Source organism: Methanotorris igneus Kol 5 (genome assembly GCF_000214415.1).
Lineage (GTDB): Archaea > AGJL01 > Methanococci > Methanococcales > Methanococcaceae > Methanotorris > Methanotorris igneus.
Genome location: NC_015562.1, coordinates 1,209,149 through 1,266,819, shown reverse-complemented (window position 1 = coordinate 1,266,819; position 57,671 = coordinate 1,209,149). Strand labels below are relative to the sequence as shown.

The window sequence follows — 57,671 nt, the reverse complement described above, 5'->3', positions numbered from 1 at the left end:
CATATAGCAAGAATAAAGTCAATAACTGAAATCGCTGTAAAAATGGATAGAATTCCAGTTTTGCTAGGAAGGAGTATGATGAAATATTGTGGTATTGCACAAGATATTGGTATTGTAGAGTTCCCAGAAGGGACAAGGATGTATGGAGATCCATCAGCAATTGACAGTGCATTAAGAACCATTGCAAAAGAAGGTAAAGAGAACTATTTATTAATTGTCACTGGACATCAAGGGGAAGAAGGTGCTGTTTTATCAAGAATGGCAACAAACAAAACTCCATACCAATTTGAAAAACATGACCAAGTTGTATTCTCAGCTGACCCAATTCCAAACCCAATAAACGCAGCTCAAAGGTATATGCTTGAATCAAGGTTAAAGTTACTTGGGGTAAGAGTGTTTAAGGGAGCCCACGTATCTGGACACGCTGCAAAAGAAGACCACAGAGATATGATAAGATGGATTAATGCAGAGCACATAATTCCTTCACATGGAGACTTTAACTTAACAGCAGCATATACAAAACTTGCAGAGGAAGAGGGATATAGATTAGGTGAGGACGTCCACCTATTGAGAAATGGTCAATGCCTAAGTTTCGAGAGGATAATCTAAAATATAATTAATTTACATTTTACAATTTTTAAATTTCTTATCTAAATTTCCATAAATTTCTTAAAATTTTTGAGGTGGATGAGGATGTCAAATGAATTGTTTGATAAGGGGATATTGGGGAAAATAGAGGAGGAGTTAAAGGCCTACGTTGGTAATGAGGGAAAGCTTTACGATGCTTCAAAACACCTTCTTTTTGCAGGAGGGAAAAGAATTAGACCATATTTAGCAGTCTTAACATACATGTTAAAAAAAGACAATATTGAAGAAGTCCTTTCCCCTGCAGTTGCAGTTGAGTTAATCCACAACTACACATTAATCCACGACGATATTATGGACAATGATGATGAGAGAAGAGGAAAACCAACAGTCCACGTGGTTTATGGGGTACCAATGGCAATACTTGCTGGGGACTTACTCTATGCTAAAGCATTTGAGGCAATAACTAAAATAAAAGATAGCAAAAAGGCGTATGAAGTTTTAAAAGTTTTGGCAAGGGCTTGTGTTGAGGTTTGTGAGGGGCAAGCAATGGACATGGAATTTGAAAACTACTTCCCATCAATGGATGAATACTTTGAGATGATTTCCAAAAAAACTGGGGCTTTAATTGTTGCTTCAGTTGAGATCGGGGCTATTATGGCAGATTGCAATGAAGAAGAGAGGAAAGCACTCATAGAGTATGCAAAGAGAATTGGAATGACATTCCAAATCCAAGATGATGTTTTGGATTTGATTGGAGATAAAAAGACCATTGGAAAACCAGTAGGAAGTGATATAAGGGAAGGTAAAAAAACATTGATGGTCATTCATGCAATGGAAACATTAGATGAGGATAAAAAGAAGAGGTTGTTAGAAATTTTAGGTAATGAAAACGCAACTGATGAGGAAGTTAAAGAAGCGATAGAAATCCTCAGCGATTCCATAGAGTATGCAAAAGAATTAATGAAAAAAGCTACAGAAGAGGCAAAAGAATACTTAAAAATATTTGACAAAGAGAAAAGAAAAAAATTGGAAGATATTGCAGATTTCATAATTAATAGGATTTATTAAAATTTTTGGTGATATTTATGAAAATTCCAAGATTGTATGTTGAAGGAGAAACAGAAAAAAATGAAGGTAGAAAAGTAGTTATTGAAAATGATGGAAAAGTTATTAGATTTTTAGATGAAGATGAAGAATACGAAGGAGAAGGAAAAGTCCTGTATCAAGTAATTTATGATGACTTTGACAAATACATACTCCTTTCAAAATTAACAAGGGACGTTCTAATCCAATATCCAGACAAGAGGACAATAACATATTTGAAAAAAGGAACTGAACTTTTGGAAATTCCTGCAGAAGGGTATGAAGTGCATCCTATTGTAGATTTTGGTTGTAGGGTTTTAGAGGGACATAGGTTAGCTGCATTGGTTACTAAAAAAGGAGAAATTAGGTTTGTAAACACCCCAGTAACTGGAACAGTTGTATTTATGAAGGAAGTGCCTGCAAAAAGAGCTAACTACGTATTCTACATTCTTCCAGAAGAATAAATCCTAACTATTTTTTATTTTTTTATTTTCATTATAGTTGTTTGCCAATTTTTTGCACGGATTTAGATGCAACCAAATTTTTAAAAGAACAATAAATCAACCATAAAATTCCAAATAAAGGTTATTATTCCTTTATAATTTAAATGAAGTTTTCGTTCATTTGTAAGGCAAACAACTATAAGTTTCCAAATTAAATCAAAAAAATAATATATCACAACAACAAAGTTTATTTTGGTGAAATTATGGGCGAGTTCGTTGCTACGCTATTAACAATATTAAAAGTCGAAGATGGATTAAATAGTGAGTTGAGTGATTTTATAAGAGTTAGAGCAGCAATAGAAAACAGAGAATTAAAAAATGATGACGTTGTGGCAGTTTTCAATATACAAGGAACTACAAGCTATCAAGTGTTCTTTTTGGATGATGATACTACAGTTGAGGAAATAAAAGAAAAACTTAAAAAAATTAGTGTTAGATTAAATTATGATAGTGAGGAAGTATTAAAAAGATACATAAATGCCAGAAGGGGTAAAAATGAAAGATGCTAAGGGATTAGACAAGCAATGGGTTGTTTTGTCTGAATTAGCATCAAAACTTGTTGAAAAAAACATTGCTGTTCCAGAAGAGGCATTTGAAAGATTGAGAATTGCAAATGCTATCATCTCCTACTACCTTTTAGACCCACACGTATCTAATACAGCTTTGTCAGATGCAGAGAAGGAATTGATGAGAGTTCAGTCCTTATTGTTTAGTGTTTGTGATGCAGAACTTATGAATGAGTATTTGGACAAGATGGCAAAGGCATTAAGAAATGAACTTGATGTTAAATTTCCATTAAGCAAATCCATGTTTAATAAAGAAGTTAAAAAAAGAGGAGATTTTGAGAGCGTTAGAGTAAAAATCAAAAATGAAATACAAATTGAGAGGCTTAGTGATTTAGGAGAATGGTATGGAGTAATTTTTGAATATAGTGAAGAAGATGAAAACAAGATATTGATTGAGGGGAATATAAATAGGGTAAAAAGGGCATTAAAGGACTTTTCCATAATTTGGAAGTTTGAATCCTTAGAAGAGCAGTAGATGGGTCAGGGTTATGGAGGAGAAAATAAAGTTGAGGGATTTTTATATAACAAGCGATTTCTGCCTAATTATTGGTAAAGTTGGGGTTATAGCAGATACGCATTTGGGGTTTGATATTTACATAAATGAGAAAGGGGGAAATTTTCCCCAAATCCAAAAAGATAGCATAACAGAGAGAATAGACAACATTATAGACAAATACAAACTAAAAACTTTGGTTATTAATGGGGATATTAAGCATAATTTTGAGTTAAGTTATAATGAAATAGAATTTGTAAAGGAGTTTTTGGGGCATTTAAAGGATAGAATTGATTTAATTTTAATTAAAGGGAATCATGACACTTTTATCTCAAAGGTTGCTGAGGAATTGGGCATAGAGATATATGAGCATTATAAAATAAAGAACTATACAATAACACACGGACACGCCAATTTTAAAGAAGATGAGAGCTTTTTAATCTTAGGACATGAACACCCTTCCATAAAGTTGAGGGATGAGGTCGGGGCTATTTTAAAACTCCCTTGCTATTTATACAACAAAAGGTATATTGTCCTTCCTGCATTCAATCCCCTATCTCCCGGCAATGATTTGGTTAACAACTATGCCTCTTCCCCATGCATAAAGAAGGATTATTTAGACAGTGAAGTTTATGCAATAACTGAACTTGGTTTATTAAATTTTGGAACGTTGAGGGATTTGAGAGAGTTTGTAAAAGTTAATTTGTAGATTTTTATTTTTTGGTTTTATTAATTTATTTATTTAAATATATGGATTTTATAAATTAAATTCTAAAAATCTTGTTATTTTTAATTTATCATCCTTGTTTTAATGGACAGGGAATTCAAACTCGTAGCAAACCCCACAACTTCTGCAATAATTAGTTTCCATCCTTGTTTTAATGGATGAGTAATTCAAACAATACAACTCAATATCCCAACCACCTGAGCTTTGGCGTTTCCATCCTTGTTTTAATGGATGAGTAATTCAAACGTAATGTGATTGTTGTTTCAGAAACAAATTATTTGTTTCCATCCTTGTTTTAATGGATAAGTAATTCAAACCCTATAACTTCATCCTTATTTTATACCCAAACTCCTATATAAATCTTTCTTTTTGTAACTGAATTTTCTTACTGCATAATTATTGAAACCTTTATAAGAGTAAGAAAGATTGTGCAAATTATTTATAAATCCAATGCACAACCACTCCAATAAATCTCAATAATTAGCAGAGATTTTACACAATCCAAAACCAACTCAAACTTAAAACATACAAAATAAAACCAAAAAACTAAAATAATTAAAAAATCTCAATTTTAATTTGAAAAAATCAGTAATACTTTTTTCCAATTTTCTAGTACCAAAATTCAACAGGGGGTATATAAAAGCAAGATTATCTTATTGTCCTAAATACCATAAAATCATCAAAAAAGATTTATAAGGCTTTAAAAGAGATGGGTTTAGAGGAAGATTTTTATTATTTATCAACAAGTATATATCCAAAAGAAAGATTGAAAAGAATTGAAAGCATCAATAAAAATAAAAATAGAAAAATTATTGTTTCAACCCAATTAATTGAGGCAGGGGTTGATATTAGTGTAGATGTTATTTATAGAGATATTGCTCCCTTGGATTGTATAAATCAAACTGCTGGGAGGTGCAACAGGCATAATGAAGGAAAAAAGGGAATAGTTAATGTTGTTAAATTGGTAGATGAAAATGGTAGAAGGTTTGCAGATTATATTTATGAAAAACATCTAATAACCAAAACTGAAGAGTTATTAAATGAGTTTGATGTTATTGATGAAAAGATGTTCCTAAAATTGAATAACAAATATTTCAAAAAATTAAGCAATTACAAAGATAAATCAGAAGACATTTTAAAAACCATAGAAAAATTTGAATATAACGTAGTTGAAGGGAAATTCAAATTAATTGAAAATATTCCATCTATTGACTTATTTGTCTGTATTGAAGATGAGGCTGAGAAGGTTTGGGAGGAATTTGAAAGAATTAATGAAATAAAGGATGTATTTGAGAGGAGGAGAGAATTCCTAAAAATAAAGAGAAAATTTTATAGTTATGTTATAAGTGTTCCCGAATATGCTATAAAAGGAAAGGATATTTTATTCGAGCATTTGAGTAAAATAGATAAGAAATATTATGATAAAGAAACTGGTTTTGAAATTGTTGAGGATAAAACAATAATACTTTAAATTTGGTGGGACTATGGAACTTCCTATTTTAATGTGTAGGTTAAAAACAAATGAGCCTCTAAAAAAATCCCAAACTCCATATTTAAGGGGATATATTTTGAATGAATTTAATAAAGAGGATTATAAAGAGTTGCATAATCATAGTAATAATGGATTTATCTACACCTATCCAAAAATTCAATATAAAATTATTGGTGGAGATGCAGTTTTAATTGGCATAAAGGAAGGGATTAATATTTTGGGAGAGATTGTATTGGATATTAAAAAATTAGAGTTAAACCATAAGGTTTACACTGTTACTGGTGGATATGTAAAGGTTGTATTTGAGGAATTTGGGGTTTCTGATGAGATGAAAAGATACAAGTTTATCTCCCCATGGGTGGCATTAAATGAAAAGAATTATCTGAAATATAAAGAGTTGGATGAAGACGGGAGAAAAAATTTACTTGAAAAAATCTTAATTGGAAATGTATTATCTATGAGTAAGTATTTAGATTATACTGTTGAAGAGAAGTTAATTGTGGAAATTTTGGATGTTGAAAGTTTAATTGTTAGGTATAAGGGAAACAAGTTCATTGGTTTTAAAGGAGAATTTGAAATTAACTTCGATATCCCAAATTACTTAGGAATTGGGAGAAAAGTTTCCAAAGGATTTGGAAGTGTAGTTAAAGTTAAATAGTAAAACTATACATTTTTCCAAATCTTTATTTAAAAATAAAATATCTTTGTGCTTTTTTTATATATTTCTTTTCCATCCTTGTTTTAATAGATTAGGTGTTCGAACTTTCGAGTTTTCGAGTGCAGTATTTTCTATCCTTGTTTGTTTCCATCCTTGTTTTAATGGATGAGGTATTCAAACAACCATCGCCTATTAAATCCACTATATATCTACTCAGTTTCCATCCTTGTTTTAATGGATAAGCAATTCAAACTAGAGAATTAAGAGGTATTGGATTCTTGACAGAAGGTATGTCAATAGAAGTTTCCATCCTTGTTTTAATGGATAAGCAATTCAAACAATATATTGGATAGTAGCTGGTTCGGAAGCCAAGATTTGTTTCCATCCTTGTTTTAATGGATAAGCAATTCAAACCCTATAACTTTGTCCTTATTTTATGCCCAAACTCCTATATAAATCTTTCTTTTTCAACCCGAATTTTCTTACTGCATGATTATCAAACCCTTTATAAAAGTAAGAAAGATTGTGCAGGTTCTTTTTAAATTTATTGCACAACCACGCCAATAAATCTCAATAATTAGCAGAGATATTACACAATCCAAAACCAATCCAAACTTAAAACATACAAAATAAAACCAAAAAACTAAAATAATTAAAAAATCTCAATTTTAATTTGAAAAAATTAGTAATACTTTTTCCCAATTTTCTAGTACCAAAATTCAACAGGGGGTATATAAAAGCAAGAAAAGTTAATTAGGTATTTTAATATCGGATATTAAATTCCCTAAGAGGCACTGCCGAGCGAAGCGAGGCGGTGCATCCCCATTTTGATGAAACTTTTCTAAAGTTTCATTTAGAGGTTTCTTTTATTATTTTAATGTATATTTCTTAAGACATTTGCAGCCTGCCTACACATTACATTTATTTTCCTAAATAAAACCTTTTCTTCATCCCAATCTATTGGATTCTTTCCCCTCCAAATACCCAAAACTTGAGAGATGGGTTTAATATATATCTTACCAAAAACTATAGAAGAAATATAAATTAAATCCCTAATTTCTTCCCATTTAACTAATTTTTTAAGTTCTCCAAAATCTACATAAATTGGAATTATATCTGGCAAATATTGTAGATTATGGGTAAAATTCTTGTCAGAAGTTAAAATTAGCAATTTTCCTTTATGTTCATCTGAAAATTTAACAAACGATTCTTTTATATTATTATCCCACACACCTTTACCAGGGATAATAACGGCATTCCTCCCTATTAATAATTTTATCTGAGATAATCCTAATTTGAATATCCTATCAACTGAAGAAGGCTGGTTTATAAAATCTCTATCTTCACAATCTTTAATCTTCCCTCGTTCATTGGTTAGTTCATTTATAACACATTGAGATATAGCAAAATTTGGAGATATCTTTTCTCTCTGCTTATCTAAATAGTCAATTATTTTCCTTGGTATTTGATTTATTAGTGCATTTGTGTCAAAAGTTATATAATAAGTCTCTTTTTCTTTTAGTTTTTTAAATAACCATTCATAAAATTCTCTCTCACTAAACTCCTCTTTTTCATCACCATAAACAATAAATTTAACCTCCTTTAATCCAGAAGCATTTAAAATAGTACTAATACTTTCATAATCACCAACATAATAACTTAACTTTAAATCTTTATTTATCTCAACCTTGGCTTTGTTATCATTCTCATATAAAGAGATCGTTGCAAACTTTTGGTTTTCTACCTTAATTTCAAAATTGGATTTTCCAAATAAAAAATATTGGTTAAGAATAGCCAAAATTTCCCTTCTATTAATAATCAAATCCTCTAACTCCTCTTTTTTTAAGACTTTTCTATCATCTTTTTTACTACCTGATAACTCACTTATAAACTCATGTAACTCCTGGATTGAGAAAGGAATTAAAAAGAGAGGGTAGTTTATATAACCCATATCTTTTAAATGTAGATAATAGACTCTATCGCACTTATACTTATTTTTTCCATCACTAACCCCCTCAATACCAGCAAACATTGAGAGAGCGCTCATAAACTTCCTTCCAGGAGTCATGTCAATAGCAATTTCATTTCCTTTTTCCTTCTCTTTAACAATTATCTCTTTTAGTGCATTAGAAAAATCCTTAAAGTCATCTTCACTTACTTTATAACTTTCATCTACATCAATATTAAAATTATATGATTCATTTAAAGATTTTATATAATTTTTAATAATTTCTTTATTTTTTTCCACTTTATAATTCCATAACAAATACACCTTATCTGGGACATAACCCTCTTTAACTATAGCCATCCATAGTGTATTAAAAACTGCTAAAGGAGAACTCCCTACAGTACTTATCCAAACTCTCATTATTTCACCAAAAAGTGATAATAAAGTTTTATTAAATAGAATAAAAGTTTAAAATATTTCTATATATTTCATTAATCATATTTTTGAACTTTTTAGGTTCCATTTTATCTTTATTAAATCCAGCATGATTTATATTGTTTCTATATTGTGTTAATTTATCATACAGTTTAGATAATTTTGTTAAGTTATTTGTTTTCAAGTGATCAACTATTTTCTTCAACAATTCCAAATTCTTCTTTTTCTCATCTTCATCTTTTCCTGGAATTTTCCATTCATTTTTAGGGAGATCCCTTGCAACAATATTTAAGGCAGAACTAACCAAACCTCTATACTCTTTATCTAAATAATCCAAGTCAAGGTCTTTACATATTAAGGTTATTACACTCTCTTGTAATAATGTGTAAGCCTGCTGAATCAAATTAAATTCAATACATAGTGAAACAGCCCTTAAGCAATTGTATTTATCATTATTTTTGAAATCTTTAAATTTATCTTTTATCTTTTCAATTAACGGAATTAATGGAGCTAAGGAGCTATCTTTTTTAATAATTTTTATAATTTCATCTATTTCATTTTTAAATTCATCATAATCGAAGTTATTTATCTCATCCCCTCTAACAGTTGCTAAATATTCCATATATTTTTTTAACTTCCCAGTGTTATTTTTTAATAACTCATGCAATTCTCTGTTTTCTTTATGCAATTTTCCATATTCTCTTTTAGATAAGTTATATAAATCTTCAACATAACCAGTAGTTAAAAATTTGTCTATTGCCTTATTCCAATCTAACAATCTATCTAATTCTTGCAGTTCCATAATTCTTGGTTCTCCAAATACATTCCCATAAAAGATTTTCTTAACTTTTATGCCTTTAAGGGTTTTGGCATAATCTAAGATTATGGTAGCAAGCATTGGTAAGTATCTGAAAGAATGGGTTATATCAATATAGATTTCATCCCTTTCATTAATAATTTCAAATATTTTATTAAATATTTCCCATACTTCCTCTTCTGTATTTCCATCAGGAATTTTAATTGTCTTTATTTCTGGTTTTATATCCATTTCTTCAAGTTCATATTTTAATCCTTTATAGGTTTCCCCTTCCCAATTCATCTTCTCTGATTTTTCAGTTAATAATATGATTATTTCATCTTTCTCTTCCCAATCTTTACATATTAGTTCAATTAAAGCCTTTTGTATGAATCTACTCTCAGTGCTTGACTTATTTTCATATTTATAAATACAAGGCTCATACTTTCCAGCTCCTAAAAAAGATATTAATTTCTTAGGCAAGGTATCCCCCCTAATTTTAATTAACCTTTTCCAATTTTATCCACCCTAATGGGGAGATGATCCTATTGTCCCTAACATAAACTCCAACTGTAGTTGGAAAGTCCAAATAACTTTTAGCATTTTGCCAAGTTTGATATAACTTATATTGTGGATTTCTTGGATTAATTTTTCCTTTAGGTTTATATAAATCTAAGAAAAATTGCCTAATTTTATGGAATAGAACATTATTTTGGTCATTTTTCCATAACAATGGATAGATAGTTTTATTTAAAAATCCTCCTTCAAAACCAAGGTTTATATATAGAGCATCATTCTTTTCAATATCCTTTTTTAATTTTTCATAAAATTCCTTTAGTAGAATGGGGAGATCTCTTTTAATTTCAAAATCTACAACAGTTTTGGAGAAGTTGTTGCACAACTCTTTAATTATTTCAAACTTCTCATGGTTATTTTTTGGGTTAAAATTCTTATTTAATCTATTGTTAAGTTCTTTAAAGAATTCCTCTTCAACTTTTAAGTTAATTGTAAACTCTCCTTTGGTCATTCCTTCTAAATAATTAGGAATTGTTAGTTTTTTCTTTTTTATATGCCATCTTTTTGTTAAAATAAATTTAAATTCCTCTCTTTCTAATTTAATACTATCAGAGATTTTAAAGTATTTAAAGAAATCATCTCTAATATCTCCTATAGCCCTTCTCTCTATTTCTTTTCCTTTATCATCTATTTTTTTGTTATCTAATATTTTAAATATTTCAGAAATTTTGCCATCATAGTAATTAAATAGATAAGCTGTTCTTATAGCCCCTTTTATTGAACTACCAGGGACATATTTTCTATTATTTTGATGAATAAATTTTTTTACCCTTGTTCTACTATCTTCTTTTATTTCAGATTTTATTTTATAAACAACATAATCTTCAGCACAAAGGCCAACTCTCTCTAAGATATCTTTAGCATTGGTCTCTACTCTATTCCCTATAGACTTATTTACAATATAATTTGATATCTTATCTATATTACTTAAATCTCCCAAATCCTCTAAAGCCTTTTCAATATCTACTATATGAGCAATATTATTTTCAATATAGTAATCTAATGGTGTATATTCCTCCCCACAGCCAATAAATATTGGTGTTATTAGAGAGCATTTTAGCATCATTTTTCCACCAGTGGTAGAGTTATTGGTTTCCCATGAGTATATACTGGATGGATATTTTCAGAGCTATTTTTAGGTTTGACATTTTTTATACACCCTTCAAATGCCTTAACTACAGAACCTTCAGATAAAGCCATTAATGACCTTCTATGCTTAGTTACTAATTCTGGCTTAGTTGTTGAATAAATGTATCCTCCAAGTTCTAAAAGTTTATAATACTTAATATTACTAATCTCATCTTCTTTAGGAATTCCTACACCTAAAAGAATATTTAGTTCTCCTTGAGTATTAAACAATTCATTAAAATCTTTAAATTCTTTTATATCTTTTATCTCAACCTTTTCAAAATGCCCAGATCCTATACTTCTCTTTCCCCCTAAACCCTCATCAGCCAACAATCTTATACTTGCTTGAATCTCTTTATTTAAATATTCTGGATAATCAATAATAAAGTAAAGCTCCACATTTTTGTCAAATTTGATAAACTCTACCTTATAGAGCTGCCCTTCAGCAGGCCTTTCACAAATCCTATCTATTGTGTTCTTCTCCTCATCATACCTCTTAAATATTTCTATATTTTTTATTTCCTCAATCTCTTCTTCTGTAGCAAAAATACTTTTAGTCACTCTTTTATTAAAATATTCATCTAAATTATTGTCAAATAGGCAATTAATATAGTAGTTTTTACTACCATAGCCAATTTCTTTGAGTTTTTCCATAACTATTTCTTTGTAAGCCTTTAAAGTAACAAATTTAATCTTTTTCACATCTTTTGGTTTGATTTTCATGTAATTTTCATTTTTTAATAAGTAAAATATAGGATACTCTGGTTTAGGTAAAAGGAAAGTATTCTTTATTTTAATAAATAAGGATGATAATCTTAAATTTTCAGCTAATTCTTCGACTTTTTTATTTATTTCTTCCTTATAATCTTCCCCATACAATAAGACAAAGTTATTAACTATGGCAGAAAATAAATTTGATGAATGAAATATTACATCACTCTTTTCTAAATCACCACTACCAAAATGATATTTACTATTAACACTTGGTTTTAAAATAACCAACTTTTTCATTTTTATCACCAAAAAAAGAATAAAACTTAATAATTCCAAATTTCTTTTATTTTTTCTTCTAACTTGTTTAAATTTTTTAATTCATCTAAATCTTTAACATCTGTTACTTTTTCAGCTTTTTCATTCCCTTCATAGTATTCTTTAGGTCTGTTTACAATTTTTAAATTTTCAAACTTTATTTTACCATATCCTCTACTTCCAGAGCCTCCTAAGTAGTCATCCTCTAACAGCTTCATCCCAGTTATTAGCTCTTTTAAAAGCTCTTTATCTTCTTTTTTATAAACATTGAAGACTATTTCAAAGTAAAATTTAGCTCCTGCTGAAACTCTTTCAATGAATCTTGGATGCTGAGCAACTCCCTTAACTCTATCAATAATATTTTCAGGTTTTATTTCCAAATATTCATTTAATTCTTCATCATTTTCATCTAGAATTTTATATTTTTTCTCACCTATTTCTATTACTTCATTATTGCTGTTATTTCTATTTTTTTCATTATCATTAATTTCCTTAACTAAATAAGCATCTCTAAATACAACTCTTCTTGGCTCTTCAATCTTTTTTGAATCATGAGGACCAAAAATTTTACATATTACACAATCTCCACAACTACATGGTAATGCTGTTATATGAGATTCGATACTATAGCCTTTATCTTCAGTATATCCTTTACTTTTATACTCTTCAATTAATTTATCTACAATGTCTGTATTAAAGTCCTTTAACTCATAAGTTTCCTCTTTATCTTCTTTAACTTCATATCTACTTTTATCTCCTTCTTTAATTTCTTTTTTAACCTTTATTACTACTTTTACTTTTCCTTTACCCATAGATTTTTCTAATAGGCATCTTATTTTTCCTTTTAAAGAGCTGCCTGGAATATATATTCTTCCAAAAGCATCTTTAATTACTGGATCGTCAGTACCTCCAATTTTTAAAGTTTCTTTAAGCCCTCCAATATGCAATCCTGTCAATAACTCAATAACTCCTGAAATTATAACTTTTCCTTTTAAAGTTATATTTTCCATTTTCATCACCTTTTTATTTTCCTTCATAAAATCTTTTATATGCTATAATAGCTTCAAAGAATTTTTTAAAGTGTTTAAACATTTCTTTTCTCTTATTTTCATCATTTTCATTATAAATCTTATCAAATACAGCATCTATTAATTTTTTTAATTCAAATAATCCCTGATTTCTTTTTTCTTTACCATAATGATAAGCTACCATTGGTTTTAAATGAGCAAATTTTATTATCCAATCTTCATCTTCTGGAGAAATTTCATTTAGGTAATCATAAAATTTTCTAATTTTTGTGAAAGAGATATATTTCAAATTTTTATTAGCAAATTCTTCAGCATAATTTAAGAATTTTTTTATATTTTTGTCATTTACATTTAGTATTTCATCTAATAATTTTAATTTATCAGAATTCTTACCTGCTTTATTTTCATTTTTAGGATTAGGATTTTGATATTTACTGTAACCCATATCTATCCCCTCCACTTAAGTTCAGTTATCTTAGCAGCAACTTTGAGATCATTTAGGGACAAGCCAACATTTTGGAGTACAGCTTGGTGCACCTTCCTTTTGACATAATCTTCTAAGAATTTAACTTTTTCATACTCTTCTTTCTTCTTATAATTTCTTTTAATGTAGTAAAGCAACCTCCAATAGTAAGGAAGGTAGAGAATAATCTCACCATTTTTACCTTTCTTCACAATTTTATTTAGCATCTCTGCAGCAACTTGGGAGATATGCAAGATTCTTTTTTTATTGGTGTCCTTAATTAGTTCATTAAATTTACCCTCTAACTCATCTTCATTGAACTTCTCACAATATTTTTCCATGCTCAGCATTTCATTTATTAACTCATTTCCAAGTTCTAACTCACTCTTAATATCTTTCAACTTCTCCCAAAATCCAGGAATGTATTTAACTTCCAAGTCCCAATTTAATGGAGTTGAGAAGATAGATAAGGAATTTTTCTTTATAATGTCCTTAATTTCATTATCTTTAGCCCTTTCAAGCTCTTCTTCAGCAAATTCAACAGCTCTCTTAAATTTAAATTTTGGATTAGTTAAGTAGATTCCAGCACTTAAGGTAATAAATGGATTGTAGCAAACAAATTCTTTGAAATCTTCTCTAATTTTTTTGGCTAATTCCCATACAGCATCCCATGATCCAGTTATTAAAGTATCATCACCTCCAGCATAGATTAAGTAAATATTATCCTTAAACTCATGTTCTTTTCCTTCCTTATCTTTGAATTTTCCAGTTTTTATTAAGTAAGGGATATATCCAGTAAAGAATAAACTTAAGAAGTTACTTAATGTACTCATTCTTGATATTGAAGCCAAATTCTTTCGTTCTTTATTTTTGTTATTCTTTATTATTTTTAATCCTTTAGTAAATAACTCTCCTAAGTTATCAACATCCATCTTTAATACAGCTATTTTATTTGTTCCTGTTCTTTTTTCAGCTTTTTTAGCCAGTTCATTTAAATCTATAATATCCCCATTCTCATCTAATGGGAATGATATTGGGAAGATTTTAAATGGGATTATTAACTCTCCATTGTTATCAGGCAAATTATACTCATCTAAATAATATCTGAAGAACCCTTTATCTTCTAAAAGGTTGAAACTATTTTCTAACTCTTTAAATATCTTTATTTTTATTTCATTTTCATCATTAAAAATTTCTTTTAATTTAAACTTATTTTCTTTAGAATATTTTTTTAATTTTTCAGTTATATTTATAAATGACTCACAATATGGGCACCTATATCCTTCCTCTTCTTCTAAAGGTATTTTTTCATCTTTTAATTCATTATTGCATATTTTACATCTCTCATCTTTACCATCATCAATTGGCTTCTTGAATATTTTCTCTAATTTATAGTCAAACCTTCTTAACTTTCTCTCTACTGTTCTGTCTGAAACTCTCTTCCAAACTTTTGAAAAGTCTAAAAAATCACTTAAACTAACATCTTCTTTGACTAAATAAACATAAACTTTAGTTTTAAACATATCAAAAAGAATATCATTTATTTTCTTCTCAAATTCCTCAATTTTCCCATCATCAACTTTATAACTTAAAATATAGAAATGCCCCCCTCCACAGAATAGTATGTTAGCTATTGGTAAATCTAACTCTTTACAAATATATCTTGCCAAATACTCCATTAAAAAATCTAAGTAAAAGCTCCTTCCTCTCAAAGTTTTTGCTGCATATTTATTTTTAACTGTAAAAATAAAGTCCTGAATTCCTGAAATGTCTCCATGAATAAGGCAGAATATTTTATCATCCCAGTTTTTTCTTTCTAAGTATTCCTTTAATTTTTTATCATTTATTTTTTCATTTATTTTTTTACTCTCATAAAGCCTATAGAGGCATGCTGCAATTGCACAGGTTGTTTTTAAGTGGTCATATAAAGAAATGTCTGGATAACTACCCCTTATTGCTCCACAACTCTCCCAAAATGTAGCGGAAGGTATGCACCAAGTATATTTATATAGGAGTTGCAGAAGTTCTTCAAAACTGATATCATTTTTATTTTTAAAATCTCCTAAAGCTGTTTCAAAGTCATTAAATAAATCAACATAATTGTCATTTGGGTATGGTTTATTTGTAAAAATAACTTTTTTATTTATTTTTAATTCCTTAAGTGGATACTTATATCCCATCCCATAGAGAGTTTCTAATTTACTCTCACTTTCAACATGTTTTAAAAGATTTGCAGTTTCAAAAATTGATAACAACTTTATATCTTCTCCATAACCCTTTAAAATATCACTCTCTTCAACAGACTTTCTCTCCCCACTACTTAACCAATCAGCCAATCTTACTATACCAACATACCCATCTTTTATTTTGTTGTTGTGATGTTCTTTAACAATATCTAAGATTATCCTTTCTTCTTTATCACTTAAAAAACTTAAAAATCCCTCATCAAACAATTTTTTTAAATAATTATAACCTTCAATTTCATGTTTTTGTTGTTTTTTGCCTTCATCCATAATTTTTCTTTGAACAAACTTACCAATATCATGCAACAAAGCCCCTATAACAACTGCCCTATATTCAGAATCCATACAATCACCAAGTAATATCATATCCTTTGTTATACATGATTAAATTATTTTACCTAACTACAATTAAAATTTTACTAAACTTGTATAGTTTCCTTATTTGAACATTTGTACATTTTTTGTTGTATAAATTTTTAATGTACAACCATTATATAAACCTTTTTATTTTATTTTATAATAAAGAAGTAATGACTATTAAAAAACTTAATCAGATATTTTTCCCTACCTTATTCTTTAAGAATTCCATAACCTTTTTGTGCATCTCCATGATGAGTTTTTTCTTATCCTCCATAACAATAACATCAGACGACGCCATAGCAATTAAGTTAAATGCAAATGGGGATGGATAAGGAAGTTCTCTATAATATATCCTCATATTTTTAACTTTTTTCATGAAATCCTTTGCATTTTCAATATCCATAACATCCTCCAATATCTCCCTTATTGTCTCCCTGTAGAGCGGATGATTGATTTCTCTGCAGTATTTTATTAACATCTCAGCATTAAACTGTTGTCTATTAACACTCATCTTCCTACCCATATACTTCCTCAAAATCATAAAACCCCTTGTTGCAACGTGTCTAAATCTCCTCTTTAATATCTCCGCCCTTTCTAAGGATTTTTTAAGCGTCTCCTCTAAATCTATGTTAAAAAGTTCAACTATGTTGGCTTTTGTCAGTTTTCTATTTTTTGGAAGTATCAAAGCAAAGCCATTATCACTTATTGAAACTCTAACATTGCATTTTTTTAGATTTGATACATAATAGGCAAAAGCCCTTGATATGGCATCATTTGCCCTCCTACCAATTAAGAAGTGGAACACATAATACCTCCTCTTCTCATCTACAAAGTGCTCAATTAAAATTTGCTTATGGTTTGGGACTACCGCGTATCTATCCTGTTCGGTGATGTAGTTTTTTATTGCTCTTGCGGTTTTTTCATCCACCTGATACTTTTCCATTATATCCTCAACACTCATCCACAAAACTTCTCCTCTAAACTTCTGGATATCCAATGCCAAATCATAAGCAAGTGGCAACTGCTCAGAAAACCATGCGGGAATCGTTGGTTTTTCATCAAATGCCTCCTTTACATTAATCCTATTCCCTCTACCTCCAATGTATTTGTATGTCTTTCCCCCCAAAACAAATATATCTCCCCTCATCAACTTCTCCGCAAATTCCTCCTCAACCTCTCCAATGTATTTTGAATTGCAATAAACTGCTACTGATGTCTCATCTGGAATAGTTCCCACGTTCATATAGTAGATTGCTCTTGTTGATTTTCCTCTCTTTCCAAACCTATTATCTTTTAACCAAATTTTTCCATATATGGATTTTTCTTCCATCCCCTTAGCCAAATAGTTGAGAACATCCAAAAAGTCCTCCTTGCTCAAGTCCTTGTAGGGGTATGCTTTCCTCACTAAGTTATATGCCTCATCAATCTCCCAAACTTTCTCCAAACTCATCCCAACAATATGCTGGCAGAGGACATCTAAGCAGTTTTTTGGAATGTGAACTTTATCTATTTTCCTATTCCTTGCATTGTGAGCTAAAACAGTGCATTCAACTAAATCATCCCTATCAAACGCAATGATAATTCCTTTACTCTTTTCATGCAACCTATGTCCACTCCTTCCAATCCTCTGCAATGCCCTTGAAACACTCTTTGGTGAGCCAAGAAGAATAACCAAGTCAATGCTTCCAATATCTATACCTAACTCAAGCGAGGTAGAGCTGTTTTTCGAGATAAAACCGTTGACAACGTAGTTTTCAGTTTCTGAGTCTATTATTCCATAGGCTTCATCGATAAACGTGGGTTTAATTTCCTTAATTTTATCAAAGAATATATCCCCCTCTGCAAGATTGAGTAACTCTTTTATTTCGTGAGCGAGATTTTTATCACCCTTCTTCTCAGCTTTCCTCAAGTAGACTCTCAGCAGCTTAATCATATTTCTCCTGCTTATCTGCCTCTCTCCAATTTCCACTTTCTCTGGATTATACAGCTCTTTTTGTAGTTTGTAGGTACTTATTCCGAGCTTTAACCTGAGGTATCTAAGTCTCTTCCCCATGTTTGGGATTACATCTCTATTTGAATAACCTGAAAATTTAAACTCCTTAATCTTCTTTAGTTCATCTCTCCAAGGCTCTATGATTTCAAAGAATCGTCTAAGATATTCTCCACCCAGCACTGAGACAGTATAGGCCGTGCCTCTTTTTGAAATTATCCTACCTCTAAAATGCTGGACTTCATTGTAATTCCTCTTTCTTATCGAGGCAACAATTCCAAAATATAGCAACAGATCTCTAATGCCATCTGCAAACTCTCTGTTGAAAGTTGTGAATCCTGCTGAGAATATTCTCCCATTTTTAATCTCCAGATACCCGTCTCCATCAAAGTAGCCAGATAAAAATTGCTTCTTATGCTCCAATGGGAGACTATACAGAATTTTTGGAAATGTTCCATGCTTGGACTTTCTGCCACTGTTCCCAACTAATGCCTTAAACATCCCCATGAGAGTTTTAAAGGACAGCTCTAACGCATAAGTACTGACGTTCTGCTTTCTAACTACGGGCTTAACTCCGAATTCCCTTTTCGCTTGCTCTCCATACTTTTCCAGCAGATCTAAGTCACTGGAGAATAAAGTTAAGGTTCCACTTTTCCATGAGCCATCAGCCATCCAGAAGCCGAGGAGACGGGCCATAAAAGGAGTAAAGTTGAGAGGCATGTGGTATTTTCCTTTATCTGTCGTGATTTTTGAAACATTTTCAGTTGACAGCTCAAGAGAAAGTTGCCTCAATATTTCTTTTAGCAGATCCCATCTGAAAGGATAGATCCCATTAAGCTGTTTTATTAGGTGACTACGACTCAACCCCATTTTCTTTGCAAAAGCACTAATTGAGCCAAATTTATCCTGCATCTCTCTTTTTAGTTTGCTCAGGAACTCTATTTTCAGATGAAGGTATGCTGAATCTGGTAGAAACTTAAAAATAGAGACTTCTCTCTCAATAGATGGAAGCTTTCTAAGGACAGCTATGTAATTTCCAGCCTTCAAATTCTCTGCTTCAATCCACTTAAGTTTTCCATTCTCATCAACAGTTAGGAATTTGTGCTCTTTTGTAGCCTTAACTTCAAAGCCAAGAGATGTTCGAATGAGCAAGCCTTCAGCTGAGTATTTAATTTTATGGGGCTTCCTAAACTTAACAAACTTTACTTTTCCATTCTCAATTCCAGTGATTGCTTCTTTTCCATACAACTCCTTTATCATTTTAATTCCATTGTCAGTTAGTATCTTAGAATCCCCTGCAACACATACAACAGCTCTAAGCTCTCCCTTTTTCAATTTCTCCTCAACTTCTAACCTATGTTCCCTGCTTAATGATGAATGATGAGCCTCAATGTTTTTAATGCTCAAATTCCTCAAATTATAAACAACCCTCTCTGTTGCACTCCTTGTATTTGTAAAGATAAGCGTTGTTCTATGCTTTTCAATAAGCTCTTTTAATGTTTTGTAGAGTTTTTTTGATATCTCATCACTTGGAGTGTAAATTAAATCATCCACTGGAGAGATGACCTTTATTTCAGTGTCCTTTAGGTAATTTACATCAACTATTAGGCACTCCCTCCCAACACCAACCAAAAACTTTGCAACTTCTTCTAATGGATGAACAGTTGCACTCAACCCAATCCTTACAAAATCCGCTATTCTATTCAACCTCTCCAAAGATAGAGCTAAATGAACCCCCCTCTTGTTTGTTAATGCATGAATCTCATCAACAATCACATACCTTATAGATTTTAAATGCTCAGAAAATTTTGGAGAATTTAAAGCAATAGCCAAACTTTCTGGGGTTGTTATTAGTATATGTGGAGGTTTTTTAACCATCTTTGATTTTTGATAACTTGTTGTGTCACTTGTTCTAACAGCAACCCTAATTTCATCCAACTCAACACCCAACTCCTTTGCAACTTCATATATTTCCTTTAAAGGTTCTTTTAGGTTCTTTTCAATGTCATTATTCAATGCCCTCAATGGAGACACATATAGAACGTAAATTTTATCCTCCAACTTTTTATTTATGGAGAGGGATATTAATTCATTAATCGCTGCTAAAAAAGCAGATAATGTCTTTCCACTCCCTGTTGGTGAAGAAATTAATACATTTCGCTTTTTGTGAATTTCCATAACTGCATATCTTTGAGGTGGAGTAAAAGCTCCATACTTTCTTTTAAACCATTCTTTGACCGGCTCTTCTAAAATAGCATAAATTTCTTCATCAGAATATTCTTTTTTCAATCTTTTAATTGTTCCAGTATTGCTACCATGTGCCAACATTCCACCCACACTAACACCTCTACAAAAAATTACAAAAATCCAAATTTAAAGATTTTCAAAAAATAACTATAAATTTAAATTTAACAATATAATGAATGATAAAATAAAAAATTGAAAAGATTGGCAATTTAGAGCAATTTGTTGAATGGGTGTGTGTCGATTGGGTTGATACCCATATCTTTTGCAGCTTCTGCAATAACTGCATCTGTCATTGCTACTGCTGGGAATGCTAATTGAGCGTTGTCAATAGGCCCATAGAGGACGAAGTCTCCTGATGCCATAACTTGGACGAGGTTTGCTCCAATATCACATACATGGTGGACGTCTTTTGCAAGTTGTGTTAATCCTTCTTCTCTCAATTTCTTTCTGAATTCTCTCAACCAATCCCACGCTGATGGGATGTTGTGAATACCACTTCCAACAGGCAATCCGAATTTTGCCTTAACTGCAAATGATGCTCTTACTGCATTACCTGCACCGTTTCCTAATGGAGTAACTGCAACGTCAATTAATGGGTATTTAATTCCTGCTTTTTCAGCTAATTCAAGCATACCAACATCTTTTGTTTTACCCCCATTTGTTAAAACATTAATCTTTCCTTCAACTGATGGATCCATTGGGTCGAAACAGAGGACAATTGATGCTTCAAGGTCACTCTCAACCAAGGTTTGGAATTCTTCATCTTCAATGGAGACGTTGATAGAGTTATAAATACACTGGTTTGCATATCCTGCTTCTGTTGCTCTTCTTGCAGCAGCCATTCTTGCTTCTCCTGATGTGGAGTCAAGTAACATTGGACCATCCCAAACTTCAGCAACAAAGTCAATATAATTAACAAGAGCTTCTGGTGTACCACCAAACACTTGTACTAATGCTGGGTTTCCAGTAATGTCTTCCATTTCTGCTTGTTTGTTTATTAAATCCTCTGCTGCTTGTTTGTCAAAGATACCTTTTTTAGGATCTTCTACGATTTTGTGTCTTGCATAGAAGATTGTCCCTGCCAATGCTGTTGGGTATTCTCCTGGCTGTCCTCCAATTTTTCTTCCAGCAATCTCAACTACCATTTGTTCTTTCTCAAATTTGAACATTACATACCACCCCAATCCACTTTATTTTATTTGAAGGAATATTGGCAATACTATGTTGTAGAATACTGTTAAGAATATAATCCCTAAAACCAAACCGTAAACAATACCAACATCTCTTCCAACTTTTTTACCGGCTCTTTGGTATAACTCAGCATTTGTATTTTCAATCATTTCTTCAATTTTATCAAGTTCTTCTTGAATCCTTTTAAAATCTTTTGTTGGTGTAACTACTGAAGGTATTTCAGCCATTCAATCACCCTACTATGAATTTTAACCTATTAAGAATTTTAATATTATTGGAATTCCAACCAAGACAACAGCAAGTAATGAACCAATTGCAAACCCTTTAACAGATTCTGAGCTTACCCCTGATGCTAAACCAATGTCCCTTGTCATTAAACCAACTTTGTATTCTAACTTTTCAAGAAGTTTTTGGCATGCTTCAAGATCTGGCTCAACAACTGTTGGAATACCTTCTATCTCAAATCCACCTTCTGCTTCTTCTCCTCCTGCTCCTCCGCCTTCAAGGTCTAAGACCATTGGTTCTTCGTCTATAGCTCCAGGGTCTTTTGAAATGCACTCTTTTATAGCTGCAGTTATCTTGCTAACATCTTCACAGTCGATTAAATCAACGACTTCGACAATTTGCCTTTGGAATCTTTCGACTGCGTCTTTACCAACGTTTTCTAAGAATGGAATTGCTCCTTTCGCTCCAATAATACCCCCATCGTCACCAATACCATTTTCCCATAACGCTTTAAAACACTGTCCAGTAATGTGTCCCTGAACCTCTGAACCACACAACACCATAAACCTAATGTTTGGGTTTGATATGTAATTTGCTACGACTTTTTCGATTCCTAAGTTTTCTGTGTGGCAAGGTCCTGCTATCGCAGCACCAGCATCAATACATGCTTGCTCTAAACCGTGGGAACCCAAAGTTACAACCCCAACACAACTCTCAGGGTTCCCAACGACATACTCTCCAGACACAATAGGCCATCCTGCCGCAGGGGCTTTCTTATTTGCCATGTTTCAGCACCTCCAAATTATAACAATGGGTGTATTAATGAGAATAACAACAAGGACAAGAACAATCCTATTGCAATTCCTTGAACTTTTCCGTTGTAGTATCCAGCATTATATTTTGCAAGTATTGCTGCATCATTTATTTTTTCAGATATTAATCTCATTCTTGCTTCTATTAATGCAATTTCTGGGGATGTTGGTTTTACTGTTGCCCCTTCTTCTTCTCCTCCTGCTCCTCCGCCTTCAAGGTCTAAGACCATTGGTTCTTCGTCTATAGCTCCAGGGTCTTTTGAGATGCACTCTTTTATAGCTGCAGTTATCTTGCTAACATCTTCACAGTCGATTAAGTCAACGACTTCGACAATTTGCCTTTGGAATCTTTCGACTGCGTCTTTACCAACGTTTTCTAAGAATGGAATTGCTCCTTTCGCTCCAATAATACCCCCATCGTCACCAATACCATTTTCCCATAACGCTTTAAAACACTGTCCAGTAATGTGTCCCTGAACCTCTGAACCACACAACACCATAAACCTAATGTTTGGGTTTGATATGTAATTTGCTACGACTTTTTCGATTCCTAAGTTTTCTGTGTGGCAAGGTCCTGCTATCGCAGCACCAGCATCAATACATGCTTGCTCTAAACCGTGGGAACCCAAAGTTACAACCCCAACACAACTCTCAGGGTTCCCAACGACATACTCTCCAGACACAATAGGCCATCCTGCCGCAGGGGCTTTCTTATTTGCCATGTTTCAGCACCTCCAAATTCAAATTATAGACCTATTAAGCTTAAATTCGTTTTAATCACTAATATCACTACTAACACAAGAATCGCAAGTGTTATCCAGAACCCAAAGAACATACCTTTAAAAAGCCCTGAAATTTTATATACTCCATCTCTGTTGTCGAATGTATTCAATGGCGGGTTTCTTGGGTCTAATGAGTTCTTGAGTGCTGTTGCCAATCTCTCTAATTTTTTAACTTCTTCTTCAACATGAGTTAAATCTACAACGAGGACATCCTTTCTCATTTCTGCCACAAGACCACTATTAACTTCCATAACTACATCGATCTCTGGACATATCTTGACAACTTCCATTATACCACCTTACTCTTCTTCCTTCTTAGGCAATTCTGGGGTGTAGAGGACACAGCATGCATCTCTTAATGACATCTTCACATATGTTCCATATGCAATAGCCCAAAGTATTGCAGCAACGATTGTTGAGATTAGATCTAATTTAGCAATGGCAAAGACTAACCATGTTATTAAACCACATGCCACTGCAAGAGTTAATGTTCTTTCGTGGCTCTCATTTGGACCTAAACATGCGTTGAAAGGATGCAATATTGACATACCTGCTCCAATAAATGCTAATGCAATAATTCCATTTTTAACTGCATTATCAATGAACACATCTGCTGAAAATCCTCCTGCATAAGCGACACAGAATCCAAGGATTGCCAAAGCTCCTGCAAGGGAAAGTTTTGTCATACTTTGAACCATAATTGGGATTTTCATACCTACTGGATTTACTGTTAACCTACCAATTATAAATCCAACAACTATTGCAATAACTGCTGCAAGTATTGGTGTTACAATTTCAGGAATACCAAATACCTTAGGAATTAAAACTCCTGCCAATGCAGCCATTGTTCCCATACCTAAACTAATCATACCAATGGATGGAACCCCAGTACCTAAACCATAAGCAGCAACTTTCCTAACAGTGTTTGCTCCAGCAACACATGCTCCTGCTGCTAATAACCCACCTATCAACATTGACAAACTTGGAACAAAGTGAGCAACATACATTCCTACTATAGCCAAGATTGCCCCTACAGCCAAAACTTGGTTTTCTGGATATACTTCTGCTGCATGACCTCCTCCACCATGAGCCATATTACCACCAACTCAATTTTTAATTTTTATTGTTTTTGTGTAGAATCCTTGTTTATGCTTATATAATAGGCAAAGCCATAGCCTAATTTATGCCAAACCTGCCATTCCTAATAATACAAGTCCACACAATAATGATGCTACGAATGATGCTATAACCCCATTTGGCATTTTCTTGAATTTTGGATCGTGGAATCCTTCGATTGTTCCTCCAATGTTATAGGACGCAAGAACCGCATTTATGAAGAAAAACCCAACTGCTAAAATTCCAGCAATTGCTGTGTCAAATCCTAATTGTTTTAATGCAATGTACGCAAGAGCCCCACCAATACCTCCAAGTCCTGCTCCAATTAAACCACTAACAAAACAAACTGTAGGAACTGCGTGACCAGTTGTACCTGGTGTGATGTAAGGTCTTTGTTCATCTCCTGTTATAGGGTCTTTTTCACACTTATCTGCTGCTGGAACAACCCCTACTCCAAATACATAAATCAACTGCCCAATCAACATTGTAATACCAAGCATAATCATTGAACCTACTGCTCCAGAAAGAGCAATTAAAGCCAAGTGTGCTGGATTGAATACGTCAACTCCTGCCTGAGCAGCCATTGCTGCAGCAGCCATTAATCCAGTAAACCCTGCACCTGCCGCTAACTGTGTTGTACCTGTACCTACCCCAGTTGATGTAGCCATTGCTGCTGGAGCTCCACCGACAGGAACAAAATGAACACTTGCATTAATTATAGCCCCTGCAATTGTAATTTCTGCAAGAGGTATCAATAAACTCACAGCATCCATGATATCACCACATTCCATGTTTATAGTCAATTTTGAATTTGTTGTGTCATACAAACTTATTTTGTGTATGGTCCGTATTTCTCTCTTGCAAATACCTCAACTTTTCTATTTAATATTGCAGCGACAACAACAATTAAAAGCCCTATAATGATCGCAATAACTGATTTTGTCATTAAATCATTTCCAAGAATTTCACCTAAAACGCCTCTCCAACCATCTAAGAATATAATCAAACCAAAGCAAAGCCCTGTTAATGGTCCACCTAATCTTGAACAGAAGTACGATGAGTCCAAACCATTTCTTAAACCATATTCTGCTTTAATATCAATATCTCCATGGTTAGCGACAGGAACCCCTCCTCCAAATGGATACTTTTGATATTCTCTTTCAGCACCATAGTGAACGTCTCCTGTGGAGGAACCAATTGCCCCAACTGTAATACCAAATATCAATGCTACCAATGGCAATGGGAATGGGTTTCCTAATACATTATTTGCTAAATATGCTGCAAAAACCATACAGAATACCGCTATAAATCCATGCCCTACTATAGGCCCTAAGTGGCTTAAAACAACATCCATGTAAACTGGTTGACCGAAGTTCTTTGATTGACCAACAATTCTACCTAAGTATGAGCTAACTGCATAAGCTCCATGAACAAATGCTGCCACACCAGAACCAGCTACCAATGCAAGAACAGGATTCAACCCATAGTTTAATAATGCCCATGCTATTGCACCAGCAACAGCAACATACAAACCGTATGAAACTGGCTCCCCTGAAATTGCCTTGTTGAAGTATCTGTGGATGTTACCCATTTGTGGAGCTAACTGAACCTGTGAGTTAGGGTTGGACTGAGAACCTACGTCAGACTCTAAGTCTTCTGCACATCCAGCAATTGTTGCTGCTGCTCCTGCCAAAGCCAACGCTCCAAGGGCTATTAATGTAGTATCCATTTTTTCACCTCACAAAATAATATTAACATTAACACAACACAACCCCAAATAAAATAAGATATTTTTTATCTTTCCTTATATAATATATATTCTTTTCCATTTGATTTCGCAAAAGTCAGATTAAAGAATTTTTTATTTTTACTTAAGATTTTTGTATCTTTTACATATTGTTACTAAATCTAAAACAATATAAACATAATTAAAAAAAAAATTTATTAAGGGCAAAAGCCCTTAGTGTGCTGGAATAATTGGATCTCTTTCTCCTGCTGGTTCGAATTCTCTTAAAGCACCTCTTGCAAACTCTTTTCTTGGGTGTGCAAAGTCGAAGATCAATGATGGATCTGCGAATGCTACTTTAATTAATGGGTTGAGAGCAAATGCATCTCCTCTTGCTGAGTGTGCTGCTTGTGTAATACCTGCGTATTCTCCTTGGTGACCGACGTTCATTGCGTAGTTTGGATAGTTTGGACCTCTCAATTCTAATGGTGAGGACTCGTCGTTTCTAATTGATAATGAGTTAGCGGCACCACATTGGTCTTGCAAGTCGTATCCGTAGAATCCTAATCTGCTGTGGTATTCTTTGTGTAAGATTTGGCTTAAGTACCATCCGTTCAATCCAGCGTTTGAGTTACCAGTAGCTAATGCGGTAGTAATTCCTGCTGCTGCAGCTGTAACTGCTGCTCTTTGGGAACCTCCAAAGTGATCCTCTAACAACGCTGGATATTCGTCATATTGCTCTAATGCGTATAAGGTCACTTCTGTTGCAATGTCCTCAACTACATCCATAGTTGGTTTAATTGAGTTACATCCTCCATATTTCTTGGTTATGTAATCATATCCGTAGTAGGAGAAGTCATCTAAGATGTCATCTGTGTAAGCTGCGGTTGCATATTGTGTGAATCCGACACCACCAGACATGTAGGAACCAAGCCAGATTTGGTCGTATAACATTGCCCCTGCACCAACGACTTCTAATGCTTGTTCTACTGGGTCATCACTTACCCTTGAAGTTTGGACAATATCTGCTAAGATACCGAATGGAATTCCACCTGGTTCGTTTGGACCTCTTGCTCTTCTTGCTGGTAAGAGTGTACCCATTTGGATAACGTCTGCGTGTTTTGCAGCGTAGGAGAAGTCAGCAATTGCTGCCTCCCCAGCACAGAGCTTGTATGCTGTAATGAAGGACATACCAATTTGCATTGCAGACCATCTTGCAATTGTACCTCCATCACAAACTCTACCGACTAATGTTGGTACTCTGTTGACTTGGTATGTTCTTTTACCGATAGCTTTCTTGATTTGTTCTGCTTGTTCTTCTGGGAACAATTTGTTGATGTCAATTAAGAACTTCTTGTCAATCTCATCTGCTAATTCATCGTCTCCAGTGAATATCTTAGCGTAACAGTCCCATGCTAATGCTGGGTGGACCTCAACCATGTGCTCTTGGACAACTGCCCCACCAGGTAATGCGTGGTTGATGGTTTCCATGTATTCGTTGATTGTTTCTGGTGTAACTTCTACCCCTAACCTCTTCTCTAAAACTGCATGCGCAGTATCCATACCAACGATAACAGTTCTCCTAATGTCATCCCACATTTGTTGCATTGCAGCGTTGTTCATGAAGTGTAAGTCATCTCCTTCAACAATGTAGTCTGTTCCAGAGAGTTTGTATGGCATTAATTTTCTTTGACCTAATGGAACCCCAATGTCTGGATTGTAGAATGGAATTCCTCCTCTTTTCTCAAGTAATTTTTCTGCTGCTTCAACGAATTCTCTTTTTCTTGCTGATTGTTTCCATCCTCCAAATACGTAGAACTTTGTGTATTTTTCTTTTGGATCTTCTTCAAATTTCTCCTTCAATGCTTTTAAGAATAATTTCTTTTCTGCTTCCATAGGCTCACCTCAAGGAATTTGTGAGGAATTTTGTTATTTTTCTATTTTAGTTTTAGGTTATTGATTATTTAAGTTATTAGTCATGAGTAAGGTTAAAGATTTTGATTTAAAGCCAAGAGAGAAATAAGTTAGTTTAGAGTTCTTTGAATACATCTTCTGTTGGGCAGAATCCACCAAGGGTTCTTGCTCTGTGGATTCTCTTAACTACTGTTAAGAGCTCTTTGTCTTCCCTCATTGGAATTCCGTCTTTTCTGTAGATTGTTGTAATTTCTCTTAATTTTTCTTCTGGTAATGGCTCTCCAACATCTACTGGTTCATCCAATGGTCTTCCAACTTGGTCTTTTACGTATACTACGTGTCCTGTTTTCTCATCGTAAACATATCTTTGGAGAGCGTCGAACATCAAACCATTTTCATCCAATCTTAATGAGTGCCCGTGGACAGTTGCCCCCCTGATACCACATCTTGCTGGGTCGAAGAATGCTGTATCGATAAGGAAGTTCTTGGACAATGCCTCTAAGTCGCTTTCTCTCATTTCGATAACTTGTCTTCCTGATAAGGTACCTGTATCTACCCCTCTGAATCTCCACATGTATGTTCTTGCTCTGTCGTATGGTTGAGCAGGAGCGAAGTACATTGAATCTGCGAACTGGATGTATCTAATTCTGTGTCCTTCTTTTGCTCCGTTGATTGGCTCAACTAAATCCCTTACGTAGTCCTCTGGTAAGTCCATTTCTTCTAATGGTGGGTGAATTGTTTTGTAATCTTCCCCTGGTTGTCTGTGACCCATTATTTTTACAACATCTTCATCTGGAATTTCTCTTAACTTTTCCAATTCAACATCTGGGTTCATGTGGTTTCTTCTGTTTTGTGCAATTTTTGTTTCACCTGGGTAGAATTGAGGCTTGTATGCCATAAAATCACCTCATTAAGTTAAGTGCTTTTTGATTTTTTCAATTATCTCATCAATCTTAGTTTGTGGGCAAGATTCACCCCTAACTACACCTGTCACTATATCAACAATCATTCCTTTTGTTTGTGGTTCAACAGGCATAACATTTAGAGTTTTAACCCCAACCTTTGCGAAATCTTCCATATCTACTGGACACTGGCAAACGACAATTGTTGGTATTTCAACGTATCTCAAGAGCAATCGAGCTTTATAAACCACGTGGTTGATTACATTTCCAAAATGCACAACACACAATTTATGTCTATTTATTTGGGCAGCCTCTTCAGGCTTAAGCCCAAAGGTTGAACCTAAACTGCCATGTGGAGCATCGTGAGGAATTCCGCTTCCAGCATCTAATACAAGAACACTTGTCTGAATCCCTGCTTCCCTGATTCCATAGGTTATTTCACATACTGGTTTTGTTATATGCCTCCTCCCTGGTGACATTGCAACTACTACTACATCATTTCTTAATGCCTCTGCAAAAGTACCTCTCTGAGCCAGTCCTCCACCTTCACCGAGACCCATTACTGCCCTACAGTCAATGATTTGTTCTTTTCTACCTACTGGCATATTACTCCTCTTTACTACTTTTTTCCTCATCTTCTTTTTCTTCTTCTTTTGGAATTATTTTGACGGCAGATTCAAATTTACTTCTTGGATCGGTAATTCCAATCAATCTTTTATCTATTTCATTGACAAATCTCTCTCCATACTTTATATAGTCAGTTACTGTTGGCTTATCTTTCAAGAATTTACCAACTTTAATGTTGTATCCAAATGGGAAGAGCTCTTCACAGATTTCTTTGAGTTTGTCTAACTCGCTGTCATCTTTAAGCGTTATCCAAAACCTCCCTGCCATAACTGTAAGTTCTACAGGAACTCCTCCAACGCTAATTATTTTTCTTTCTGAATGATTTACTGGTGTTCCTTTTGCAGGCCCATAGTAAACGGTTTTTGGGAGGGGCTGCCCATGGATAATAATTCTTTCAGTAGTTTCTAAGGCATAAACTTTATTTAGAAATTTTTCAGTTGTAGTGGCTTTTAAATATCTGTGAGGAAAAACTTCAACTTCTATCATCTAAATCACTTAGATTTTGTCTTTAATTTCTAATGCCCCTTCAATTACGTATTTCAATGGTTCTCTGAATTCATCAATTGCACTGTAAACTGCACCAACTAATGCTGATGTTTTTTCTGGTGAGAACATCTGGGTTCCAGCATCTACACACATCGCAGCACATACTGGTGGGATTGCAAATCCTTTGCTGTGTCTTGTAACAACGTGGTTTCCGTGGAAGATACCTGGACCTCCCCCACCGTAGATGGAGTGGCTGAAGAAACTGAAACCAACTGCAGTACCTTCTGCTCTACCAAAGTCAACTCCTGGTAATCCAGTTTCGTATTCAAGTATGTCGTTGTAGTACAAGATTGTTGATGCAACGTTTTGTGCTGCTCTTGCTGCACCACAGTTTACGATAACTGCAGCAACTAAACCTGCTGCTGCGTAAGCGTTCCATTTAGCAACATCAACTGGTTTGTACATTACGAATCCTGACGGTAATTTCTTGTCTTCTGTAATGACACCATCTTCTAATGCTCTTTCAACAACTGATGCTACAACGGTACCAACAGTTCCGTTCTTACCATTTGCTTTTACTAAGTCAATTACCAAGTTGTCTGCGTTTAATCCTTGGTATGCTAAACCAAGTAAGTGTAATCTTTCGAATACTCCAATTGCATCTCCCATTTCAAACATTGCTGTTTGTTCCATTATTGACGCAAATGCAACAGCGTTCATTATGTTTTTCTTTGTTGTAGCAACATAGTGGTTTACCATGATGTTTCTTAAAGCGTAACCTAAACCTTCTAAGTTTGTTGGAGCCCCTAATAATGAAGCGATGTTTGCTCCCATGTAGTCAGGAACTTGTGGGTATCTTCCTAAGATTGCTGCATGAACCATTGGAGCATCGAACATGTCTACATCAAATGTCTTGATAATTGCTTCTTTTAAAGCCATTGCTGTATTCAACATTGAAACTGAGTATTCTGCAGCAACTTCTAATCTTTTTGATGGCAACTGAACAGCCATTTGTTTTCCGCCATTAATGAGTTTCAAGTTTGTGTCGTCATCTGGGGAAACTCTTAACAATTTTTCAACATAGTCCATAATTGTTTCAGCATTTTCTACGATTGGTAAGTCTAATGTTCTACCTGGAATTATACAAGCTTTTCCTCCAACTGCTCCAGTTTTTAATGCATTTTCAATACCTGCTAAGTTAACTGCAACTGTCCTCTTAATATCTTTAACAATTTTTTGGATTGTTGGGTTGTGTAATGGGCTTATTGCTTCTAATGGCACATTTTCTTCAACAAGATTTCCTTTTGCATCATACAAGTTTATCTTATCTTCATACTTTACCATAGGAACCACTCCTACACTTTGATTATTACACGGGTTATTATTAGATGATTATATATATTCAATTTTCCATTAAATTCAAACCGAAAACTTTATATATTATTCCATTTTGGAACTATGCAAACAAGATAAGATTAATTAAGTAATATTCTCACCTAAATTTTTATCATGATTTATGTTTGGTTATGGTCATCTCATAATAATATAATAGATCGACAAAATAAAATTAAAATAATACAAAGTAAGAATGACTGCCTTCCTATTGGAAGGCAATCAAATGTGCCTTAATAATTGTCCTTGACTATATTACAATTTTAATATTTTCGTCAATTTTTCATGTGTGAGTATACTCATAAATTTTATTTTAATACATTTATATCAAGCTAATAAACTAAAAAAATAAAATAGTGAAGAGTTATGAATTTTGGAATGAACCTTAGGATGGATTTTGAAGATAATAAAAAAAATAAAAAAGCCCAATTACTTGTAGATCTAAAAGGCGAGCCGGGAAAAGATTGTAATGGATTTTGTAGGTTTTGCTATTTTAGAAAAGCAAACTCTAAGGACGTGTTTCCATTTGGATGCAAACATTGCACATTTCAAATTGGGTGTGATTACTGCACATACTCTGTAAGAGAAATGAATGGAAATTTTTTACCGTTACCATTTGTTCTCCAACAAGTTCAAGGTGCACTATTTTTTAATAAATATGATAAGGTAAATATCACAGGCGGAGGAGACATAAGTTGCTATCCATTTTTAGAAGAGTTGTGTAAATATATCAGTGATATGGGATTAAAAATACACCTTGGATATACATCTGGGAAGGGATTTGGAAGTTTAGATATTGCAAAAAATTTGGTTGATTATGGTGTAGATGAAGTTACATTTTCTGTATTTTCCACAAATGAAAAATTAAGAAAGGAATGGATGAATGACAAAAATGCAAAAACCTCCCTTGAATGCCTAAAGTACTTCTGCGAAAATTGTGAGGTTCATTGTGCCATAATAGTTGTGCCAGGAGTTAATGATGGAAAAGAACTTATAAAAACAGTTGGTGATTTGGTAGATTGGGGGGCAAAAGCAGTAATATTAATGAGATTTGCAAATAAAATTGAGCAAGGATTAATTCTTGAAAATGCTCCAATAGTTGAAGGGATAAAACCCCATACAATAGAGGAATTCAAAAGCATAGTCAAAGAAATTCATGAAACATTTGGAAATAAAGTAAGGGTTTCTGGAACTCCTCTATATGACCCTGTTACAAATACACCTTTTGCTATCGCTCATGAGGAAAATATACTAAACAAATTAAAAAATAAAATTGAGTGTGAGGCAACGATTATAACGGGTAATGTAGCATATCCATTCCTAAAGAAAATATTTGATGAAACTCCTGTGAATGTTGTTAAAGTTAATAAGGACATTGCTGACTTGATAACTGCAAAGGATTTGGAGCAAATAAATTTAAAAGAGTTATCTGATACTGTATTTATCCCCCCAAGGGCATTTGTTCATGATAGGGTGGCAGAGGAAATATTAACAAGAGACGGAGAAAAGAGGATGATTTTGAGGGGTATTGAGCAGTTAACATTGGACGGAGAAGTTAGTGGTATATACACTAAAAAAGAAGCAATTGAGTTTGAGTTAAATGCGTTTAATGAACTTATTGGAATGATAAACTTTTTTGGTGTTAGAAAATAGACTCTAAACCCATTTAATTAAAAATAAACAAAAATAAAAACAATTAAAAATAAAAATGATTCAATAAAAATGATTTTATTCCCTTTTTTGATTTCATAAAAAGTTGTTTGTGAAATTCTTTTCATTTATTCAATCAAAATAAATATATTTCTATATTTAATTTAATCGATGAATATATCTAAAATAAAAATGGTGCCGAGGGGGGGATTTGAACCCCCGACCTCTCGGTTTCTCAGGACCCGGGGCGCTACCCCCGGGAAGGCCCGTATGAGCCGAGCGCTATAACCAGGCTAAGCCACCTCGGCACGCATGTTAGTAATATTCAAAAGTCATATATATACTTTTCGGCGAAAAATTTATATATTGATGTACAAAACTATAAATGCTATTAATACCTGTGCGGGGGTCGCCAAGCCTGGTCAAAGGCGCTGGATTGAGGGTCCAGTCCCGCAGGGGTTCCAGGGTTCAAATCCCTGCCCCCGCACCATTAATATGCACTATTTTTAAAACATTAAAGTTGTTTTAAAGTTCATGTGATTTTGTGTTTATTATAGTCGTGTGCGAATTTTTTAAAGTTATTTATATGCTAATGAATTTTTAAATAATCTTTATTCTCCCTTAAAATATACGGCAAAACCTTTTAGGTTTTGCCAAAAAATTGAAATAATTCTACAATCATTAAAAATTTACCAACAATTACGGCAAAACCCTTTGGGTTTTGCCAAAAGACATACGGCAAAACTTTCAGTTTTGCCAAAAGATATACGGCAAAATCCCTTGGATTTTGCCAAAAAACCCTTCTAACGCACACGGCTATATTTTTACATCATATATCGAAATATTTAAATTTAATATTTGGTGATTTTATGATAGTTGTTGAGGAAGGAAGGTATGGAGTATTTTTAAAGCATATTAAAGTAGGGGATGATTTAGTCGTTATTATTGGCGGAGGAGAGAAAGAACATATTGGTAGCGTCTCATTGATGGACGGTAAACTAAAAACAATAAATAGAGATAACCATAAAGATTATGTTATTTCAGAATATGCTGCAAAACTCATCTACGAAAAAATTAAAAAACCTGTTTTGGTTATTTGTGGCATCCACATAGATAACGCAAAAAAAGAAGAAATAGATATATTAGTGAATAATGCAAAAAAATGTATTGAGTTATTTTTAATGAAAGGAGGAGAGTTATGAAAGTTGTGGTTTGTGTAACTGGAGCGAGTGGAGCAATATATGCAAAAAGGTTGTTAGAGGTGCTAAAAGAGAAAAATGTCGAAACTTTTCTTATAATCTCAAATTCTGCAAAAAAGATAATTGAGCATGAATTGAAAATAAAATGTAATGATTTTATAAAGTTAGCAGACAAATATTATGAAAATGATGACTTCTTTTCTCCCCTCGCATCTGGTTCAAATAAATTTGATGCCGCTATTGTAATCCCATGCTCTATGAAAACACTATCTTCAATAGCGAATGGATACAGTAGCAATTTAATAGTTAGGGTTTGTGATATTGCATTAAAGGAGAAAAGAAAACTAATCCTAATGCCGAGAGAAATGCCATTCAATGCGATACATTTAGAGAACATGCTTAAATTGGCAAAATTAGGCGTTGTTATTATGCCACCAATTCCAGCATTTTACAACGAGCCAAAAACCATTGATGACTTAGTTAATTTTGTTGTTGGTAGAGTTTTGGATATTTTAGGTATTGAAAACGATTTATTCAAAAGATGGGGGGAATAAAATATGCTTGAAAAATTGGGAGAAAGTATCAATAAAGCATTAAATAAAATAAAAAACGCCACATTTGTTGATAAAAAATTGGTTAAAGAAGTGATTAAGGACATCCAAAAGGCATTAATTCAAGCGGATGTTAATGTAAAGCTGGTTCTCCAAATGAGTAAGACAATTGAAAAAAGGGCTATTGAAGAAACCCCACCAAAAGGATTTTCAAAGAAAGAGCACATCATAAAAATTGTCTATGAGGAATTAGTAAAACTTTTGGGAGAAGAACCAAAACCATTAGAGTTAAATCCAAAAAAACAGACAGTCATACTGCTTGTTGGTATTCAAGGTAGTGGAAAAACAACAACTGCAGCAAAATTAGCAAGATACATCCAAAAAAGAGGATTGAAGCCTGCTTTAATTGCAGCAGATACTTATAGGCCTGCTGCTTATGAGCAGTTGAAACAACTTGCCGAGAAAATACATGTGCCTTTGTATGGAGACGAAACAAGAACAAAATCACCAATAGACATAGCAAAAGAAGGTCTTGAAAAATTCAAAAAGGCAGATGTAATAATCATAGATACTGCTGGAAGACATAAAGAAGAGAAAGGGTTGTTAGAAGAAATGAAGATGATGAAGGAAATAACAAATCCAGACGAGATTATATTAGTCATTGATGGAACACTTGGACAACAGGCAAGAAATCAAGCAAAGGCATTTAAAGATGCAGTTGGAGATATTGGAAGTATTATAGTTACTAAATTGGATGGTTCTGCAAAGGGTGGGGGAGCATTAAGTGCTGTTGCTGAAATAAAAGCACCAATAAAATTCATTGGAACTGGAGAAGGAATTGACGATTTAGAGCCATTTGACCCAAAAAAATTCATCTCAAGACTCTTGGGAATGGGAGATTTAGATTCATTGTTGGAAAAGGCAGACGAATTAGTAGATGAGAAAACTGAGGAGAGCATAGATGCTATATTAAGGGGGAAATTTACACTTAACGAGCTCTATGCTCAATTAGAGGCAATAAACAAAATGGGGCCTATCAAGCAAATAATGAACATGATACCAGGATTTGGTGCAGGACTCCCAAAAGAAGTAGTCCAGATAACAGAACAAAAACTAAAAAAATACAGAATTATTATGGACTCAATGACAAAAGAAGAAAAAGAGAACCCAGAAATAATTAAAGCATCAAGAATCGAAAGAATTGCGAGAGGTGCGGGAGTTAAGCCAGAAGAAGTTAAGGAATTGTTAAGATATTATGCAACAACCAAACGAGCCATTGAAAATTTAAAAAGAGGTAAGATGCTAAAGATGGGGGGACCTATTGGGCAAATTATGAGGCAATTAATGTTTAAAGAAAAATAAGCTACTAATTAATTTAACTTTGTCTAAATTAATTTTTAAAATTTTAAAATACAAAAATGTGGATATTCATGACACCAAAAGAGTTTAATCCAATTGAATTATGGGAAGATTTATCAAAAATAAGAACTGATAATGAAGAAGGCGTAAAAAAGGCATTTAAATATTTATCTAATTTTTTTGACAATTTAGGTATAAAGAATAGAATAATTAAGGGGTGTTTTGTCGCTTACAGGGATTTTGAGGACTTGCAGAATGGAGTTCTATTAAATTCACATATAGATACAGTTAAAGTTTTGAGGGAATTTGAAAAAGATGACGAGAATTTTTATGGAACTGGTGTTTGTGATGCCAAAGCTCCGCTTGTTTCATTAGTACATGCCTTTTTGAACAACGAAAATGCTGTTTTAGTTGTTTCTCCTGATGAGGAAAGGGACTCATGTGGTATATACAATTTTTGCCATTGGTTAAAAGAGAACACAAAAACTAAAAAATTCTACTGCATTGTTGGAGAACCTACTGATTTAAAAGTGTGTATTGGACATAAGGGGAGGTTTGAAGTTGTTGTTAAGGCATATGGAAAATCTGGTCATGCATCAGACCCAAATAACGGCATAAATGCCATAGAAATAATAGTTGATGTAATTTGTGACTTAAGGAATTTTCCATGCAGTTTTATAGAGGTTAATGGAAAAAAATACTATTCATCAATAACCCCAACCATGATAAAGGGAGGCATCCAGCCAAATATAATCCCAAACCGTGCAGAAGTTATTTTGGACGTTAGGAGTGTAGAAGAAAATTTAATGGAAAAAATAAAAGATTATTTAAAAGAAAAAAGATACTCAAAATATGTTGAAGTATATTTGAACAAAAGAAAAGTTCCTTATGCGGATTTCTATATACTAAAAAATGAAGAACTACTAAATTCAATATCAAAAGATTTTGAAATTGACTTTTTTAATGCAACATGTGAAGCATTTTACTTTGGCAATATACTAAATGCAGATGTTTTAATCTTTGGGGCTGGAAGTTTAGATGTTATCCATTCTCCAAATGAATTTTTAAGCATTAAAGAATTTGAAAAAGGATTGAAAATGGCAGATGATTTATTAAACCGCATACTCGATTTTAAATGAAACTTTTAAAAAGTTGAGCAAAACATATCAGTTTTGCGGCTTTCCACTTTGCTCCAATTGAGCAAAAACTCTTCGATTTTTGCAGCTCTCCGCTTCGCTCCGATTGAGCAAAAATAAAGATTTTTGCAACTCAAACCTTACGGTTTGATTTCATCCAAATGAGATGCATTATAGTTGTGTGCGGAATTTTTTAATGGTTATTTAAACCATAACTAATAGTTGAATAATCTACGATTATTCAACTTCCCTGCAACCATGGGTTACAGTGGATTTAAATATGGTGTTTATCCACAAACTAAAAATTTTATTAAAGATTTTTAAACGCACACAACTATACCTCGACTCACTCAGTAATGCCTCTTATTTACTTTAAAATCCAGTAATCCTTATTCCAGTGCCTTTTAACTTGTATTTTATATTTAATTTTATCAATAATGGGGTTATTTGCTCAATAATTCTTGACATTTCCAATTCTCCACAGTCAATTGCTCTAACCCCTTCAATTTCCTCAGCTAATTCCATAACAACCTTTTTTGCTTCCTCATCATCCCCACAAACTAATATATCACAATCAACAGGATTATCTAAATCCTCCAACGCCCTACAACATACATTCTGGAATGCACTCACAACTTTTGAATTTTTAAGTTTTTCTTGCACCATCTCTGCAACAGAACCTTGTGGAGGTGGTAAAGGTCTTGTAGGTTTATCTCCTATTGCAGTTGCCAATGGTACACCAATGGAGACGACAATTTTTCCATCCAAATGCTCTTTTAAATCCTTGATTGTCGATAAGGTGTATTCATAAGGCAATGAGAGAATTACAATATCTCCCTCTTTTGCTGCATCTTTATTCTCTAAACCCCTAACATTTGCATCAATGCCCCTCTCTTTCAATATAGACTTTACCTTTTCTGCTGCATCCTCTGCCCTCTCTTTTTTCCTTGAACCTATTATAACCTCGTGGTTCTTAGCAAACCTCAAAGCCAATCCAAAACCCTGCTCTCCGGTCCCTCCTAAGATTGCTATCTTCATAGTTCCACCTCAATACCCTTTTTCAAATCATCCAAAATAGATAAATATTCATTTAAGACCTCTTTACTTTTAACTGCATCCCTAACATTCTTATTCTCTATTGATAAAACTCCATCATATTTAATTTCTTTCAATTTTTTGAGGACGCTTAGGAAATCAATCTTCCCTTCCCCTATTTTTAAATGTTCATCATCATAACCATTGTTGTCATGGATGTGGACGTGCACAATACCTTCCCCAATACTATTCAATTCCTCAACAAAATCCGCTGGGTTTCCGATGGTGTTTGCATGTCCAATGTCAAAGGTTATGCCAAGGTATTTTGAGTCGATATCTTTAACAATTTCCCTCAAACTCTCTGGTGTTATTCCCAAAACTCCTTTGAAATTTGGCATGTTTTCGAGGCCAATTGTAATTCCATAATCCTCCGCAACCTCAACAATATCACTTAAAGTTGAGAAATTATTATCTAAAATATCCTCAACATAATTACTCCACAATGGTGGGATATAGCCAGGATGTACAACAACAACACTCGCATCCAATTCAAAAGCCCCCTCAATTGCATCAGTTATACAGTCAACTGTCAATCTCCTAACTCTCTCATTCATTGATGCAGGATTTAGATCAGAGAATGGAGCATGAACAACAATATCTACCTCATACCTATCCTTTAACTCCATAAGATACTTTATATTTTTTGGAGAAAGATAGTGATTCCCTTCACAAACAATCTCCCAACAGTCAAAGTGGTTTTCTGCAATTTTCTCCATAGTAGATTTTAAACCCTCTGGTAAAAAAACCAATGATGAAATTCCAAACTTCATTTTTTATCACCAAACAGAAAATTGTAAAAAAATTTTTTTATTTTATACCTCTAAGCGAAGCAATTAGGTATCAGTGCGGGATTATAATCTCGGACAAAAATATTTGGAATATTAACATTATTAAATTTTTCCCAAAAGTCTATCTATTTCAATAAAATTTGGTTTTGAATGCGAAGCCACAATATAATCATGTACGGAATCTTTAAACTTAATTTATAATCAATAAATTTCAAATAGTAGTTATTTTTTCTTAAAAATTTGAAATAATGTTAATTGTTAATAATCTTACAAAATTTACTGCGGTTATATCCATCGAAGCGAAGCTTCGAGCAGTGAAACCGAAGGTTTCACCTAATTGAAGCGAAGCTTCGAGCAGTAAAAACTCCGCAAGAGTTTTCACCTAAAATTCCAACGCACACGACTATAATTTTCCAAATGATAATCCTCCACTTATTAACGTCCGAGACTATAAGCAAAATCTTCGATTTTGCAACTCTCCACTACTCTCCGATGCAACGACGCAGCGTTGCATTCCAAATTTCATTTTTATCATCATACTCAAAAATGCTTTAAACAATTTATATCATTACCATTATAAAAAATTATAACTTTAAGCAAAAACTTGAGGGTGGTAGTTTGGCATCATTTGAATTAAAAACACCAATTTCAAAAGAAACCATCAGCAAATTAAAAGTTGGAGATGTTGTTTATTTGAATGGGGTAATATATACTGCAAGAGATGAGGCACATTTGGAAATTATAAAATACCACAAAAAAGGAAAGGAATTGCCCTTTAATTTAGAAAATGGTGTAATTTATCATGCAGGACCAATAATGAAAAAAGAAAATGATAAATGGGTTTGTGTCGCAATAGGCCCAACAACCTCTGCAAGGATGAATAACACTGAGGAAGAGGTAATAAAGGTAACCAATTTATCCGCAATCGTTGGGAAGGGTGGAATGAAGAAAGAATTACTCAAAACATTCAAAGAACATAAGGTTGTGTATCTCGCTGCTCCAGGGGGATGTGCTGCACTTTTAGCAAATTGCATAAAAGAAGTTAAAAATGTCTATTTTTTAGAATTAGGAATGCCTGAGGCAGTTTGGGAATTGGAAGTTGAGAACTTTGGCCCTTTAATTGTGGCGATGGATGCACATGGAAACAGTATTTATGAAGAAGTAAATGAGAAGGTTTTTGAAAATTTAAAAATGATGGTTCAATCTCAAAAAATATAACCCCAAATATTTTTTCTTTTTTATTTTATCCATAAATTAAAATATATGAATCTAACCTTCCAAAATAAAAAAAGAATTGAATTGAAAAACTGCCCGATTATTTGATTGGAACGAACATGGAGCTTCTTGTAGCTCCCATACCTGGGCTTCCGTGTTGAACTGGTTTTCTTGTGAGTGAGAATTCTCCAAGGTAGTGTCCAATCATTTCTTCTGTAACTTTAACTTCAACGAATTCCTTACCGTTGTAAACTCCAAATGTCAATCCAACCATGTCAGGAGTTATAATGAAATCTCTGCAGTGTGTTCTAATAATCCTTGGTTCTTTACCTTTCTTCAATAATCTTCTTGCCTTTTTAATTTTCATAGCTAATTTTCTTTGTTGAGGTGTTAAACCTCTCAACATACTTCTTCTTTGTCTTGCAGGGAGCAGCTTAATAAACTCCTTCAAAGGCATTTGTTGAAGTTCTTCTAATGTGTATCCTCTGTATCTAAATTCTCCCCTTCTTACTGTAACTTGTTGTTTTTTCTTTTTTCTTGCAGCTCTTCCTCTTGCCATGTTTTCACCTTATAATCCCAAAAAGTGTTTTAAAAATTTTATAAATTATTTCCTTACCCCAGTTCTTCTTGCAGCAATATGACCAACTTTCCTTCCTGGTGGCATTCTTCTTGAAACTGTTGTTGGTTTACCAGTGTGTTGGTGTCTACCTCCACCGAATGGGTGGTCAACAGCGTTCATTGCAACTCCTCTAACTCTTGGCCATTTGATTGCCTTAGCTTTCATTGCGTGGTATTTCTTACCTGCCTTAACAAATGGTTTCTCTTTCCTTCCTCCACCAGCAACAACTCCAATTGTAGCCCTACACATTGGGTGAAGTGCTTTTAATTGTCCTGATGGCAATTTTACAATTGTTTTTCCTACATCGTGAGCAATGATGTGTGCGTAGCACCCTCCTGCTCTTACCAATTTTCCTCCATCGCCAGGAACGGTCTCAATGTTAAAGACAGGAATACCCTCTGGAATTTCTCCCAATGGTAAGATGTTTCCTGGTTTTATCTCTGCAGCAACTCCACACTCAATTGTATCTCCAACTTTCATGCCTTCTGGGACTAATAAGAGTTTTTCCTCCCCGTTTTCAAATTTAACTGTTGCTACTGGTGCACTTCTACCTGGATCGTGCAAGATGTCTGTAATTGTCCCAATAATTTTTCCTTTTTTCTCTAAATCATCAAATTTTCTATATTTTACTTCTCCTCTTCTTTTGTGGGAAGGACATCTATAATTCGGTCCTCCTCTACCTCTGTTTTGTGATATTAACCTTTTACCCATTATATCACCCAAATGTTTAAAATTTGCCTTTTATTGTTTTTGCTCCCCCAATCTATTGCATCCCGCTCATTACGTGTTTCTATATTAGTAGATTCCCAAGTTTGCGGCTACTTCACTTGCATCGTAGCCGTCCTTCAATTTAACGTATGCTTTCTTTTCTCCTTTTGGAGTTATCATTGTATTTACCTTCTCAACTTCAACATTAAACAATTCTTTCATTGCTCTCTTAATATCTTCCTTTGTTGCTTTTCTGTGCACGTAGAATACCAACTTGTTCTCTTCCTCAATGAGTCTCATTGTCTTCTCACTAATTACTGGCATTTTTATGACATCAAAGGCATCCATATAACCACCTCATGCTAAAAAGGTAAATTGTGTAAATTTAGAGTTTGAATCTTTCACTTAATTTTTCTATTGCACTTTCTGTCCAGAGTGTTAATCTTCCTGCCATCGCCCCTGGGGCAATGTGTATTACCCCAAAGTTATCGGCTGTTATTACATCTACACCTGGGAGGTTTCTTGATGCTTTTATTGCATTGCATTTATCCCCAACAACAACCAAGACACTTTTTGGTTTTCTGTATTTTCTTCCTCTCATTTTTCCTCTTCCAGCTCTAATCTTAATACCTTTCTTAGCTCTTTCAACATCTTTATCTAATCCTAATGCCTTGAATACATTTACAACATCTTTTGTTTTTTGAAGGTTTTCAAACTCATTGTCAACAACTAATGGGATTGATGGAACATTATCTATGATATGTCCTCTTTGTTTGACTAATTCTGGATTTGCTGATGCTGCTATAGCACTCATTATTGCTTTTAATCTTTCCTTTTTATTTATTCTTTCCCATAAGATTTTTTCAACTTTTGGTGGGTGGCACCTTCTACCCCCCACTGCTTGAGGGACAAATGCTGCCCATCCTTGTGCTGTTCTTTTAACTCTTGCTCTACCGTGTCCTTTACCTATTGACTCTGCTGATGTCCTCTTCCCAGCAAGTGGGTCTGAACCCTTTGGTTGTAATCTTGCAGTTAATGCTGAAATAACTGCTCTTTTAATTAAATCAGGTCTGTATTCGGTTTCAAATATTGATGGTAGTTCAATTTCCCCTTTTTTAGAACCATCTAAGTTATAAACCACTGCCTTCATACTAACACCTTAACCTATTGTGTTTAGTTTCCTTGTTTTGATGTTGTACTGATGTATGTTATTTCTGGTAATCCGAATCTGTCTTCTACTGGTCTAATTGCACTTCTCAATACAACCAATCTTTTTGCTGGCCCTGGAACTGAACCTTTAACCACAACATAATTGTTTCTTATAACCCCATAGTGCAAGAATCCACCTTTTGGTGTAATTTCTTCTCCATTATTTCCTATTTTTAATATTCTCTTGTTGTATTCTGTTCTTTGGTGGTATCCCATTTGACCTGGCATTGGAACAGTCCACATGACTCTCTTTGGTGTCCATGGACCTATTGAACCAACGTGTCTACCGACTCCTTTTCTTTGGTGTTTTCCGAATTGTATTTTGACTCCCCATCTCTTGACTTGTCCTTGGAATCCTTTACCTTTTGTTATTGCAATGGTATCTACAAACTCCCCTTCACTGAATACATCAGTTATTGAAACTTTCTTACCAAGGATTTCTTTTGCATAGTTTAATCTTTCTTGGATGTCTTTTCCACCAATTCTAATTTCTAAAACTTCTGGTTTTTTCTTTGGTAAGCATGTTAATTTTGGGTTTGTGTGAACTAAAACTCTGACATCTGCTATTTTATCAATTAAATTATCAAGTTCATCAACAGTTTTTCTTTCTTCTTTCTTAGGCAATGTTTTTATTTTTCTTGCCAATTCTTTATCCAATTCATCAGCCCAAACTTCTGTTAAGGTTTTTAATCCTCTTGTATCTTTTCCATAAACTCTTATAGCAAATACGTTGATGTCTGGAGCTTCTAATATGGTTATTGGTGTAAATACTTCTTGGTTTGCATTTGGACTATTTGGGTTGTTTTCTTTAACCAATGCGTGGCTCATTCCTGCTTTATATACTGGGAATGCTTGCAATCTTACTTTATCTTCATCTGGCCATGATCTTATTCTTGGAACTGGCCTTTTAGCTCTCTTTCTTGGACTAAATGCAAGAGAACCTCTACGAGGTCTATTCCTCTTCATACCCATAATATAACCTCCATTATAGCATTATTTCATGTTTCACTAAATATCCAAATAATAGAGTACTCATTTAACAAAATTGCCCTTATCTTAAAAATGAACCTGTCACTGGCTTACGCCTTTTCAGGTTTCAGGTGCCTTATTATTGTTATGGATAGGGGTATAAATATTTAACTCAATATTAAGTTAAAAAATTGTCCATCAAATTTTTAAAAACCATATAAAACCCAATTTTAAAATCGATAATGCTACTGAAAATCGGTGTGTAGTTTATATAAAAGAACAATGCTATAATTCAATAATGGATTTTAATATATATAATTTTTGGTGGGGGAATGATAACATGTTTAACGAAAATGAAGTAAGTTATCTTGTAAAATACTTTGAAGAAAAGGATATGCTAAGAGAAGAAATATTAAAATTGTCAAGAGAAATAACTAAGGACTGTGCATTGTCTATAAGAAAGATACACAAAAGAGAAGAGGTTTCATTAGAAGAGATATTTGAAAAATTAAAGCAACTGAACGAATTAGTTAAAAAACATGTGGATTTTGAGAAGTACGCTAACACCCCCCAACAGGAGTTCGTCGAGGCAAAGGCGCTATATGATATCATATTTAATAACAAAATCCCAACATATAAAGAGTTTGAATTCATTAAGGAAGAGAATTATGTTTTAGGTTTGTGTGATGTTATTGGAGAGTTAAGGAGAGCTTTATTAGACGCTATAAAAGATGACAACAAAGAACTTGCAGAAAAATACTTCAACTATATGGAAGAGATTTATGACTTCATAATGAAGTTTGATCACTACCATGTAATAGAGAACTTAAGAAGAAAGCAAGATATTTCAAGGAGTATCTTAGAAAAAACTCATGGTGATTTAGTAAATTACATTGAAAACCTCAAATTAAGGGAGGAGTTAAGAAAATGGAAGGAAGAGTAGGTAATATAATAAATGATGATATAATAAATACTGTTGAGGCATTTTTGTTTGCAAATGGGAATCCAGTGGATATAGAGGACATTGCAAAAAATTTAATTTGCATCAATATGAAGTGCATGAGGCATTAAAAGCATTAAAAGAGAGATACAAAAACACTTCTATCAACATCAGAATCTTTAACAACAAGTGTGTGATGGAGTTAAAGGAAGAATACGCTGAAAAAGTCCTACCTTATATTAATGTTGAATTAAACGAGGATACTTTAGAAACACTCCTACTGATTGCATATTTAGAGCCAGTAAAACAGGCACAAATAGTGAAGATTAGAGGACATAAAGCACGTAACCATATAGAAAAACTCGAAAAGATGGGATATATAAAATCAAAAAAAGAAGGAAATTCAAAGATATTATGTCTAACTAAAAAATTTGATGAATTAGGATATTCCAAGGAAGAAATTAGAAAGATGTTCGAAAAGTAATGATTGTCCATAATAATTTTTATTTTTTTAAAATTATTATCTATATATTCAAATTAACAAATTAAACTATCTAAAATAAAATGATAGGGCGGCGGGGATTCGAACCCCGGACCACTCGGTTATCAGCCGAGCACTCTAACCAGGCTGAGCCACCGCCCTTCACGGCAAAATGAAATTAGGTAAAGTTATATATAAACTTTTCGTTAATTTATAAATTCAAATGTTTTAAAACTTTTGGTATATTATGGATTAATTCATCAACTTGCGTATTTGGCTTTGCGTTAGCGACCTCTCCCAACATCCTATTTATTTTACATCCCAAAACACAGGCGTCTTTTGTTTTGTATCCACAATATATCAGAGAGGAAATAATTCCTGTTAGAGTATCTCCAGTTCCTCCAATGCATTCCATTGCCTCTATTTTTGGAGCGTCTATCGTTTCAACAATATCTCCATCCTCAACTACATAGTCCTTTTCTCCCTTAACAACCATATATTTTGGCATTTTTGATTTTTCATAGGCCCTCTTGATTAGTTCAGGCACTTCCTTATCATCTACCTCAGATATAAAACCCCTCACATAGGCAGGATGGGATGCCTTTTCATCCGCCAAAAATGCTAACTCACCCACATCAGGTAAAAAGAGATAAAACTTATCCCCTATGTTCGCTGCTTTTGCTACATACATTCCCCCAGCATCTGCAATAATCTTTGGAGAGAAATCAATTTCCTTAATTTTTGAAATTTTTGGTTTTATGTAATGTATTATAAGTAAATCATCATCAACATCCTTCAACGCATCATAAATCTTTAAACTTCCATCTCCTTCTCCAATATCTCCAGCAGTTATGACATAAAGTTTATCCTCTCCAAAATATTCTAATGTTTTTAAAACTGCTCCTATCAATGCACCAGTTCCCATAGATATTGGAAACTCTTTGTTATTTATTATTATTTTATTTCCTTTTAGTGTTGGCTTTCCCCTTATTAACTCCAACCCCTTTATTGGCATAGTCCCCGCTATAATCATACTATCAACCTTCTTCAATATTTAAATATCCTATAAAATTTTTTAAATTCCTCAATATTATCTAAATCATCTAATTCAAATTTTTCAAATAATTCATCAAATAAATGTCCATAGCATCTATAGCCAATTGCGGTATGCAAAGCACTAACTTTACGTTTTTTATTATGTTTTTCTTTATCTTCATCATATCTTTTTGATATAATATCAAAAAATTCTTTAATGGCTTTTTTATCGTTATCATTTAATCTATCCTTAATGACTTCATAAATTAATAGCACAACATCTTCCAACTCACCATTTAATACCAAACTTTCAAATTTATCTTTAAGATTTTTATTTTCTACTAATTTCTCAATTTCCCCAATTTTATCTTTCGCATCATCATCTACAACAACTATTATTTTTTCTATTTTTCCAAATATTTTCTTTTCTAAAATTCTATGTCCTTCTATAAATGCCCTTATTGCATCTTTGAAACTATCTTTTCCCCCAACAGAGATTAACATAACTTCAAACTTATCACCTTTTTCCCTTAATACAGCAATTTTTGAAGTGTCAAAATTCTTTAAATCTTCAAAATATCCATAGTCTAATAATTTATCAAACCATTCTTTATTTCCTTCATTACCAACATTTTTAAATTTTAAAAATTTAGTGAAAAAACTTTTAAAAAATAGAAAATCCAAAACACCCTCAAATAAGATTATAATCATCTCAAATCCACCCCAATTTTATTTAATGCGGCATTTGCTTCATCACATTCATAAACTTCAATATTTGGAATACCATCCACTAAATTCTCAAAGGCAAAAACTTTCAGATTTATATTTTTTTCATAAGATTTCTCTAAAATTTTTTGAAGAAACTCTAAGTTATGAGTTGTTATAAAAATTTGGTTTTTTTGGGATGAGTTAATTATTAAATCAATAATCTTATCCATCAATTTAGGATGTAAGTGGTTTTCTGGTTCTTCCAATAAAACGTAAGTGTCTTCAAGAGATAATGCATAATAATACGACAAAGCCATTTTTGTTCCATCCCCCAATAATGATACAGGCATTTGCTTATTATCTTTTAATAATAAAAATATATCAAATATTTTTGGAATAATATCAACGATTTCTGTGTTTAATTGGTCTGATAAAAATTTTGATAAATGTTCTTTGTCTATTTTTGAATACCTCTCAATTCTTTTTATAAATGAGAACATCGGTGATGAATGGAGGGTTCTTAATCTCATAATATACTCATCAACCATTAAAACATTTTGACGTTTTATATGAAATCTAAGAAAGCTTTTTGAATGGATACGGTAAATAATCTCATTTCTGGGCAATTTTTCAACTACTGAAAATAATATGTCGTTATTTCCATCACTTATAATTATTTGTGGCTGGATATCATCTCTATCTCCAGAATAGTATCCAACGTATTCTCTAAAAAAGATTTTTAAAATATCTTCTGGAAATTCTCCAAAATATGCATTTAATTCAAACTCATTTAAATTAGAGTTGATACTTGACATAAGTTTATTAAGTTCCTCCTTGTCTATATTAATTGAATGAAACAAATAATAAACAATAGAGGTAATAACATCTTCACTATCGTCTATTTCTGAATATCTTACCCTACCAATTCCAGAAATTCCCCTTCTTGAAAATATTGCTCTAAAAGGATAGATGCCTAACAAATCTTTATTATTTTGAGCCAAATTCAAATAAATACTTTCAAGAAGTGTACTTTTTCCAGTATTGTTTTTTCCAATAAATACATTAATATCTCCAAAATCTGATATTTCTGCTTTTTTGAATGCCCTAAAATTTTCTATTTTAATCCATTTTAATTTTTCCATAACTCTCACAACTATTTTTTTGTTTTAGTTAATTTTAAATGTTGAGATATTTAAACGTTATTTTGTTATTTCAATTACCTCTCCATCCCAGACATCTTTAAATTTCTCCCAGTCCTTGACCTTCCCTATAACATTCACAGCACTTGCTGGTTTTATTTTATCACCATCACTTATTGACGTCTTTCCAAAGAAGATGCATATTGCTCTCCCTGGAATCCAATAGGCAATATCTCCCAACTCCACGTATTCCTTTGAGTTCTCTTCCTCATTAACAACAACATCTGTCTCAAAGTATATCTCATCTCCCCATCTATTCACAACTCCTTTTATTGGAAGTGCTTTAGCTATTGCACTTACAGTTTTTGGAGCAAGATCTTCATAGAGTTCTGCCTCAACTTCAAAATCTTTAACTTTAATTTTAATTTTCATTCTCCTCACCTCACTAATTCTCTTGCCTTTTCAAATGCCTTATTTAAAGTATAGGCACATAATGTATATCCCAAACTTTTTGGAGTCTCATCCTCTTTAATATCTTTAATATTTCTTCCCTTTAATTTTAATGCCAAATATGGCACATCTGGACATCCACCGCCAGAGATATTTACAATATTCCCTTCTTTATCAATTGTTATCTTCATATTTCCACATCTCACCATAACAAAGCCATCAACTTCCTTAATTTTTATCAATTCGAGTGGCTTTAAGGAATAATCATTTAAAGAGATGAATTTTAATGGCTCAATATTATTTTTTTCTAATTCCCTCTTAATTCCCAATTCATCTATCAAATCATACTCTATTGCCAAGTCGCAACCTTCCCTTATCTCATGTGGGGGAGCTACAACTTTAATGTTATAGCCCCTCAAAATATTCTCCGCCTTCATCGCATCTTTAACACTCTTAAAAATTATCAATCCCTTACCTTCAAATTCTTTTTCTTCTTTTTTATCCCCCTTTTCCAACAAACTTTTTATCTTCTTTAAAATCACAATCTCCCCTCTCATTATACATTAACCCAATAACAAAATAGCAGTACATAATAAAAACTTATGCTAAGAGCATAAAAACATAACTAAAAAACTATAATTAAATAAAAAAGAAAAATTTAATTTATAACAGTATTGCCTTAACGATAGGAACTACAACGGTGTGGAACAATACTGCTCCAACAGCAAGCCCTAAAACATAGGCAATCGCCGTCTTATTCCCCTCTGCTGCCATGACATAGTTCCTCAATGGACAACCCCCTTGGATAACTGAGAAAAATCCAACTCCAAATCCACCAATAATAGCAACTATTAAATGTCCAACTAAACTTCCTGCTTTACCTAATGGGTCTCCTGGGATTGGGGTGAAGCCTTTTACAGCAATCCATGGGAAGAATGGAATTTTACCCATAGCACTAAATATTATATAACCTAATAATGCTCCACCAAAAAACCCAAAGAGACCTTTAATTAACCATGTATCCCTTATCAAATAAAAGTCCCTCATTCCTCCAACAAAACACATTCTTGACCTTTGGAATAAATATCCTAAAAGGATTCCAAATGCAAATGTTCCAATTGCGTGCAAGTATTCCATCTATTACCACCTTAAGCATTTCTTTTTAAATAGACTTCACTTGCCACAATTACACCAGCAAACATTGCTATTAAACTTATCAATGCAATAACGTCTCCATAAGCTGTTCTTATTGTTTCCCTCAATGGACATCCTCCCATCAACAATGCAAATATCACAACCAAAACTCCCAAAACAAAACCAACTATTGGATTGTGTGTTTGCTTTATCTTAAACTCCTTATGAACATTAGCTGCGATAAATGCTCCAACAAAAATACCAACAACAGTTAAAACTGGAAAAACCTTTGAAACTGGAGCTACAAACAATGTACTTCCACTAATTGCATTTACAATCCAGTTGACCAAATCTCTTGTGTGGCAGGCGATACAAATCCCATACGCTGGTGGTGGAGATACCTTAAAAAACGCCTGCAACAGCGCAGCGGAGAAACCTCCTATAAGACCAGCAACTAATGGAGAAATTCTCATACGCCCTCACCTATTAGAATTTTTAATAGCATTTTTGGCTAAATCAATTTATTTTCTTCCAAAAAATGATATATATAATTTGTTGTTTAAGAAATTTAATCAACACTAAATCATTAAAAAAATTAATAGTAATTAGAAAATTAAAAAAGGAAATAAAAAAGGAAAATAAAAACAAATAATAACATAACAAAAAGAAAAAAGAAAAAAACTAAAAATTTAAATCATCTCAATAAATGCCTCCAATCTTGTTTTTAATTGCTCTTTATCGCTTTCAGAGTAATCTGTCTCAATCCTAATAACTGGAATGCCTTCTTTTTTAAGTTCTTCCTCAACTCTTGCTCCCTCTACATTGAAAGTGTGGCAATACTGCAATGTGTAGTAAACAACTCCATCAGCATTCAACTCTTTAACCAATCTTTTGATGTTCTCTATCCTCTCATCGTTGTGGAACATGCATGCGCATGGGATTTTTAAGTATCTCTCTGCTATGCCCTCAATAGTTGGTTCTTCAACTAAATTCTCAAAGAATCTTGTTCCAGTACAACTTTCCTCACCAACAACAACCCCACCAACTTCCTCAATTAACTCAACGATTTTTGTGTTTCCAGCAACCATTGGGCAACCGCTAACTAAGATTCTTTTACCTTCATAACCCTCTCCTTTTTTGACTTTCTCTTCTAACTCTTTAACTAACTCTTCCAAAATTTCTATTGTATCATCAATATCCAACAAATAAGCAAATTGGAACAATTTTAAAGCATCAATACCTTTTATTGGTGTTGGTTTGTTTGCCCTCAACTCATACAACTTGTAGAAGAGTTTTCTCATTTTGTTTACTTTCTCAACACTCTCTTTCAATTTTTCTTCATCAATTTTATTGCCAGTCTCTTTCTCAATCATTTCCTTTAATTTTTTAACCTCTTCAACCCATAATTCCTTTGCTTTTTCTGTTTTCATGTATGGAAGTTGCATTACGTGCATTTTAACCATTCTTTCCAATAACTCAAACATCTTTTTCTTACCATCACACGTTGTCTCTCCAATAACTACATCTGCTGCCTCAAAGTATGGGCATGATTTTGCCTTTTTAAATCCATAAGATGATTTTATCAATGGACAGAGATTTCTTGGTAAATCCTCCTCTGCAATTGGAACTGTGTCATTTTTACCTCCACACAAACCAACTGGAATAGCATCTGCTGCCAATATTAATTCAATTGGAACAAACGCACAGAACATACCAAATACTTTTTTTCCTTCTTCTTTTTGTTTGTAGAGTTGTTCTTTCCTATTTGCGAATTTTTCCATGAGTTTTTTTATTGCATTTAGCTCCATCATATCACCTTAGTTATTAGATTTTTTAATAACATATCTTCAAAAATCATCAAATTTCTTTGAAATGTAAGAGTATAAAAACATTTTTATTTAAAATTTTAATAGCTATTTGGATAATTAGAATTCCTAATGGTGTCAAATACAAAAAAGAAAATTCTACATCAACAATCTTTCTAATTCTTTTAAAAATTCGTTGTATTCATTCATATTTACTGGAAAATCAATTTTCTTCAAATCTATATGCTCATTCTCTAACATTTTTAAAAATTCCTCCATTAAAATACCTCTTCCATCTATTAATCCCTCTTTTGTTACAGTTTTAAAAATCCCACATGTCGGAGAACCTTCTATCCCGATTAAAATAAATCTAAATCCTTCTTTACTATACTCTCCCAGATATTTGACTATTGGTTTTAAAATTTCCCTACAAAGCTCCCTATATTCCTCAGTATCATATTCCTCCTTTGTTTTTCCTACCCTATCTATCCCCAAATATAGCATCTCTGGACATGGGAGTTGAATTATAGCATAATTTTTCTTTAAAAGCAATTCAACAACATCATTAAACGCCCCTTCTGCCCTCTCTAAGCCATTAACAACACTATTTTGATTTAATATGCAGTGAGCCACAATTGCAATTTTCTTTCCTTTCATCTTCCCACCAAGATTCTAAAAAATTAAAGATTTTAAAAGCCCTTCAATATAGCACCAACACAGCAAACAATTTGCGGTTCTTTTGGAATTAAGATACTTTTATTTAACTTTTCCTCTAACACCTCTGCTAAAACCCTATTCTTTGCAACCCCTCCACTGAAGACAATATTATTTATCCCCAATTTATTTACCATTGGTATAATTCTATTACAGATACTCTCATAAACCCCCATTAAAATATTCTCTTTTGGTGTTTTTTTAGCCAATAAGGAAATAATTTCACTCTCTGCAAAGACAGCACACATAGATGAGATTTTAGCAATGTTATTTGATTTGTATTTATTTATATCATCCTCAATCTTCAAAATCTCTATGCATTTCTCCAAAAACTTCCCTGTTCCCGCTGCACATTTATCAGATAGGATAAAATCCACAACATTTCCATCTTTATCTATCTTTATAACCTTGCTATCCTGTCCTCCAATATCAACAACTCCATCCGCCTCCTTGAAAAAATAATTTGCTCCTCTTCCTAATGCAATAACCTCCGGAACAACCCTATCCGCAAAAGTTATTTTGTGCCTTCCATAACCAGTCGCAACTACTTTATCTACACTGTATTCTTTCTCAAACTCATTAACCATCTTTAAAATATCCTCTTCCTCAACAACAACGCCGATATTTTTTATTTTGTAATCGACTATTTTGTTATTTTCCATTAGAACCATTTTTGTGGTGGTTGAACCAACATCTATGCCCAAAATCATCCTTTCACCCGATTATATGTTCATGCTTTATATTCTATAATCAAAAAAATAAAATTTAAGACCTTAAACTCCTAATTCTCTCCTTAACTCTCTTTCCAATCTGCATAATCTCTTCATTTTCCAATGGATTTGGGATAACTCCATTTTTATTTTTGTAAATCTTCTTAGCAAGTTCTCTATAAATTGATGCAATCTCACTGTCTGGGGCATATTCAATAACCGTCTTACCCTCAATCTCCGCCTCAGCAATTAACAAAGAATTTGGAATTTTACCAATAATCTCAGTTCCCAATTTTTTAGCAAACTCAGTAACAATATCCTCCGCATCCAAAGAACCCCTAACGTTATAAATTAAACCACCTAACCTACTTCCACCTCTTTTTGCAAATTCTTTCATCCCTCTGCAAATATTGTTTGCAGCATACATAGCCATGTAATCGGAAGAAGTAACAATATAAATTTGCTCAGCCAACCCCATCCTCAAAGGCATGGCAAACCCCCCACAAACAACATCCCCAAGGACATCATATAAAACAACATCAACTCCCAACTCTTCAAAAACATTCATCTTCTTTAACAAATCAATAGCAACAATAACACCCCTCCCAGCACACCCATAACCCGGCTTAGGACCCCCCGCCTCAATACAATAAATGCCCTTATATCCCTTATAAACAATCTCATCTATGTCTATTCTCTTTTCTATATCACTTAAACTCATTTTCTCCATACCTTTCTCTCTCAACGTATCTAAAACCGTTGGAATCTCTTCTCCTCCCCTTAAATTCGATGTACAATCATGCTTCGGGTCGCAACCAACAACCATAACCCTTTTCCCTTCATCTGCCAATGCCGCCGCTATATTACAGACAGTTGTTGATTTTCCAATTCCTCCTTTCCCATAAAATGCTATTTGCTTCATCATTTCACCCTTTTTTATTTAATCAATAAAATAACAGCACAGTAAAAATTCCAGATGTAAGTTTGTGATTAACTCAAAAATTTACCACCCGTTTAAAAATAAAAATTAGTCGTTTACGCTGACATTAGATATAAAGAAATTTTTTATAAAGTTATGAGTATTAGAGAAAATAGAAGTTATTTAAATTTATTTATATATTTCATATCATAAACAACTAAATAAGAAACGATTACTCCCAAATCCCAACAAACATAACGTGGTCTTTTTCGAACGGCTCAATATTTACTTTATCAACAATCTTAAAACCTCCATTTTCCAAAATTTCCTTTTGTTCTTTAAATATTTCTTTTGGATCTTTTGTAACATCTATACTCCTTGCTTTTATAGAGATCATTCCATAACCGCCTTTTTTCAAAAACCACTTTGCATTTTTAATTAAAATCTCTGCCTGATTTGGTTGGGCAACGTCCTCATAGATAACATCAACCTTCTCCACAATAAACGCATATTCTTGGGGTTTATTTGCATCTCCAAGTATGGGAATTAGATTTTTTCTATCCTCACAAACCTCTAAAAACTCCCTCATAATTCTTGGGGAGTATTCAACTGAATAAATTGGGGATTTTTCAACAATATCGGCAACATGAGATGGTGTTGTTCCTGCTGATGCCCCCAAATAAAGAACTTTTGTACCTTTTTTTATGGGCATTACTTTTAACCCGTTTATTATTGCCGCTGCCAATTTACTTTTGTTTGGATTCCATATTCTATACTCAACTCCATTAACTTTTATGAGTTTTTCTCCATAGACTCTTTTTCCTTCAACGAGGGATTTTGTCGCTATTCTTCTTAAGCCATCACCTAAATCAACTTCATATATATTTTCAAAGATTTCTTTTATCTTTATATCTTCCATTTTATCACCAAAATTATAATTAAAATTAAATAAAAATGAGGTGCTATATATTAATTTGTTAAGGACAATAAATCAACTGTAAAATTCCAATTAACTTCTTAATTTCATTGAAGTTTTTAGCCATTATAACGCAAACAACTTAATAGTTTAACCTCCCAAAAAATAATTTTTAAATAATAATAAAGAACTTGAATATCTTATCAGAAAATACTTAAAAAGTTATTAAGGGGGAAAATGGACGCCTTGTTATTTATTTCATTGAGCTTTTTTATAAATATGGTAATATATTCTGTATCAAAAAACCGCACAAACAAAAAATTTAAGAATGTTGTTGGAAAAATAAAAATGAACCATCTCTACCTCATGTATGGGAAAAAAGCAAAGTATGATAAGATTTTATTACCAATTTTAATTGGAATTTTTATAATTTTATATTTTTATTAGATATATTTATCTACAATTTAAACATTAATATTTATAAATTAATTACTGCAATAACCTCTGAAATTTTAATAATATTATCCTTAGTAATTTTTTGGAAATCCATAAATAGGGATGAAGATGTTTATATTTGCAAAGATGGAATAAGATATGGAAATTTATTTGTAAAATGGGAAGATTTTGATGGATATATAAAAAAAGATGGATATCTTATTTTAAAAAGAAAGATAAACTCAAAGTTTATTCAAATATTATCAACACCAATGAAAATTTATTTAAAGGATGATATTGAAGACATAGTAAAAATTTATTTGAAAGAAATTGGAAGATAACATGGAATTCAATATTTTAGATGATGTTATAACTATTTTATTATTTGTTTCAATAATAAAATCAAAACATAAAAACATCTTATAAAATAAAAAAGAGTATTTTGGGGTCTGTCCAATATGAGTATTGGTGAGTAAATACCCATATTGGACTTGGGCGTCATCAGCCACACAAGAGTGTCTCTGCCCCTGTCGTGGACATAAAAACCTAACGGTTTTTAAGTTCTCGTCGCTTCGCTCCGAGATGACCCCAAGCTCCACCCATCTATCTTTTTATCTTTATAAAGTTCTACATAAATATATCGAAAACTCATAAACACACATATCCTCACAAATACTCACAAAAAACTAAACAGTTTTGAACGGCATTTTAGATTAAATAAATTATTCTCTACTCTTTGTTTTTCCTATAACTTTTCTCTCAATTTTTCCTTTTTTTCCTTTTTTCTTCTCTTTCTTTTTCTTTGGTTTTTCTTTTTTTGGTTTCTTTTCTTTTTTCTTACCTTTTTTTGCTTTTTCTTTCTTTTTCTTCTTTGGTGGTTTTGGATATCTCTTTCTAATTTCTTCAACTTTCTTCTCCAATTGCTCTAAAAGCATATCTCCAATGTAATTCCCAAACATGTCTGCCCTTGCAGCAATTGAAATCTTACACGCTAAAGCTCTTGCTATCTTCCCACGCAAATATTTTGGTGAACTTTGAATGAACGGATGCTGATAAATTACTCCATGCTTTGGAGGTTCTGCCCCTTCCCTTAAATGAGCGAATAACGCTTTCTCCGCCCCTAAAACCTGAACTGTAGATGCTGGGAATTTTGCAAGTTTCTCTAATCCTCCAGCCAAACTTATCAATCTTGCTCCTAAAGATGCTCCAGCAACTTTCGTTAAATTTGGGGCAAATTCCTCCATAAGATCCTCTAAATAACTTTGTAACTCTTTCCTTCTTTCATACAACCTTTTTATCTCCTCAGCCATGTCCCTTAAAATTCTCAAGTCCTCCTCTGATATATCCCCACCCATAGATGACTTTGCAGATTCTGCAAGCTCCTTTGCTATATTTGATGGAAGTATCTTTTTAAGTTGGGATTTTGTAAATTTCTCCCTCTCTCCAAATTGAGTAATCAAATTTACATAAAGTTCATGCTTTTTGATAATTTTGTCCATTTCAGGGAAATATAAGGAATACCACTCTCTAATTCTCTCAGAGAGTAAGTTTAAAGTTTTGTCTAAATCATCCAGTGCCTCAACTGTCTGAATAATCAATTTATCCTTTTGTTGGGAAAAGGATTTCATAGATAACTTTGTCAACTCCAAAGCCCAAAAATTCATCTTATTTATAAAGTCATTATAATCTTCAAAAACCCCAAACTTTCTTCCTAACTCATATAAATTAGCTCTAACGATTTCTCCAGCGACGTTAGGTTTACCAAAAACCTCCACATCAACTTCATCATCAACATTCCACTCTTTCTTTAAATCTTCAATTATGCCCTGCACATTCCCTCTCTTCAAATCATATAGTATTTTTGGGATTTCTTCTTCATTAAAAATCTTGTAATACTCAATATCATCAATAGTGTAAGTGTAACTCTCTTTTTCTTTTAAAGCAAATGCTCCAAATGGTGAAAAGGCAATAAATAACATCTCATCACCCCTTAAATGAAAATCTTATTTTATTGTTCATCAACCTACTTTATATTTCTTTGTATGTATCTTTAAAGTTAATTTTATCAAATTTAAAAATTCAGAAAATTTGTGGGTATAAATAAATTTAAAAATAGCAATAAAACAAAAAAAACAAATCCCCAAATTAACTGGATCTAAAAAAGCAATTTAAGAGCCCCTATATTTTAATGCTTAATTAATATTAAAGCCTAGCCCTTAAAAAAGTTAAACAGAAGTTATTTAGTAAGGAACTGGTAGTCC

The 57,671-nt window shown here is 33.0% G+C and carries 59 protein-coding genes and 3 tRNA genes (1 of these 62 cut by a window edge); 18 read left to right on the top strand and 44 right to left on the bottom strand.

What is annotated here, in order from left to right; genetic code table 11:
* From METIG_RS06350 to METIG_RS06315, 8 genes are all read left to right on the top strand, one after another.
* A protein-coding gene (locus tag METIG_RS06350; RefSeq protein WP_048055562.1) for an RNase J family beta-CASP ribonuclease crosses the window boundary here: on the top strand, positions 1–609 show its 3' portion. It extends 738 nt beyond the left edge of the window; the window shows 609 of its 1,347 coding nt (coding positions 739–1,347); the start codon falls outside the window, past its left edge; it ends in the stop codon at positions 607–609.
* A gap of 84 nt (positions 610–693) precedes the next feature.
* Positions 694–1,656, top strand: a complete 963-nt coding sequence (locus tag METIG_RS06345) for a polyprenyl synthetase family protein (RefSeq protein ID WP_013799395.1) — start codon at positions 694–696, stop codon at positions 1,654–1,656.
* Positions 1,657–1,673: 17 nt separating this feature from the next.
* Complete coding sequence (locus tag METIG_RS06340; protein ID WP_013799394.1) at positions 1,674–2,135, top strand: DUF2118 family protein; 462 nt, start codon at positions 1,674–1,676, stop codon at positions 2,133–2,135.
* Between the two features lie 242 nt (positions 2,136–2,377).
* Positions 2,378–2,683: a DUF749 domain-containing protein gene (locus METIG_RS06335; RefSeq protein WP_013799393.1), complete on the top strand. Its 306-nt coding sequence runs from the start codon at positions 2,378–2,380 to the stop codon at positions 2,681–2,683.
* Positions 2,670–3,215, top strand: a complete 546-nt coding sequence (locus tag METIG_RS06330) for a DUF2096 domain-containing protein (protein ID WP_013799392.1) — start codon at positions 2,670–2,672, stop codon at positions 3,213–3,215. Before METIG_RS06335 ends, METIG_RS06330 begins: the two co-directional genes overlap by 14 nt.
* Positions 3,216–3,228: 13 nt before the next feature.
* The gene (locus METIG_RS06325) at positions 3,229–3,942 is read left to right on the top strand and encodes a metallophosphoesterase (protein WP_013799391.1); all 714 of its coding nucleotides are present in this window, start codon (positions 3,229–3,231) and stop codon (positions 3,940–3,942) included.
* A 673-nt stretch (positions 3,943–4,615) separates the two neighbouring features.
* Positions 4,616–5,431, top strand: a complete 816-nt coding sequence (locus METIG_RS06320) for a helicase-related protein (protein WP_083809497.1) — start codon at positions 4,616–4,618, stop codon at positions 5,429–5,431.
* Positions 5,432–5,444: 13 nt separating this feature from the next.
* Positions 5,445–6,110, top strand: a complete 666-nt coding sequence (locus METIG_RS06315; protein ID WP_013798873.1) for a CRISPR-associated endonuclease Cas6 — start codon at positions 5,445–5,447, stop codon at positions 6,108–6,110.
* An 874-nt stretch (positions 6,111–6,984) separates the two neighbouring features.
* On the opposite strand, the gene METIG_RS06310 is transcribed toward METIG_RS06315, so the two are convergent.
* The 21 genes from METIG_RS06310 to mcrB all read right to left on the bottom strand — a co-directional run bounded on the left by METIG_RS06310 (position 6,985) and on the right by mcrB (position 31,478).
* Positions 6,985–8,478 (bottom strand): hypothetical protein, encoded by a 1,494-nt coding sequence (locus METIG_RS06310; RefSeq protein WP_013799389.1) that lies wholly within the window; start codon positions 8,476–8,478, stop codon positions 6,985–6,987.
* Between the two features lie 31 nt (positions 8,479–8,509).
* Complete coding sequence (csx2, locus tag METIG_RS06305; RefSeq protein WP_013799388.1) at positions 8,510–9,772, bottom strand: TIGR02221 family CRISPR-associated protein; 1,263 nt, start codon at positions 9,770–9,772, stop codon at positions 8,510–8,512.
* A 16-nt stretch (positions 9,773–9,788) separates the two neighbouring features.
* Positions 9,789–10,931, bottom strand: a complete 1,143-nt coding sequence (gene csm5 / locus METIG_RS06300; RefSeq protein WP_013799387.1) for a type III-A CRISPR-associated RAMP protein Csm5 — start codon at positions 10,929–10,931, stop codon at positions 9,789–9,791.
* Entirely contained in the window at positions 10,928–12,004 is a 1,077-nt protein-coding gene (gene csm4, locus METIG_RS06295) for a type III-A CRISPR-associated RAMP protein Csm4 (protein WP_013799386.1), read from the bottom strand. The genes csm5 and csm4 overlap by 4 nt, the downstream gene beginning before the upstream one ends.
* 26 nt (positions 12,005–12,030) lie before the next feature.
* Positions 12,031–13,032: a type III-A CRISPR-associated RAMP protein Csm3 gene (gene csm3 / locus METIG_RS06290; protein WP_048055561.1), complete on the bottom strand. Its 1,002-nt coding sequence runs from the start codon at positions 13,030–13,032 to the stop codon at positions 12,031–12,033.
* A gap of 13 nt (positions 13,033–13,045) precedes the next feature.
* Complete coding sequence (gene csm2, locus METIG_RS06285; protein WP_013799384.1) at positions 13,046–13,495, bottom strand: type III-A CRISPR-associated protein Csm2; 450 nt, start codon at positions 13,493–13,495, stop codon at positions 13,046–13,048.
* Positions 13,496–13,497: 2 nt separating this feature from the next.
* Positions 13,498–16,101, bottom strand: a complete 2,604-nt coding sequence (gene cas10, locus METIG_RS06280) for a type III-A CRISPR-associated protein Cas10/Csm1 (protein WP_048055560.1) — start codon at positions 16,099–16,101, stop codon at positions 13,498–13,500.
* A gap of 205 nt (positions 16,102–16,306) precedes the next feature.
* The gene (locus METIG_RS06275; RefSeq protein WP_048055689.1) at positions 16,307–20,434 is read right to left on the bottom strand and encodes a DEAD/DEAH box helicase; all 4,128 of its coding nucleotides are present in this window, start codon (positions 20,432–20,434) and stop codon (positions 16,307–16,309) included.
* A gap of 128 nt (positions 20,435–20,562) precedes the next feature.
* A complete protein-coding gene (mtrH, locus tag METIG_RS06270; protein ID WP_013799381.1) occupies positions 20,563–21,522 on the bottom strand; it encodes a tetrahydromethanopterin S-methyltransferase subunit H in 960 nt (319 codons plus the stop codon).
* 21 nt (positions 21,523–21,543) lie between these two features.
* Complete coding sequence (gene mtrG / locus METIG_RS06265) at positions 21,544–21,771, bottom strand: tetrahydromethanopterin S-methyltransferase subunit MtrG (protein WP_013799380.1); 228 nt, start codon at positions 21,769–21,771, stop codon at positions 21,544–21,546.
* A gap of 21 nt (positions 21,772–21,792) precedes the next feature.
* Complete coding sequence (gene mtrA / locus METIG_RS06260; RefSeq protein WP_013799379.1) at positions 21,793–22,554, bottom strand: tetrahydromethanopterin S-methyltransferase subunit A; 762 nt, start codon at positions 22,552–22,554, stop codon at positions 21,793–21,795.
* A gap of 17 nt (positions 22,555–22,571) precedes the next feature.
* Complete coding sequence (mtrA, locus tag METIG_RS06255; RefSeq protein ID WP_013799378.1) at positions 22,572–23,303, bottom strand: tetrahydromethanopterin S-methyltransferase subunit A; 732 nt, start codon at positions 23,301–23,303, stop codon at positions 22,572–22,574.
* Between the two features lie 23 nt (positions 23,304–23,326).
* A complete protein-coding gene (locus tag METIG_RS06250) occupies positions 23,327–23,653 on the bottom strand; it encodes a tetrahydromethanopterin S-methyltransferase subunit B (RefSeq protein ID WP_013799377.1) in 327 nt (108 codons plus the stop codon).
* Between the two features lie 9 nt (positions 23,654–23,662).
* Positions 23,663–24,457, bottom strand: coding sequence for a tetrahydromethanopterin S-methyltransferase subunit MtrC (mtrC, locus tag METIG_RS06245; protein ID WP_013799376.1), 795 nt, complete (start codon positions 24,455–24,457; stop codon positions 23,663–23,665).
* Between the two features lie 87 nt (positions 24,458–24,544).
* Positions 24,545–25,252 (bottom strand): tetrahydromethanopterin S-methyltransferase subunit D, encoded by a 708-nt coding sequence (mtrD, locus tag METIG_RS06240; protein ID WP_048055559.1) that lies wholly within the window; start codon positions 25,250–25,252, stop codon positions 24,545–24,547.
* 56 nt (positions 25,253–25,308) lie between these two features.
* The gene (gene mtrE / locus METIG_RS06235) at positions 25,309–26,208 is read right to left on the bottom strand and encodes a tetrahydromethanopterin S-methyltransferase subunit E (RefSeq protein ID WP_013799374.1); all 900 of its coding nucleotides are present in this window, start codon (positions 26,206–26,208) and stop codon (positions 25,309–25,311) included.
* A gap of 231 nt (positions 26,209–26,439) precedes the next feature.
* Complete coding sequence (gene mcrA / locus METIG_RS06230) at positions 26,440–28,101, bottom strand: coenzyme-B sulfoethylthiotransferase subunit alpha (protein WP_013799373.1); 1,662 nt, start codon at positions 28,099–28,101, stop codon at positions 26,440–26,442.
* Between the two features lie 133 nt (positions 28,102–28,234).
* Positions 28,235–29,017, bottom strand: coding sequence for a coenzyme-B sulfoethylthiotransferase subunit gamma (gene mcrG / locus METIG_RS06225; protein WP_013799372.1), 783 nt, complete (start codon positions 29,015–29,017; stop codon positions 28,235–28,237).
* 12 nt (positions 29,018–29,029) lie between these two features.
* Positions 29,030–29,626, bottom strand: coding sequence for a methyl-coenzyme M reductase I operon protein C (gene mcrC / locus METIG_RS06220; RefSeq protein ID WP_013799371.1), 597 nt, complete (start codon positions 29,624–29,626; stop codon positions 29,030–29,032).
* 1 nt (position 29,627) lies between these two features.
* The gene (mcrD, locus tag METIG_RS06215; protein WP_013799370.1) at positions 29,628–30,134 is read right to left on the bottom strand and encodes a methyl-coenzyme M reductase operon protein D; all 507 of its coding nucleotides are present in this window, start codon (positions 30,132–30,134) and stop codon (positions 29,628–29,630) included.
* A gap of 9 nt (positions 30,135–30,143) precedes the next feature.
* The gene (gene mcrB / locus METIG_RS06210) at positions 30,144–31,478 is read right to left on the bottom strand and encodes a coenzyme-B sulfoethylthiotransferase subunit beta (RefSeq protein WP_013799369.1); all 1,335 of its coding nucleotides are present in this window, start codon (positions 31,476–31,478) and stop codon (positions 30,144–30,146) included.
* Positions 31,479–31,916: 438 nt separating this feature from the next.
* Here mcrB and mmp10 point away from each other — a divergent pair, with 438 nt between their 5' ends.
* Entirely contained in the window at positions 31,917–33,179 is a 1,263-nt protein-coding gene (gene mmp10, locus METIG_RS06205) for a methyl coenzyme M reductase-arginine methyltransferase Mmp10 (RefSeq protein ID WP_048055688.1), read from the top strand.
* Positions 33,180–33,369: 190 nt separating this feature from the next.
* Here mmp10 and METIG_RS06200 read toward each other — a convergent pair.
* Positions 33,370–33,484: transfer RNA gene (locus METIG_RS06200), tRNA-Met, on the bottom strand.
* A 94-nt stretch (positions 33,485–33,578) separates the two neighbouring features.
* Between METIG_RS06200 and METIG_RS06195 the strand changes: the two genes are divergently transcribed.
* The 5 genes from METIG_RS06195 (at position 33,579) to METIG_RS06175 (ending at position 37,424) form a co-directional block, all read left to right on the top strand.
* Positions 33,579–33,666, top strand: a tRNA-Leu gene (locus tag METIG_RS06195).
* A 379-nt stretch (positions 33,667–34,045) separates the two neighbouring features.
* A complete protein-coding gene (lpdD, locus tag METIG_RS06190) occupies positions 34,046–34,378 on the top strand; it encodes a prenylated flavin chaperone LpdD (RefSeq protein WP_013799367.1) in 333 nt (110 codons plus the stop codon).
* Positions 34,375–34,929: a UbiX family flavin prenyltransferase gene (locus METIG_RS06185; protein WP_013799366.1), complete on the top strand. Its 555-nt coding sequence runs from the start codon at positions 34,375–34,377 to the stop codon at positions 34,927–34,929. The genes lpdD and METIG_RS06185 overlap by 4 nt, the downstream gene beginning before the upstream one ends.
* A 3-nt stretch (positions 34,930–34,932) precedes the next feature.
* Positions 34,933–36,288, top strand: a complete 1,356-nt coding sequence (locus tag METIG_RS06180) for a signal recognition particle protein Srp54 (protein ID WP_013799365.1) — start codon at positions 34,933–34,935, stop codon at positions 36,286–36,288.
* Between the two features lie 68 nt (positions 36,289–36,356).
* Positions 36,357–37,424: a M20/M25/M40 family metallo-hydrolase gene (locus tag METIG_RS06175; protein WP_013799364.1), complete on the top strand. Its 1,068-nt coding sequence runs from the start codon at positions 36,357–36,359 to the stop codon at positions 37,422–37,424.
* 369 nt (positions 37,425–37,793) lie between these two features.
* On the opposite strand, the gene npdG is transcribed toward METIG_RS06175, so the two are convergent.
* Together npdG and METIG_RS06165 are read right to left on the bottom strand one after the other, a co-directional pair.
* Positions 37,794–38,459 carry an NADPH-dependent F420 reductase gene (gene npdG / locus METIG_RS06170; RefSeq protein WP_013799363.1) on the bottom strand — a complete coding sequence of 222 codons (666 nt, stop codon included), beginning with the start codon at positions 38,457–38,459 and terminating at the stop codon, positions 37,794–37,796.
* On the bottom strand, positions 38,456–39,286 hold the full coding sequence (locus tag METIG_RS06165; RefSeq protein ID WP_013799362.1) for a sugar phosphate isomerase/epimerase family protein: 831 nt from the start codon (positions 39,284–39,286) through the stop codon (positions 38,456–38,458). The genes npdG and METIG_RS06165 overlap by 4 nt, the downstream gene beginning before the upstream one ends.
* Positions 39,287–39,922: 636 nt before the next feature.
* Here METIG_RS06165 and METIG_RS06160 point away from each other — a divergent pair.
* Positions 39,923–40,522 carry a FumA C-terminus/TtdB family hydratase beta subunit gene (locus METIG_RS06160; protein WP_013799361.1) on the top strand — a complete coding sequence of 200 codons (600 nt, stop codon included), beginning with the start codon at positions 39,923–39,925 and terminating at the stop codon, positions 40,520–40,522.
* Positions 40,523–40,619: 97 nt separating this feature from the next.
* Here METIG_RS06160 and rpsS read toward each other — a convergent pair whose 3' ends face one another.
* The 5 genes from rpsS to METIG_RS06135 all read right to left on the bottom strand — a co-directional run bounded on the left by rpsS (position 40,620) and on the right by METIG_RS06135 (position 44,027).
* On the bottom strand, positions 40,620–41,078 hold the full coding sequence (rpsS, locus tag METIG_RS06155; protein WP_013799360.1) for a 30S ribosomal protein S19: 459 nt from the start codon (positions 41,076–41,078) through the stop codon (positions 40,620–40,622).
* 45 nt (positions 41,079–41,123) lie between these two features.
* A complete protein-coding gene (locus METIG_RS06150; protein WP_013799359.1) occupies positions 41,124–41,849 on the bottom strand; it encodes a 50S ribosomal protein L2 in 726 nt (241 codons plus the stop codon).
* 84 nt (positions 41,850–41,933) lie between these two features.
* Positions 41,934–42,194, bottom strand: coding sequence for a 50S ribosomal protein L23 (locus tag METIG_RS06145; RefSeq protein WP_013799358.1), 261 nt, complete (start codon positions 42,192–42,194; stop codon positions 41,934–41,936).
* A 37-nt stretch (positions 42,195–42,231) separates the two neighbouring features.
* Positions 42,232–42,996 carry a 50S ribosomal protein L4 gene (gene rpl4p, locus METIG_RS06140; protein ID WP_013799357.1) on the bottom strand — a complete coding sequence of 255 codons (765 nt, stop codon included), beginning with the start codon at positions 42,994–42,996 and terminating at the stop codon, positions 42,232–42,234.
* A 23-nt stretch (positions 42,997–43,019) separates the two neighbouring features.
* On the bottom strand, positions 43,020–44,027 hold the full coding sequence (locus tag METIG_RS06135) for a 50S ribosomal protein L3 (RefSeq protein ID WP_013799356.1): 1,008 nt from the start codon (positions 44,025–44,027) through the stop codon (positions 43,020–43,022).
* 337 nt (positions 44,028–44,364) lie between these two features.
* Between METIG_RS06135 and METIG_RS06130 the strand changes: the two genes are divergently transcribed.
* From METIG_RS06130 to METIG_RS06125, 3 genes are read left to right on the top strand one after another with little or no spacing between them, the layout of a single operon-like run.
* Positions 44,365–44,967, top strand: coding sequence for a haloacid dehalogenase (locus METIG_RS06130; protein WP_013799355.1), 603 nt, complete (start codon positions 44,365–44,367; stop codon positions 44,965–44,967).
* Positions 44,952–45,095 carry a hypothetical protein gene (locus METIG_RS09560; protein WP_172632616.1) on the top strand — a complete coding sequence of 48 codons (144 nt, stop codon included), beginning with the start codon at positions 44,952–44,954 and terminating at the stop codon, positions 45,093–45,095. The genes METIG_RS06130 and METIG_RS09560 overlap by 16 nt, the downstream gene beginning before the upstream one ends.
* The gene (locus METIG_RS06125) at positions 45,080–45,448 is read left to right on the top strand and encodes an SMC-Scp complex subunit ScpB (protein WP_048055558.1); all 369 of its coding nucleotides are present in this window, start codon (positions 45,080–45,082) and stop codon (positions 45,446–45,448) included. The genes METIG_RS09560 and METIG_RS06125 overlap by 16 nt, the downstream gene beginning before the upstream one ends.
* Before the next feature lie 84 nt (positions 45,449–45,532).
* Here the strand turns inward: METIG_RS06125 and METIG_RS06120 are convergent.
* The 15 genes from METIG_RS06120 to METIG_RS06050 all read right to left on the bottom strand — a co-directional run bounded on the left by METIG_RS06120 (position 45,533) and on the right by METIG_RS06050 (position 57,389).
* Positions 45,533–45,607: transfer RNA gene (locus tag METIG_RS06120), tRNA-Ile, on the bottom strand.
* A 49-nt stretch (positions 45,608–45,656) separates the two neighbouring features.
* Positions 45,657–46,478 carry an NAD(P)H-hydrate dehydratase gene (locus tag METIG_RS06115; protein WP_013799354.1) on the bottom strand — a complete coding sequence of 274 codons (822 nt, stop codon included), beginning with the start codon at positions 46,476–46,478 and terminating at the stop codon, positions 45,657–45,659.
* 14 nt (positions 46,479–46,492) lie between these two features.
* A complete protein-coding gene (locus METIG_RS06110) occupies positions 46,493–47,191 on the bottom strand; it encodes a hypothetical protein (RefSeq protein ID WP_013799353.1) in 699 nt (232 codons plus the stop codon).
* Complete coding sequence (locus tag METIG_RS06105; protein ID WP_013799352.1) at positions 47,188–48,330, bottom strand: AAA family ATPase; 1,143 nt, start codon at positions 48,328–48,330, stop codon at positions 47,188–47,190. Before METIG_RS06105 ends, METIG_RS06110 begins: the two co-directional genes overlap by 4 nt.
* A 57-nt stretch (positions 48,331–48,387) precedes the next feature.
* Positions 48,388–48,759, bottom strand: a complete 372-nt coding sequence (locus METIG_RS06100; protein ID WP_013799351.1) for a cyclophilin-like fold protein — start codon at positions 48,757–48,759, stop codon at positions 48,388–48,390.
* Positions 48,760–48,764: 5 nt separating this feature from the next.
* On the bottom strand, positions 48,765–49,334 hold the full coding sequence (locus METIG_RS06095; protein ID WP_013799350.1) for a DUF3343 domain-containing protein: 570 nt from the start codon (positions 49,332–49,334) through the stop codon (positions 48,765–48,767).
* Between the two features lie 106 nt (positions 49,335–49,440).
* Positions 49,441–49,914, bottom strand: a complete 474-nt coding sequence (locus METIG_RS06090; protein WP_013799349.1) for a YeeE/YedE thiosulfate transporter family protein — start codon at positions 49,912–49,914, stop codon at positions 49,441–49,443.
* Between the two features lie 11 nt (positions 49,915–49,925).
* Positions 49,926–50,384 (bottom strand): cytochrome c, encoded by a 459-nt coding sequence (locus tag METIG_RS06085; RefSeq protein ID WP_013799348.1) that lies wholly within the window; start codon positions 50,382–50,384, stop codon positions 49,926–49,928.
* A gap of 216 nt (positions 50,385–50,600) precedes the next feature.
* Entirely contained in the window at positions 50,601–51,722 is a 1,122-nt protein-coding gene (locus tag METIG_RS06080; RefSeq protein WP_172632615.1) for a double-cubane-cluster-containing anaerobic reductase, read from the bottom strand.
* A 153-nt stretch (positions 51,723–51,875) separates the two neighbouring features.
* Positions 51,876–52,373, bottom strand: coding sequence for a CD3072 family TudS-related putative desulfidase (locus tag METIG_RS06075; RefSeq protein WP_013799346.1), 498 nt, complete (start codon positions 52,371–52,373; stop codon positions 51,876–51,878).
* Positions 52,374–52,405: 32 nt separating this feature from the next.
* Complete coding sequence (locus tag METIG_RS06070; protein ID WP_013799345.1) at positions 52,406–53,140, bottom strand: acyl-CoA dehydratase activase; 735 nt, start codon at positions 53,138–53,140, stop codon at positions 52,406–52,408.
* Between the two features lie 55 nt (positions 53,141–53,195).
* Complete coding sequence (nifH, locus tag METIG_RS06065) at positions 53,196–54,062, bottom strand: nitrogenase iron protein (protein ID WP_013799344.1); 867 nt, start codon at positions 54,060–54,062, stop codon at positions 53,196–53,198.
* A gap of 229 nt (positions 54,063–54,291) precedes the next feature.
* Positions 54,292–54,978 (bottom strand): fibrillarin-like rRNA/tRNA 2'-O-methyltransferase, encoded by a 687-nt coding sequence (locus METIG_RS06060; protein ID WP_013799343.1) that lies wholly within the window; start codon positions 54,976–54,978, stop codon positions 54,292–54,294.
* 716 nt (positions 54,979–55,694) lie between these two features.
* On the bottom strand, positions 55,695–56,009 hold the full coding sequence (locus METIG_RS09650; RefSeq protein WP_245527598.1) for a hypothetical protein: 315 nt from the start codon (positions 56,007–56,009) through the stop codon (positions 55,695–55,697).
* A 123-nt stretch (positions 56,010–56,132) separates the two neighbouring features.
* A complete protein-coding gene (locus tag METIG_RS06050; protein WP_013799341.1) occupies positions 56,133–57,389 on the bottom strand; it encodes a hypothetical protein in 1,257 nt (418 codons plus the stop codon).
* Positions 57,390–57,671: the final 282 nt, after the last annotated feature.

Bases quoted from the DNA above. Each gene is read 5' to 3' on its own strand.
- METIG_RS06345 (WP_013799395.1), top strand. From the start codon at position 694: ATGTCAAATGAATTGTTTGATAAGGGGATATTGGGGAAAATAGAGGAG.
- METIG_RS06340 (WP_013799394.1), top strand. From the start codon at position 1,674: ATGAAAATTCCAAGATTGTATGTTGAAGGAGAAACAGAAAAAAATGAA.
- METIG_RS06335 (WP_013799393.1), top strand. From the start codon at position 2,378: ATGGGCGAGTTCGTTGCTACGCTATTAACAATATTAAAAGTCGAAGAT.
- METIG_RS06330 (WP_013799392.1), top strand. From the start codon at position 2,670: ATGAAAGATGCTAAGGGATTAGACAAGCAATGGGTTGTTTTGTCTGAA.
- METIG_RS06325 (WP_013799391.1), top strand. From the start codon at position 3,229: ATGGAGGAGAAAATAAAGTTGAGGGATTTTTATATAACAAGCGATTTC.
- METIG_RS06315 (WP_013798873.1), top strand. From the start codon at position 5,445: ATGGAACTTCCTATTTTAATGTGTAGGTTAAAAACAAATGAGCCTCTA.
- METIG_RS06310 (WP_013799389.1), bottom strand. From the start codon at position 8,478: ATGAGAGTTTGGATAAGTACTGTAGGGAGTTCTCCTTTAGCAGTTTTT.
- csm5 (WP_013799387.1), bottom strand. From the start codon at position 10,931: ATGATGCTAAAATGCTCTCTAATAACACCAATATTTATTGGCTGTGGG.
- csm4 (WP_013799386.1), bottom strand. From the start codon at position 12,004: ATGAAAAAGTTGGTTATTTTAAAACCAAGTGTTAATAGTAAATATCAT.
- csm3 (WP_048055561.1), bottom strand. From the start codon at position 13,032: ATGGAAAATATAACTTTAAAAGGAAAAGTTATAATTTCAGGAGTTATT.
- csm2 (WP_013799384.1), bottom strand. From the start codon at position 13,495: ATGGGTTACAGTAAATATCAAAATCCTAATCCTAAAAATGAAAATAAA.
- cas10 (WP_048055560.1), bottom strand. From the start codon at position 16,101: ATGGATTCTGAATATAGGGCAGTTGTTATAGGGGCTTTGTTGCATGAT.
- METIG_RS06275 (WP_048055689.1), bottom strand. From the start codon at position 20,434: ATGTTGGCACATGGTAGCAATACTGGAACAATTAAAAGATTGAAAAAA.
- mtrH (WP_013799381.1), bottom strand. From the start codon at position 21,522: ATGTTCAAATTTGAGAAAGAACAAATGGTAGTTGAGATTGCTGGAAGA.
- mtrG (WP_013799380.1), bottom strand. From the start codon at position 21,771: ATGGCTGAAATACCTTCAGTAGTTACACCAACAAAAGATTTTAAAAGG.
- mtrA (WP_013799379.1), bottom strand. From the start codon at position 22,554: ATGGCAAATAAGAAAGCCCCTGCGGCAGGATGGCCTATTGTGTCTGGA.
- mtrA (WP_013799378.1), bottom strand. From the start codon at position 23,303: ATGGCAAATAAGAAAGCCCCTGCGGCAGGATGGCCTATTGTGTCTGGA.
- METIG_RS06250 (WP_013799377.1), bottom strand. From the start codon at position 23,653: ATGGAAGTTGTCAAGATATGTCCAGAGATCGATGTAGTTATGGAAGTT.
- mtrC (WP_013799376.1), bottom strand. From the start codon at position 24,457: ATGGCTCATGGTGGAGGAGGTCATGCAGCAGAAGTATATCCAGAAAAC.
- mtrD (WP_048055559.1), bottom strand. From the start codon at position 25,252: ATGGATGCTGTGAGTTTATTGATACCTCTTGCAGAAATTACAATTGCA.
- mtrE (WP_013799374.1), bottom strand. From the start codon at position 26,208: ATGGATACTACATTAATAGCCCTTGGAGCGTTGGCTTTGGCAGGAGCA.
- mcrA (WP_013799373.1), bottom strand. From the start codon at position 28,101: ATGGAAGCAGAAAAGAAATTATTCTTAAAAGCATTGAAGGAGAAATTT.
- mcrG (WP_013799372.1), bottom strand. From the start codon at position 29,017: ATGGCATACAAGCCTCAATTCTACCCAGGTGAAACAAAAATTGCACAA.
- mcrC (WP_013799371.1), bottom strand. From the start codon at position 29,626: ATGCCAGTAGGTAGAAAAGAACAAATCATTGACTGTAGGGCAGTAATG.
- mcrD (WP_013799370.1), bottom strand. From the start codon at position 30,134: ATGATAGAAGTTGAAGTTTTTCCTCACAGATATTTAAAAGCCACTACA.
- mcrB (WP_013799369.1), bottom strand. From the start codon at position 31,478: ATGGTAAAGTATGAAGATAAGATAAACTTGTATGATGCAAAAGGAAAT.
- mmp10 (WP_048055688.1), top strand. From the start codon at position 31,917: ATGGATTTTGAAGATAATAAAAAAAATAAAAAAGCCCAATTACTTGTA.
- lpdD (WP_013799367.1), top strand. From the start codon at position 34,046: ATGATAGTTGTTGAGGAAGGAAGGTATGGAGTATTTTTAAAGCATATT.
- METIG_RS06185 (WP_013799366.1), top strand. From the start codon at position 34,375: ATGAAAGTTGTGGTTTGTGTAACTGGAGCGAGTGGAGCAATATATGCA.
- METIG_RS06180 (WP_013799365.1), top strand. From the start codon at position 34,933: ATGCTTGAAAAATTGGGAGAAAGTATCAATAAAGCATTAAATAAAATA.
- METIG_RS06175 (WP_013799364.1), top strand. From the start codon at position 36,357: ATGACACCAAAAGAGTTTAATCCAATTGAATTATGGGAAGATTTATCA.
- npdG (WP_013799363.1), bottom strand. From the start codon at position 38,459: ATGAAGATAGCAATCTTAGGAGGGACCGGAGAGCAGGGTTTTGGATTG.
- METIG_RS06165 (WP_013799362.1), bottom strand. From the start codon at position 39,286: ATGAAGTTTGGAATTTCATCATTGGTTTTTTTACCAGAGGGTTTAAAA.
- rpsS (WP_013799360.1), bottom strand. From the start codon at position 41,078: ATGGCAAGAGGAAGAGCTGCAAGAAAAAAGAAAAAACAACAAGTTACA.
- METIG_RS06150 (WP_013799359.1), bottom strand. From the start codon at position 41,849: ATGGGTAAAAGGTTAATATCACAAAACAGAGGTAGAGGAGGACCGAAT.
- METIG_RS06145 (WP_013799358.1), bottom strand. From the start codon at position 42,194: ATGGATGCCTTTGATGTCATAAAAATGCCAGTAATTAGTGAGAAGACA.
- rpl4p (WP_013799357.1), bottom strand. From the start codon at position 42,996: ATGAAGGCAGTGGTTTATAACTTAGATGGTTCTAAAAAAGGGGAAATT.
- METIG_RS06135 (WP_013799356.1), bottom strand. From the start codon at position 44,027: ATGGGTATGAAGAGGAATAGACCTCGTAGAGGTTCTCTTGCATTTAGT.
- METIG_RS06130 (WP_013799355.1), top strand. From the start codon at position 44,365: ATGTTTAACGAAAATGAAGTAAGTTATCTTGTAAAATACTTTGAAGAA.
- METIG_RS09560 (WP_172632616.1), top strand. From the start codon at position 44,952: ATGGAAGGAAGAGTAGGTAATATAATAAATGATGATATAATAAATACT.
- METIG_RS06115 (WP_013799354.1), bottom strand. From the start codon at position 46,478: ATGATTATAGCGGGGACTATGCCAATAAAGGGGTTGGAGTTAATAAGG.
- METIG_RS06110 (WP_013799353.1), bottom strand. From the start codon at position 47,191: ATGATTATAATCTTATTTGAGGGTGTTTTGGATTTTCTATTTTTTAAA.
- METIG_RS06105 (WP_013799352.1), bottom strand. From the start codon at position 48,330: ATGGAAAAATTAAAATGGATTAAAATAGAAAATTTTAGGGCATTCAAA.
- METIG_RS06100 (WP_013799351.1), bottom strand. From the start codon at position 48,759: ATGAAAATTAAAATTAAAGTTAAAGATTTTGAAGTTGAGGCAGAACTC.
- METIG_RS06095 (WP_013799350.1), bottom strand. From the start codon at position 49,334: ATGAGAGGGGAGATTGTGATTTTAAAGAAGATAAAAAGTTTGTTGGAA.
- METIG_RS06090 (WP_013799349.1), bottom strand. From the start codon at position 49,914: ATGGAATACTTGCACGCAATTGGAACATTTGCATTTGGAATCCTTTTA.
- METIG_RS06085 (WP_013799348.1), bottom strand. From the start codon at position 50,384: ATGAGAATTTCTCCATTAGTTGCTGGTCTTATAGGAGGTTTCTCCGCT.
- METIG_RS06080 (WP_172632615.1), bottom strand. From the start codon at position 51,722: ATGATGGAGCTAAATGCAATAAAAAAACTCATGGAAAAATTCGCAAAT.
- METIG_RS06075 (WP_013799346.1), bottom strand. From the start codon at position 52,373: ATGAAAGGAAAGAAAATTGCAATTGTGGCTCACTGCATATTAAATCAA.
- METIG_RS06070 (WP_013799345.1), bottom strand. From the start codon at position 53,140: ATGATTTTGGGCATAGATGTTGGTTCAACCACCACAAAAATGGTTCTA.
- nifH (WP_013799344.1), bottom strand. From the start codon at position 54,062: ATGAAGCAAATAGCATTTTATGGGAAAGGAGGAATTGGAAAATCAACA.
- METIG_RS06060 (WP_013799343.1), bottom strand. From the start codon at position 54,978: ATGGAAGATATAAAGATAAAAGAAATCTTTGAAAATATATATGAAGTT.
- METIG_RS06050 (WP_013799341.1), bottom strand. From the start codon at position 57,389: ATGTTATTTATTGCCTTTTCACCATTTGGAGCATTTGCTTTAAAAGAA.